The sequence below is a fragment of the uncultured Deefgea sp. genome, assembly GCF_947072475.1.
Taxonomy (GTDB): domain Bacteria; phylum Pseudomonadota; class Gammaproteobacteria; order Burkholderiales; family Chitinibacteraceae; genus Deefgea.
This window is the reverse complement of the sequence record NZ_CAMTIA010000005.1, coordinates 53,729-111,399: the sequence shown is the minus strand read 5'-3', so window position 1 is coordinate 111,399 and position 57,671 is coordinate 53,729. Positions and strand designations below refer to the sequence as shown.

Annotated in this window: 59 protein-coding genes (2 of these 59 running past the window's edge); 16 read left to right on the top strand and 43 right to left on the bottom strand. The window is 49.1% G+C overall.

Annotated elements, in window-relative coordinates:
- The 5 genes from Q0V82_RS03550 to Q0V82_RS03530 all read left to right on the top strand — a co-directional run.
- Window positions 1-1,061, top strand: partial view of a 5-(carboxyamino)imidazole ribonucleotide synthase gene (locus Q0V82_RS03550; protein ID WP_297572753.1) — the 3' portion only. Its footprint begins 79 nt before the window's first position; the window shows 1,061 of its 1,140 coding nt (coding positions 80-1,140); its start codon lies off the left edge, out of view; its stop codon occupies window positions 1,059-1,061.
- 116 nt (window positions 1,062-1,177) lie between these two features.
- Window positions 1,178-1,861 (top strand): DNA alkylation repair protein, encoded by a 684-nt coding sequence (locus tag Q0V82_RS03545; RefSeq protein WP_297572751.1) that lies wholly within the window; start codon window positions 1,178-1,180, stop codon window positions 1,859-1,861.
- 71 nt (window positions 1,862-1,932) lie between these two features.
- The gene (locus tag Q0V82_RS03540) at window positions 1,933-2,472 is read left to right on the top strand and encodes a GNAT family N-acetyltransferase (RefSeq protein WP_297572749.1); all 540 of its coding nucleotides are present in this window, start codon (window positions 1,933-1,935) and stop codon (window positions 2,470-2,472) included.
- A 78-nt stretch (window positions 2,473-2,550) separates the two neighbouring features.
- Window positions 2,551-3,429, top strand: coding sequence for a phosphoribosylaminoimidazolesuccinocarboxamide synthase (locus tag Q0V82_RS03535; protein WP_297572746.1), 879 nt, complete (start codon window positions 2,551-2,553; stop codon window positions 3,427-3,429).
- Window positions 3,430-3,554: 125 nt separating this feature from the next.
- Window positions 3,555-4,295 carry a dienelactone hydrolase family protein gene (locus Q0V82_RS03530; protein WP_297572744.1) on the top strand — a complete coding sequence of 247 codons (741 nt, stop codon included), beginning with the start codon at window positions 3,555-3,557 and terminating at the stop codon, window positions 4,293-4,295.
- Between the two features lie 37 nt (window positions 4,296-4,332).
- Here Q0V82_RS03530 and Q0V82_RS03525 read toward each other — a convergent pair whose 3' ends face one another.
- From Q0V82_RS03525 to Q0V82_RS03480, 10 genes are all read right to left on the bottom strand, one after another.
- Window positions 4,333-4,860 (bottom strand): hemerythrin domain-containing protein, encoded by a 528-nt coding sequence (locus Q0V82_RS03525; RefSeq protein ID WP_297572742.1) that lies wholly within the window; start codon window positions 4,858-4,860, stop codon window positions 4,333-4,335.
- 136 nt (window positions 4,861-4,996) lie between these two features.
- Window positions 4,997-5,167, bottom strand: a complete 171-nt coding sequence (locus tag Q0V82_RS03520) for a hypothetical protein (RefSeq protein ID WP_173533010.1) — start codon at window positions 5,165-5,167, stop codon at window positions 4,997-4,999.
- A 74-nt stretch (window positions 5,168-5,241) separates the two neighbouring features.
- The gene (locus Q0V82_RS03515; RefSeq protein ID WP_297572740.1) at window positions 5,242-5,589 is read right to left on the bottom strand and encodes a DUF1801 domain-containing protein; all 348 of its coding nucleotides are present in this window, start codon (window positions 5,587-5,589) and stop codon (window positions 5,242-5,244) included.
- Window positions 5,590-5,608: 19 nt separating this feature from the next.
- Complete coding sequence (locus Q0V82_RS03510; RefSeq protein WP_297572738.1) at window positions 5,609-6,742, bottom strand: M14-type cytosolic carboxypeptidase; 1,134 nt, start codon at window positions 6,740-6,742, stop codon at window positions 5,609-5,611.
- Window positions 6,743-6,871: 129 nt separating this feature from the next.
- Window positions 6,872-7,219, bottom strand: coding sequence for a DUF2185 domain-containing protein (locus Q0V82_RS03505; protein ID WP_297572736.1), 348 nt, complete (start codon window positions 7,217-7,219; stop codon window positions 6,872-6,874).
- 10 nt (window positions 7,220-7,229) lie between these two features.
- Window positions 7,230-8,201 carry a Gfo/Idh/MocA family protein gene (locus tag Q0V82_RS03500; RefSeq protein ID WP_297572735.1) on the bottom strand — a complete coding sequence of 324 codons (972 nt, stop codon included), beginning with the start codon at window positions 8,199-8,201 and terminating at the stop codon, window positions 7,230-7,232.
- 77 nt (window positions 8,202-8,278) lie between these two features.
- Complete coding sequence (gene metW / locus Q0V82_RS03495; RefSeq protein WP_297572733.1) at window positions 8,279-8,884, bottom strand: methionine biosynthesis protein MetW; 606 nt, start codon at window positions 8,882-8,884, stop codon at window positions 8,279-8,281.
- On the bottom strand, window positions 8,884-10,014 hold the full coding sequence (locus Q0V82_RS03490) for a homoserine O-acetyltransferase (RefSeq protein ID WP_297572731.1): 1,131 nt from the start codon (window positions 10,012-10,014) through the stop codon (window positions 8,884-8,886). Before Q0V82_RS03490 ends, metW begins: the two co-directional genes overlap by 1 nt.
- The gene (locus tag Q0V82_RS03485) at window positions 10,007-11,215 is read right to left on the bottom strand and encodes an O-antigen ligase family protein (protein ID WP_297572729.1); all 1,209 of its coding nucleotides are present in this window, start codon (window positions 11,213-11,215) and stop codon (window positions 10,007-10,009) included. The genes Q0V82_RS03490 and Q0V82_RS03485 overlap by 8 nt, the downstream gene beginning before the upstream one ends.
- Before the next feature lie 2 nt (window positions 11,216-11,217).
- Window positions 11,218-12,081 carry a glycosyltransferase gene (locus Q0V82_RS03480; protein ID WP_297572727.1) on the bottom strand — a complete coding sequence of 288 codons (864 nt, stop codon included), beginning with the start codon at window positions 12,079-12,081 and terminating at the stop codon, window positions 11,218-11,220.
- An 88-nt stretch (window positions 12,082-12,169) separates the two neighbouring features.
- Here Q0V82_RS03480 and Q0V82_RS03475 point away from each other — a divergent pair, with 88 nt between their 5' ends.
- Genes Q0V82_RS03475 through Q0V82_RS03465 form a run of 3 tightly spaced genes read left to right on the top strand, consistent with a single transcriptional unit; the run spans window position 12,170 to window position 14,495 of the window.
- Complete coding sequence (locus tag Q0V82_RS03475) at window positions 12,170-12,916, top strand: glycosyltransferase family 2 protein (protein WP_297572725.1); 747 nt, start codon at window positions 12,170-12,172, stop codon at window positions 12,914-12,916.
- Window positions 12,913-13,746 carry a glycosyltransferase family 2 protein gene (locus tag Q0V82_RS03470; protein ID WP_297572723.1) on the top strand — a complete coding sequence of 278 codons (834 nt, stop codon included), beginning with the start codon at window positions 12,913-12,915 and terminating at the stop codon, window positions 13,744-13,746. The genes Q0V82_RS03475 and Q0V82_RS03470 overlap by 4 nt, the downstream gene beginning before the upstream one ends.
- Entirely contained in the window at window positions 13,743-14,495 is a 753-nt protein-coding gene (locus tag Q0V82_RS03465) for a glycosyltransferase family 25 protein (protein ID WP_297572721.1), read from the top strand. Before Q0V82_RS03470 ends, Q0V82_RS03465 begins: the two co-directional genes overlap by 4 nt.
- Here Q0V82_RS03465 and msbA read toward each other — a convergent pair.
- The 22 genes from msbA to ftsY form a co-directional block, all read right to left on the bottom strand.
- Complete coding sequence (gene msbA, locus Q0V82_RS03460) at window positions 14,492-16,231, bottom strand: lipid A export permease/ATP-binding protein MsbA (protein ID WP_297572720.1); 1,740 nt, start codon at window positions 16,229-16,231, stop codon at window positions 14,492-14,494. The two genes, Q0V82_RS03465 and msbA, sit on opposite strands and share 4 nt — an antisense overlap.
- A 179-nt stretch (window positions 16,232-16,410) precedes the next feature.
- On the bottom strand, window positions 16,411-17,133 hold the full coding sequence (locus Q0V82_RS03455; RefSeq protein WP_297572719.1) for a 16S rRNA (uracil(1498)-N(3))-methyltransferase: 723 nt from the start codon (window positions 17,131-17,133) through the stop codon (window positions 16,411-16,413).
- 45 nt (window positions 17,134-17,178) lie between these two features.
- Window positions 17,179-18,093, bottom strand: a complete 915-nt coding sequence (gene lpxC / locus Q0V82_RS03450; protein ID WP_221021964.1) for a UDP-3-O-acyl-N-acetylglucosamine deacetylase — start codon at window positions 18,091-18,093, stop codon at window positions 17,179-17,181.
- A 116-nt stretch (window positions 18,094-18,209) separates the two neighbouring features.
- A complete protein-coding gene (gene ftsZ / locus Q0V82_RS03445) occupies window positions 18,210-19,388 on the bottom strand; it encodes a cell division protein FtsZ (protein WP_221021963.1) in 1,179 nt (392 codons plus the stop codon).
- Between the two features lie 43 nt (window positions 19,389-19,431).
- Window positions 19,432-20,664: a cell division protein FtsA gene (ftsA, locus tag Q0V82_RS03440; protein WP_217390289.1), complete on the bottom strand. Its 1,233-nt coding sequence runs from the start codon at window positions 20,662-20,664 to the stop codon at window positions 19,432-19,434.
- A gap of 91 nt (window positions 20,665-20,755) precedes the next feature.
- Entirely contained in the window at window positions 20,756-21,529 is a 774-nt protein-coding gene (locus Q0V82_RS03435) for a cell division protein FtsQ/DivIB (RefSeq protein ID WP_297572711.1), read from the bottom strand.
- A 152-nt stretch (window positions 21,530-21,681) separates the two neighbouring features.
- The gene (locus Q0V82_RS03430; protein ID WP_297572709.1) at window positions 21,682-22,599 is read right to left on the bottom strand and encodes a D-alanine--D-alanine ligase; all 918 of its coding nucleotides are present in this window, start codon (window positions 22,597-22,599) and stop codon (window positions 21,682-21,684) included.
- Window positions 22,596-23,990, bottom strand: coding sequence for a UDP-N-acetylmuramate--L-alanine ligase (gene murC / locus Q0V82_RS03425; protein WP_297572707.1), 1,395 nt, complete (start codon window positions 23,988-23,990; stop codon window positions 22,596-22,598). Before murC ends, Q0V82_RS03430 begins: the two co-directional genes overlap by 4 nt.
- Window positions 23,987-25,096, bottom strand: a complete 1,110-nt coding sequence (gene murG / locus Q0V82_RS03420) for an undecaprenyldiphospho-muramoylpentapeptide beta-N-acetylglucosaminyltransferase (protein WP_297572769.1) — start codon at window positions 25,094-25,096, stop codon at window positions 23,987-23,989. The genes murC and murG overlap by 4 nt, the downstream gene beginning before the upstream one ends.
- Window positions 25,097-25,158: 62 nt before the next feature.
- Complete coding sequence (ftsW, locus tag Q0V82_RS03415) at window positions 25,159-26,346, bottom strand: putative lipid II flippase FtsW (protein WP_297572705.1); 1,188 nt, start codon at window positions 26,344-26,346, stop codon at window positions 25,159-25,161.
- Window positions 26,346-27,740 (bottom strand): UDP-N-acetylmuramoyl-L-alanine--D-glutamate ligase, encoded by a 1,395-nt coding sequence (gene murD, locus Q0V82_RS03410; protein ID WP_297572703.1) that lies wholly within the window; start codon window positions 27,738-27,740, stop codon window positions 26,346-26,348. The genes ftsW and murD overlap by 1 nt, the downstream gene beginning before the upstream one ends.
- 6 nt (window positions 27,741-27,746) lie before the next feature.
- Window positions 27,747-28,832, bottom strand: coding sequence for a phospho-N-acetylmuramoyl-pentapeptide-transferase (mraY, locus tag Q0V82_RS03405; protein ID WP_297572701.1), 1,086 nt, complete (start codon window positions 28,830-28,832; stop codon window positions 27,747-27,749).
- Window positions 28,823-30,187: a UDP-N-acetylmuramoyl-tripeptide--D-alanyl-D-alanine ligase gene (gene murF / locus Q0V82_RS03400; protein WP_308445213.1), complete on the bottom strand. Its 1,365-nt coding sequence runs from the start codon at window positions 30,185-30,187 to the stop codon at window positions 28,823-28,825. Before murF ends, mraY begins: the two co-directional genes overlap by 10 nt.
- Window positions 30,184-31,674 carry a UDP-N-acetylmuramoyl-L-alanyl-D-glutamate--2,6-diaminopimelate ligase gene (locus Q0V82_RS03395; RefSeq protein WP_297572699.1) on the bottom strand — a complete coding sequence of 497 codons (1,491 nt, stop codon included), beginning with the start codon at window positions 31,672-31,674 and terminating at the stop codon, window positions 30,184-30,186. Before Q0V82_RS03395 ends, murF begins: the two co-directional genes overlap by 4 nt.
- On the bottom strand, window positions 31,671-33,521 hold the full coding sequence (locus Q0V82_RS03390; RefSeq protein WP_297572698.1) for a penicillin-binding protein 2: 1,851 nt from the start codon (window positions 33,519-33,521) through the stop codon (window positions 31,671-31,673). The genes Q0V82_RS03395 and Q0V82_RS03390 overlap by 4 nt, the downstream gene beginning before the upstream one ends.
- The gene (gene ftsL / locus Q0V82_RS03385; RefSeq protein WP_173532988.1) at window positions 33,521-33,820 is read right to left on the bottom strand and encodes a cell division protein FtsL; all 300 of its coding nucleotides are present in this window, start codon (window positions 33,818-33,820) and stop codon (window positions 33,521-33,523) included. Before ftsL ends, Q0V82_RS03390 begins: the two co-directional genes overlap by 1 nt.
- On the bottom strand, window positions 33,817-34,758 hold the full coding sequence (rsmH, locus tag Q0V82_RS03380; RefSeq protein ID WP_226764680.1) for a 16S rRNA (cytosine(1402)-N(4))-methyltransferase RsmH: 942 nt from the start codon (window positions 34,756-34,758) through the stop codon (window positions 33,817-33,819). The genes ftsL and rsmH overlap by 4 nt, the downstream gene beginning before the upstream one ends.
- Window positions 34,759-34,763: 5 nt before the next feature.
- The gene (mraZ, locus tag Q0V82_RS03375) at window positions 34,764-35,198 is read right to left on the bottom strand and encodes a division/cell wall cluster transcriptional repressor MraZ (RefSeq protein WP_297572695.1); all 435 of its coding nucleotides are present in this window, start codon (window positions 35,196-35,198) and stop codon (window positions 34,764-34,766) included.
- Window positions 35,199-35,893: 695 nt separating this feature from the next.
- A complete protein-coding gene (rpoH, locus tag Q0V82_RS03370) occupies window positions 35,894-36,739 on the bottom strand; it encodes an RNA polymerase sigma factor RpoH (RefSeq protein ID WP_297572693.1) in 846 nt (281 codons plus the stop codon).
- Window positions 36,740-36,927: 188 nt separating this feature from the next.
- Window positions 36,928-37,830 carry a permease-like cell division protein FtsX gene (gene ftsX, locus Q0V82_RS03365; protein WP_297572692.1) on the bottom strand — a complete coding sequence of 301 codons (903 nt, stop codon included), beginning with the start codon at window positions 37,828-37,830 and terminating at the stop codon, window positions 36,928-36,930.
- A 29-nt stretch (window positions 37,831-37,859) separates the two neighbouring features.
- Window positions 37,860-38,513 (bottom strand): cell division ATP-binding protein FtsE, encoded by a 654-nt coding sequence (gene ftsE, locus Q0V82_RS03360; protein WP_297572690.1) that lies wholly within the window; start codon window positions 38,511-38,513, stop codon window positions 37,860-37,862.
- Between the two features lie 205 nt (window positions 38,514-38,718).
- Window positions 38,719-39,951: a signal recognition particle-docking protein FtsY gene (gene ftsY, locus Q0V82_RS03355; protein ID WP_297572688.1), complete on the bottom strand. Its 1,233-nt coding sequence runs from the start codon at window positions 39,949-39,951 to the stop codon at window positions 38,719-38,721.
- Window positions 39,952-40,018: 67 nt separating this feature from the next.
- Between ftsY and rsmD the strand changes: the two genes are divergently transcribed.
- The 3 genes from rsmD (at window position 40,019) to Q0V82_RS03340 (ending at window position 42,189) form a co-directional block, all read left to right on the top strand.
- On the top strand, window positions 40,019-40,573 hold the full coding sequence (gene rsmD / locus Q0V82_RS03350; protein WP_297572686.1) for a 16S rRNA (guanine(966)-N(2))-methyltransferase RsmD: 555 nt from the start codon (window positions 40,019-40,021) through the stop codon (window positions 40,571-40,573).
- 106 nt (window positions 40,574-40,679) lie between these two features.
- Window positions 40,680-40,931, top strand: a complete 252-nt coding sequence (locus tag Q0V82_RS03345; RefSeq protein WP_173532981.1) for a YfhL family 4Fe-4S dicluster ferredoxin — start codon at window positions 40,680-40,682, stop codon at window positions 40,929-40,931.
- A 169-nt stretch (window positions 40,932-41,100) separates the two neighbouring features.
- Complete coding sequence (locus tag Q0V82_RS03340; protein ID WP_297572682.1) at window positions 41,101-42,189, top strand: hypothetical protein; 1,089 nt, start codon at window positions 41,101-41,103, stop codon at window positions 42,187-42,189.
- A 60-nt stretch (window positions 42,190-42,249) separates the two neighbouring features.
- Here Q0V82_RS03340 and ahcY read toward each other — a convergent pair whose 3' ends face one another.
- The 3 genes from ahcY to metK form a co-directional block, all read right to left on the bottom strand.
- A complete protein-coding gene (gene ahcY, locus Q0V82_RS03335) occupies window positions 42,250-43,665 on the bottom strand; it encodes an adenosylhomocysteinase (protein WP_297572681.1) in 1,416 nt (471 codons plus the stop codon).
- Between the two features lie 194 nt (window positions 43,666-43,859).
- Window positions 43,860-44,267, bottom strand: a complete 408-nt coding sequence (locus Q0V82_RS03330; protein ID WP_297572679.1) for a hypothetical protein — start codon at window positions 44,265-44,267, stop codon at window positions 43,860-43,862.
- A gap of 72 nt (window positions 44,268-44,339) precedes the next feature.
- Complete coding sequence (gene metK, locus Q0V82_RS03325) at window positions 44,340-45,512, bottom strand: methionine adenosyltransferase (RefSeq protein WP_226764555.1); 1,173 nt, start codon at window positions 45,510-45,512, stop codon at window positions 44,340-44,342.
- 83 nt (window positions 45,513-45,595) lie between these two features.
- On the opposite strand from metK, the gene Q0V82_RS03320 reads away from it, so the two are divergent.
- Together Q0V82_RS03320 and Q0V82_RS03315 are read left to right on the top strand one after the other, a co-directional pair.
- Window positions 45,596-46,471, top strand: a complete 876-nt coding sequence (locus Q0V82_RS03320; RefSeq protein WP_297572678.1) for a lysophospholipid acyltransferase family protein — start codon at window positions 45,596-45,598, stop codon at window positions 46,469-46,471.
- Window positions 46,472-46,600: 129 nt separating this feature from the next.
- On the top strand, window positions 46,601-47,461 hold the full coding sequence (locus Q0V82_RS03315; RefSeq protein WP_297572676.1) for a lipid A biosynthesis lauroyl acyltransferase: 861 nt from the start codon (window positions 46,601-46,603) through the stop codon (window positions 47,459-47,461).
- A gap of 30 nt (window positions 47,462-47,491) precedes the next feature.
- Here the strand turns inward: Q0V82_RS03315 and Q0V82_RS03310 are convergent, their stop codons facing one another.
- On the bottom strand, window positions 47,492-48,127 hold the full coding sequence (locus tag Q0V82_RS03310) for a LysE family translocator (protein WP_297572674.1): 636 nt from the start codon (window positions 48,125-48,127) through the stop codon (window positions 47,492-47,494).
- 24 nt (window positions 48,128-48,151) lie between these two features.
- On the opposite strand from Q0V82_RS03310, the gene Q0V82_RS03305 reads away from it, so the two are divergent.
- Window positions 48,152-48,319: a hypothetical protein gene (locus Q0V82_RS03305; RefSeq protein ID WP_297572673.1), complete on the top strand. Its 168-nt coding sequence runs from the start codon at window positions 48,152-48,154 to the stop codon at window positions 48,317-48,319.
- Between the two features lie 158 nt (window positions 48,320-48,477).
- Here the strand turns inward: Q0V82_RS03305 and Q0V82_RS03300 are convergent, their stop codons facing one another.
- From Q0V82_RS03300 to Q0V82_RS03290, 3 genes are all read right to left on the bottom strand, one after another.
- On the bottom strand, window positions 48,478-49,467 hold the full coding sequence (locus Q0V82_RS03300) for a hypothetical protein (RefSeq protein ID WP_297572672.1): 990 nt from the start codon (window positions 49,465-49,467) through the stop codon (window positions 48,478-48,480).
- Window positions 49,468-49,919: 452 nt separating this feature from the next.
- On the bottom strand, window positions 49,920-52,661 hold the full coding sequence (gene secA, locus Q0V82_RS03295) for a preprotein translocase subunit SecA (protein WP_297572670.1): 2,742 nt from the start codon (window positions 52,659-52,661) through the stop codon (window positions 49,920-49,922).
- Window positions 52,662-52,789: 128 nt separating this feature from the next.
- A complete protein-coding gene (locus Q0V82_RS03290; RefSeq protein ID WP_297572668.1) occupies window positions 52,790-53,668 on the bottom strand; it encodes a M23 family metallopeptidase in 879 nt (292 codons plus the stop codon).
- Window positions 53,669-53,682: 14 nt separating this feature from the next.
- On the opposite strand from Q0V82_RS03290, the gene Q0V82_RS03285 reads away from it, so the two are divergent.
- Complete coding sequence (locus Q0V82_RS03285; protein ID WP_226764549.1) at window positions 53,683-54,120, top strand: DciA family protein; 438 nt, start codon at window positions 53,683-53,685, stop codon at window positions 54,118-54,120.
- Window positions 54,121-54,660: 540 nt separating this feature from the next.
- On the top strand, window positions 54,661-55,485 hold the full coding sequence (locus tag Q0V82_RS03280) for an undecaprenyl-diphosphate phosphatase (protein ID WP_297572664.1): 825 nt from the start codon (window positions 54,661-54,663) through the stop codon (window positions 55,483-55,485).
- A gap of 163 nt (window positions 55,486-55,648) precedes the next feature.
- Here Q0V82_RS03280 and Q0V82_RS03275 read toward each other — a convergent pair whose 3' ends face one another.
- The 4 genes from Q0V82_RS03275 to Q0V82_RS03260 all read right to left on the bottom strand — a co-directional run.
- Window positions 55,649-56,371: a GNAT family N-acetyltransferase gene (locus Q0V82_RS03275; protein WP_297572663.1), complete on the bottom strand. Its 723-nt coding sequence runs from the start codon at window positions 56,369-56,371 to the stop codon at window positions 55,649-55,651.
- Between the two features lie 157 nt (window positions 56,372-56,528).
- The gene (locus Q0V82_RS03270; RefSeq protein ID WP_297572661.1) at window positions 56,529-57,122 is read right to left on the bottom strand and encodes an FMN-binding negative transcriptional regulator; all 594 of its coding nucleotides are present in this window, start codon (window positions 57,120-57,122) and stop codon (window positions 56,529-56,531) included.
- 1 nt (window position 57,123) lies between these two features.
- The gene (locus Q0V82_RS03265; RefSeq protein WP_297572659.1) at window positions 57,124-57,561 is read right to left on the bottom strand and encodes a rhodanese-like domain-containing protein; all 438 of its coding nucleotides are present in this window, start codon (window positions 57,559-57,561) and stop codon (window positions 57,124-57,126) included.
- A gap of 53 nt (window positions 57,562-57,614) precedes the next feature.
- A protein-coding gene (locus tag Q0V82_RS03260; RefSeq protein WP_297572657.1) for a hypothetical protein crosses the window boundary here: on the bottom strand, window positions 57,615-57,671 show its 3' portion. Its footprint extends 357 nt past the window's final position; only the last 57 of its 414 coding nucleotides appear in the window; its start codon lies off the right edge, out of view; it ends in the stop codon at window positions 57,615-57,617.

Below are 57,671 nucleotides of genomic sequence, written 5' to 3'. Positions count from 1 at the left end.
CGGCAAAAAACATGGGCTATGGCGTTACCGTGCTCGATCCCGATTCGCACGCACCTGCGGCCGACTTTGCCGATGTTCATTTGTGTAAATCCTTTACCGATCCGGCCGCTTTGCAGTATATGGCCAGCCATTGCGCCGCCATTACCACCGAATTTGAAAACGTCAACGCCGACTCAATGCGTTGGCTAGCGAGCCAAGGGATTCCGGTATCACCCAGCGGCGATTGCTTGGCAATCGCCCAAGATCGGATTGCCGAAAAAACCTTTATTCGTGATGCTGGCTTAGACGTTGCGCCCTTTTTAGCGGTAAAAAACGCCGGCTGTTTAGATACTGATTTAAGCCCTTACTTACCCGGGATTTTAAAAACCGCGCGCTTAGGCTACGACGGCAAGGGGCAAATCCGCGTCAAAACCTTGGATGACGTGCGTTTTGCGCATGCGGAAATGAAACACCAACCCTGCGTGCTAGAAAAAATGCTGTCGCTCCATAGCGAAATCTCTGCGATTGTGACCCGCACTCGGGCCGGTGAAATCGCCTGTTTTCCGGTGGCCGAAAACGAACACGTCAATGGCATTTTAGATGTCTCCATCGTTCCAGCTCGGGTGAGTCCCGCTTTGGCTGAGCGCGCCCGAAGCATGGCGATGCAATTGGCCGAAAAACTCAATTACATCGGCGTGATGGCAGTGGAATTTTTTGTACTCGACAATGAGCAATTGGTCATTAATGAAATGGCCCCGCGCCCACATAACTCAGGCCATTACACCCTTAACGCCACGCTGACCACGCAGTTTGAGCAGCAAGTTCGCGCCATGTGTGGTTTGTACCCCGGTAAAACCGATCTACTGAGCCCTGTTGTCATGGTCAATTTATTGGGTGATGCATGGCAAGACGATGGCAGCGAACCCAATTGGGAAATCCTGATGACGGCGCCCAATACCAAGCTGCATCTTTACGGTAAAAAACTCGCGCGACCGGGGCGTAAAATGGGTCACTTTAACGTACTGGCTGCCAGCGCGGATGCGGCACTTGAGCAAGCCAACGCGATTAAAGAAACTTTGTAATAGGGTCTGATGATGTTTGGTTTTCTGCCGCGAAAAACGCCCAGCCTGCCGGGTTTGGTGACGGATGATTTAGATAATGTCAGCCTAATGCTGCGTTACCAAGCGCAGGCGTAGAAATGACTACGCTGCGCGATTTGGCTAAATATCAGCACCAGCTCAATCGCGCAGCAAATCCAATTCGGGCAGCGGGTATGTCCGCCTATATGCGGCATCAATTTAGCTTCATCGGCATACCCACTCCGGTTCGCCGAAAACTCATTCAAGCCATCGAAATCTCTGCCGCACAGCAATATGGCGAAAGCGACTTACTCCAGCTCGCTCAAGCCCTGTGGCAGCAGCCTGAACGTGAATACCACTATTGCGCCATTGAGTTACTGATCCGCAGCCAAGCCAAACTCAGCCTTGCGGCATTGCCGATCATCGAGCAATTAATTTGCACCCAAAGCTGGTGGGATAGCGTGGATACGCTCGCCAGTAAAGTTGTTGGCCAACTCGCTCGCCGTGAGCCAGCGCTGCTAACCCAGCTCGATCAATGGCCAAGTTCGCCGAATTTATGGCTACGCCGCACCGCGATTATTTATCAGCTCAGCTGGAAAGCCAATACTGATACGGTTCGCTTATTTCACGCCTGCCGTGTGAATGCCGCTGACACTGATTTTTTTATTCGCAAAGCCATTGGTTGGGCACTGAGGCAATACGCCCGCACGGACCTGCTGGCAGTGCAGCAATTTGTTGCACAAACTGCACTTTCACCGCTATCGCGCCGCGAAGCACTCAAGCAACACCTTCAGAGTATCTAAGTAGAAAATTTCGTTACACTGACAAGCATCAGTTAACATCAATCTATTCTTTCGTTGCCATGGTGTAAATGATGCCTGAATCGACTCCATACACTTTTCGCCGTGCCGCACTGGACGACCTACTCTTAGTCGTGTCATGGGCTAGATCGGCCGAAGAATTACGCTATATTTTTCCACGCGCGGCGTGGCCTGCCGAAACGCTGCAGTTGGTCGAACACTTAGCGAGTCACGAAGAAAGCTTTGTCGTTTGCGATCAAAACCGCGTGGTTGGCTTTGCCAACCTCTATAATCCGCGCGCACAAAAAACGTGGATTGGGCATTTCATCGTTCATCCCGATCACCGCCGTAGTGGTGTGGCGCATTTTTTGATCAGCGCCTTACAAACCATTGCTAAAGAGCGCTATCAGTCGCACACCTTGGCCACGATTTGCTTTGAAAGCAACCCAATTGGATTGGCGTTTTATCAACGGCTAGGCTTTACCATCGCTGGCTGGGAAACACGCTTAGATCATCGCGCAGAAGGCGCGAAAGTTTTTCGCCTAGAAAAAAACCTCGGCGAAATCGAGCCTAGCCCAGAAAGAACACTGCGCAGTCATGCACAGCAGCACTAATTCAGGCAAAATAGCGGCCTCAATTTCTGAATCTTGGTCCGCCAACGACCAAGGTATCCGCTGCTTCTGGAGATCTGTATGTCCGGCCTTACTACGACCAACCTCACTAGCCTAAAAAAAATCTATTCTGGCAAAGTGCGTGACCTGTACGAAATCGACGACCAACGTATGTTAATGATCGCCACCGATCGCCTGTCGGCATTCGACGTTATTTTGGCCGAACCGATTCCAGAAAAAGGCAAAATTCTGACTGCGATTTCCAACTTTTGGTTTGAAAAACTCAAAGACGTGGTGCCTAGCCATTTCACTGGCGATCAACCCGAAGACGTGGTCTCGAAAGAAGATCTACCGCAAGTGATCGGCCGTGCCGTAGTGTGTAAACGCCTCAAGCCGGTCCCAGTTGAAGCCATTGTGCGTGGGTATATCGCTGGCAGCGGCTGGAAAGAATACCAACAGAGCAATACCATCTGTGGCATCCCTTTACCTGCCGGTTTACGTGAAGCCGATAAATTGCCAGAACCGATCTTCACCCCGTCGACTAAAGCTGAACTCGGTGATCACGACGAAAACATCAGCTATGCACGCTGCGAAGAAATCTTGGGCGCGGAACTTGCCGCAAAGGTGAGCGCAACGGCGATTTTGCTGTACAAAACCGCCAGCGAATACGCCGCCACCCGTGGCATTATCATTGGGGATACCAAATTTGAATTTGGCCTCGATGAAAACGGCACCTTATGCCTAATGGACGAGGCATTGACCCCTGACTCAAGCCGCTTCTGGCCTGCAGACCAATACCAACCGGGCAGCAACCCACCGAGCTACGACAAACAATTCGTTCGCGACTGGCTAGAAGCCACGGGCTGGGACAAAACGCCACCAGCACCGGCACTACCGCAAGAAGTAGCAGAAAAAACGGCGGCCAAATACCGCGAAGCGCTGGAAAAACTAACTAAATAAACTAACGCCCTTCGGGGCGTTTTTTGCACGCCAAAGTCAGCGCCTACTTACAGCCAGCATACTGTCACAGCCTGGGCTAAAGTAATGACGCACAACCACCGCATATCAATTTAAGGACCCGCACAATGATCATTCAAAGCACCAGCCACGACCTAGCAACGCCAACAGGGGTAATGCGCACCTACCTACACCAGCCAAGCGATGGGCGGCAATACCCTACGATTTTGTTTTATTCAGAGATTTTCCAGCAAACCGGCCCGATTGAGCGCGCTGCGCGTTTGATTGCCGGTTATGGCTACAACGTATTGGTGCCCGAAGTATTTCACGAGCTCAATCCGATTGGCACCGTATTGGCGTATGACGATGCTGGTCGCGATAAAGGCAATGCCGACAAAATGGCCAAATCAATCGAAGGCTACGATTCGGACAATGTCGCGCTGATTGCTTGGGCGAAAACACAAGCGTGGAATAACGGCTTATTTGGTGCGATGGGATTTTGTATTGGCGGCCATTTAGCGTTTCGCGCCGCGCTACAGCCGGAAATCAAAGCGACCGCGTGTTTTTACGCTACCGATTTGCATGCGCATGTGATTCCGAATCAAGCTGGCCAACACAGCATGGATAGATTGGCGGAAATCAGCGGTGAATTATTAATGATTTGGGGCAAGCAAGACCCGCATATTCCTGCCGCAGGTCGCGCCCGCGTTTACCAAGGTTTGGTCGCAGCAGATAAAACCTTTACTTGGCATGAATTTAACGGCCCACACGCCTTTATGCGCGACGAAGGCGAGCGTTATGACCCACAACTAGCCGGCTTAGGCAATCAACTGGCGCTCGACTTATTTAGCCGCCGCTTGCGCGCCTAAACTGCGGCGTGGCGAAGTGCACCTCGCCACGTGCCATTCACGCGGCCGCAACGGTTCGCCGTGCGGCCATATTTTGGCCCAATTGCGCCAAACAGTCGCCGTCGAGCAATTGGGCTGCTGCCGGATAAATGTCGATTTCTTCTTTGGCGGCATGCGCTGGATACAGCTTGGCAAATGACTGCGCCAGCGCCAAATTCAAGCGGCTGGCATCCCCAGCAATCACCGCCAATAAAGCTTGGCGAACTTGATGCCAAAGCTGAGCCAGCTCTGCGTGCTCCGCCATCACTTGCTCAATGTTTGCGCGCAATGTAGGGGATGCATGCAACAACAACGCCGGAAATAAATCCTCATCTTCATCTTGATGATGTAGCGGTGCGGCAATATCAAAATAGCGCAAAATCGACTGTGCACCCGCTACCGCGGCCGCATCGGCACCTTGCTGCTGCAGATGCAGCGCCAAGGTTTCAGTCAGCGCGGCATACTGGCGAACGCGATCATGGCAGGCAATCAACATGGCGATCGGGGTTTCAAAAGTCACTGTTTCAGTGGCAAACGGATTAAGCATGTTTAAATCCCAAGTGACGAAACGAGCTTTAACTTACGCTGCTTGTGAGCCTTTGCCAAGACAACAAATCCACATTCTCGCCGCATAAAAAAACCCCGCAGCCAGCTACGGGGTTGATTGGCGATTGCATATCGCTTTACGCAGATTTAAAAATCTCGTTGTAACGCGCTGAAACTGCCGCTTCAATTTGCACATTGCTGGGTGCTGTTGGGCTCATCAGCAGATTGCACAATACTTTTTCAGCTTCACGCAATAAATAGCGTTTTTGTTGGCGCTTAGTCAGACGTTTGATTTTTGCATTCATCATGCCTTCTCCTTGATTAAAGTGAGGCCAGTATAACGGCTTCGGGCAGGTCTTGCTTGTGCCATCCTGCCAATTCGTTACAGCGCATGCGCTTGCAAAATATATTGCGCTAGCGATTTGGCCTCTATATCAGCCACCTGCATCAATTTAATATGCCGACGAAATTTGCCACCGCCTTCGAGCACGCCAGCGACGTCATTTAGATCACAACCACGGCCAAACTCAAGCGAAACGTGATTTTTATACGCAAACACCCCGCAAAAATCGCTAGCGTCGCCGTACATCAAGCCGCCATACATCACGCGCTCGCTGGCCGTTGGCACGACTGAATAAATCAGCGCTCTGGTGGCCTCAACAATCGCCAGTATGTCGCCATCGGCCAAAGCCAGATCATGCAATAACTGCGTAACTCTAGGATCAACCATAATGAGCCTCACCAACTGATTATTTCAACTTTTGAGCCACCGCCAACAAGGCCGTCAATACACTCGCGCCGAACTGCTTGGATCGCTCACCATTCCAGCCGACTTCGGGCAGTGGATGGCTGGCGGTATCCTTAAACGGCATTTCCACCGTATACGCCAAGCAATCAAAGGTGTGCCCCACCCAATTGGTACCCAGCGTTAGAGTTTCGGGGCCAAAATGGCTGTCGGTATAGCCAAATTCAGTTTGAAAATCTGGACTCGCCGCCAACCATGCGGCTTTGAACGTGGCTTGCAAATCGCGTTGCTTGCTGGAGAACGATGGATTGTCTTCGCAACCGGCAACAAAATTATGTGGAATCGCTTCATCACCATGAATATCTAAAAACGCATCGATGCCGATTTCTTGCATTTTTTCACGCACCCAAAATACTTCTGGGCTGCGCGTTAAGCTTGGCGTACCCCATTCGCGATTTAGATTCGCGCCTTGCGCATTGGTGCGCAAATTGCCACGCACGCTGCCATCGGGATTCATATTGGGCACGATATAAAACACGCAGTGTTCGAGCAAGCGGCGAGCGACGGCATTTTCTGGATCGAGCAAGGTGTCTAGCAAGCCCTCAACAAACCATTCAGCCATCGATTCGCCCGGATGCTGACGCGCAGTAATCCAGATGTTTTTCTTATGCCCGAGGGGTATGCCAACGCGCAGCATGTCTAAATCATGGCCATCAGGCGTTACCCCAAGGGGTATTAGATCAACCCACGGCGCATAGCTTAAGGCACTACCGATCAAGGCTTGATGGCGCTCCCAAGAATACGGCTCAAAATAAGCAAACCACACCGCATCGGTCATCGGCGTATGTTGAATACTTAAGGTTTGCCCATCGTATTCGGTATCAACGCGAAACCAATTCTCGCGATCGTAACTGGCCACCGCCTGATAATCAGGCCAGCCATCGGGATAAGCGCTTTGCCCGGCGTTTTCAATGCGTAAAGTACAGTCCTGATCGCGCGCGCCGGTTAAGCGAAAGTGAAACCACTGAGCGAAATCAGAGGCATTATCGGGGCGCAATTTCAGGCGAATATTAGCGGCGTCGGTCGCGTCAATGACCTCAATTGAGCCGGAATCAAACTGGCTGGAGATACGAAGCATAGGGCCCTCTTATCCTCAAACGAGGAAAAAATTGAACCACCGAGGCACTAAGGCACAGAGCAATACCAAGCATAAAACGGCGTTTCCTCTGAGTCTCTGTGCCTCTGTGGTAAATGGTTTTTATCCAAATCAATCCAACGGCGACCAATCAGTCACTGCGACAAAAGCCTCGGCATCTGGGCCTTTTTCAAACACGCTACCCACTGGCGAATCGAGCAAAGCCACGACACTACTGTCGTAATTGGCGATAACGTTCACATCTAATTCGCTGTGATTTTTTGGGTTATTCAGAAACGCCTCTTCTTCACAGCCAGAAAAGAAACGCCAACCACTATCACCCGCTTTGCTGGGCTTTTCTCGATACATCAAGCCAACTGGATAACCTTCGATGGTCACTTCATCACTGACCACACACAGGCCATGGCCGGTGACGACTTTCTTCATCCGGCTTTCATCAAGTAAATACTCTTTGCTCATATATATCTCTCTATGCGTTTATTGGAATGACCAGCACCGCTTGACGTGACTGCAGCGTCATCTGTAAAGCTGCGCGGGTTTTTGCGTGCGGTAAAATGGGGCTCTCTTGCTGCCCAGTTCGCAGCAGCTCGCAAAAATGCGCGGTTTCGTAATTCAGGCCAGAGCCGATCGGCGCGTGGGCCAATTCTTCACGTTCGCCTGTCGCTGTGACTAAGGTCGCTCGGGCTGGATTCCACCATTTGTCGTGAAGCAACACATAGCCCTTCGTGCCAGAAATTAGCGCTTCGCCGCTACCTGCCACATCCAGCCCACAATAGAGCTGACTAATGCCATGTTGATGCTGGCTCTGCCAACTGGCAAAGGTGTCCACGCCAGTGGCGCCAATTCGGCCTAAGGTTTGCACTTCGTTCGCTGCACCGAGCCAATCGACCGCCAAAAACGCCGCATAGATCCCAATATCGAGCAAACCACCACCCGCTTGCGCTGGATCGAGCACCGCGTGGCCGGCTGGCACATTGGGGCTGGCAAAGCCTGCGCGAATGAACTTCACGTCGCCGATGGCGCCAGCAGCGATGCGTTCACGAACCTGTTGGTATAAAGGAAAAAACGCCGGTTTCATCGCCTCCATATAGAGACGCTGCGCTGCTTGCGCAGTGGCGATGACCTCATCCAACTCGGCCAAAGTGACCGCAGCGGGCTTTTCACACAACACCGCTTTGCCTGCTTTGAGCGCCGTGATGCTCAATGCGGCATGGCTAGGATGTGGCGTGGCGATATACACCGCGTCGATGTCGCTCGCGAGTAGTTCATCCAGCGTGGCATATACTTGGGGTATTTGATTGGCGGCAGCAAACTGCTTGGCTTTGCTGGTGGTACGGTTAAATACCGCCACCGCTTCAGCTTGCGGTACATGGGCTAAACCCGAGACAAAACGTTGCGCGATACTGCCGGTACCAATGATGCCAAAGCGTATCGTTTTCATGTTTTGCCTTTGAGGTATAGCCCTAAGAAGAAATAATTATCGATGACATGGGGCAATACACCTATCGAGTATTACCCCTAGACCACTTTCGTTTGGCTAAACTGCACCAGCGCCAAACTGCCTAATAAATTAGGCAGAAAATTAACCGGCTCACCTTGATGCAGCACCACTTGCCCATCGACTTGCATGCCCAACTTTGCGAGTAACTGGCTAAAATCTTTCACAGTACAAAAATGGATATTGGGCGTGTTATACCATTCATAAGGAATAGTTTCCGAGACTGGCATTTGCCCTTTGAGGATTTGCCAGCGATTTTCCCAATAGCCAAAATTCGGAAAAGTCACAATCCCGCAGCGGCCAACGCGCAGCATTTCTTGCAAGATCAGCTCGACGTTATGCATCGATTGAATTGTCAGCGATAACACCACAAAGTCAAAACTGCCGTCTTCAAAGTGCTGCAAACCGCTTTCCATATCGGCTTGAATCACGTTGAGATTTTTTTCAACGCAAGTGACAATCGAATTCACATCCACGTCGACACCGATACCACGCACTTGTTTGTTCGCTTGCAACCACGCGAGCAATTCCCCATCCGCGCAGCCAAGATCGAGTACGCGCGAGTTCGGTTTGATTTGTTCAGCGATGTGTTTTAAATCGGCACGCAGCGTAGTTTGATGAGCCATTACGCAATCTCCTTCGCCACATTATTTAAATAAGCGCGCATCACATTCATATACGGTGCATCTTGCATTAAAAAGGCATCGTGCCCGTGTTGCGATTCAATCTCGGCGTATGAGACGGTACGATCGGCGTCGAGCAAAGCTTTAACGATTTCACGCGAACGTGCTGGGGCAAAACGCCAATCGGTGGTGAAAGAAACCACCAAAAATTTAGCCTTCGCCTGCCGCATCGCTTCTGCCAAACTACCGCCGTAATGCCGTGCTGGGTCAAAATAGTCCAACGCTTTGGTCATCAATAAATAAGTATTGGCATCAAACACATTGGCAAATTTGTCGCCTTGATAACGTAAATACGATTCGATTTCGAATTCAACGTCAAAGCCATACTGGTATTCACCGGTACGCAATAAGCGGCCAAATTTTTCGCCCATGCCATCGTCAGACAAATAAGTAATATGCCCAAGCATCCGCGCTAAGCGCAGTCCACGCCGAGGCACGACGCCATGCTGGTAAAAGTCGCCGCCATGAAATTCAGGATCAGTAATTATCGCTTGGCGTGCCACATCATTAAACGCAATATTCTGCGTGGTTAACTTCGGCGCAGAAGCAATCACTAAAGCATGACGTATACGCTCAGGATACGTAATTGACCAACGTAGTGCCTGCATACCCCCCAAACTACCGCCAATAACCGCCGCAAATTGCTGGATGCCTAAACGATCAGCCAAGCGCGCTTGCGTCTCAACCCAATCGCGCACCAACACCACCGGAAAAGCCGAGCCATACGGCTCACCCGTAGCAGGATTGATACTCGAAGGCCCAGTTGAGCCGTGGCAACCACCGAGATTATTCACACCAATAACGAAAAAGCGATTGGTATCAATCGGCTTGCCCGGGCCAATCATACTGTCCCACCAACCCGGCGCTTTATCCTCCGCGGTGTGATAACCCGCTACATGATGGTGACCCGAGAGCGCATGACAAATCAAAATCGCATTCGATTTATCGGCATTGAGCTCACCATAGGTTTCCACCATCAACTCATAGCGCGGCAATACGGCACCGGATGACAGCGTGATCGGTGCCTCAAATACCCATTTTTGCGGGGTAACGATGCCCACTGAATCAGACACGATTCAACTCCTTTTTTGACTTGGCGATGCATGCTGACGCGGCCAGCAATAGCGCAAAAAACACCGAAAAAGTATTTCCTTCGGAAATATCCATCAGTAAAGAATTAAACAAGCTACACACTGCGTACGACAGCGTCACGCCAACCGCCACAGCGGCCCAAACGCGCGGCAAACCCAGCGCCATTTTGAGCGCACTCGCCAGTAAAGCCAGATACAAAGCGATGCCAAGCAATCCTAACTGCATGCCTTGCAACAAATATTCATTGTGCGGGTTGCTCATCACAATCGGACCAATCTGCGTTTTAATCGCCCCTGTCCCCTTGCCCAGCACAGGATATTCAGCAATTTGCTTGAGCGCCGTGAGATAAAAAATGCTTCGTATACCCATTGAAGTAAAACACGCCTGATCTTGCTGCGGCGTATTAAGCGCCGCTTGGCAAGCAATGACCTCAGTCACTCCCAATTGCGCACGGCGCTGCACCGGATTATTCGTTAATGCAATCGCGAGGATCGCCAAACCCATCGCAGCGACAAACCAATAACGACAGCGATGTTGCAAATACATCCAGCCCAAAGTCATCAGCAACACCAGACCAGCCAAATGCCCGGTGCGCTGTGGCGACATTAAATACACGCCAGCAAAACTAGCTGCGGCCAGCAAAAATACCGGCCATTGTCGATAGCGGATCCCGATGACGAACCACACAGCGCCAGCAAAAGCCATTAAAAACGTCTGCGCGATGGCATTTTTAGAAATCGCCGACGCGGCGACAAACGTAACCCCAAACCAAGTAAGCTGCCCCGTTGACCAGAGCAAGGTTGAGAGCAATAAAATGCCTAAGTTGCCCAATAAAAAACCAGCAATCGCATACTGCATCGTTTTCTCTGGCCCTTTTAAAAAAAACAGCGCCAGCAAGGGAATAAACAGCAGTTTTTTATATTTAGCAAAATAAGCCCACGCCTCAGGCGCAGGAGAAAACACAGCACCTAAGGCCAATGCCAGCCACAACAGCAAGGGCAAGAGCGCGAATGGATTCTTGCGAAAAAAATTGACAATTTGGCCTCGTGCCCAATACAAGCCCAACAAGCCACATAAGGGCACCATGATATTGGTCAGCGCAGTGCTGCTTGGCAGCGCAAACCCCAGCAAAGCCGAGAACAATAACACCACAAACACTGCTTTTTGATTCGTCCACAACATTGCTAAATGACCTTGATAAAATGTTTTTTCGTTAGCTCAACGCCCAATAAAGACTCGATTTTCGCCAAAATGCGATGGCGTCGCTCGCGCTTAGATAAACAATAATTCGGGTCAGCGACAAACTGCGTTTCGGCCATGGCCGCTAGCCAAGGCTGCACGACTTGAGGATGAGTACCTTGAAACGGTTGCAAAATTTTGGCATCCACTTGCGAATAATCATGCGGTAGCGGCGCGTGACTCCAATATTTAGCCACTTGCCGATGCTTTTCTTGCATTTTTTCACTAGAGCGAACGTGACCATAATGATAAATCGGACAATGCGCTAACGCCGCTTTGGGGTAACGACCTTTTTTATTTTTATCCATCACCACCCAAAACAAACCGTCAGGCGCAAAGGTACGTATCGTATTACGGATAACGCGTAATTCTTGTCGATACCAAGCGGGGCTTTTAGCAACTAAATTCGGAGCACCATAAAAATGGTGGTAATCAAAAGCAATCCCTTCTACCTCGGGATGATTTAAATACTGCTCTAAAACGGCACGAATTTTAGGCACATCATCTTCATGAATGACTTCGTCGCCTTCCAGATAAAACGCCCAATCACCAGTGCAATTAAACTGCGCAATCATTTTTTGCTGCGCATATACAAAGCCACGTTGCGCCATACCTTCGTTCCACTCTGTTTCAATAATCCGAATTCGCGGATCATTCAGTGAGCGAACTTGTTCCAAAGTATCATCTTCACTTTGCCCTATCGCGACCACGACTTCATCACAGACTTGTAGCAAACTACGTAAACTTTCTAAATATGGATAGCCAAGCATTGTGCCATTACGTAAGAAGGTGAATCCGCTGACTTTCATAAAAACTTATACTCCAAAACCTAGGCGACTTGCCTGACGCCGCGAGAAGAGCGATTATAGCAGTCTGACTCAAGTAAAAACGAAACCCATGCCGACTATTGGCGTTGCCATCATTACTAAAAATGCCCAAGTTCATCTTGCAGACTGTCTTAATGCTGTCACTTGGTGCGATAAAATCGTTGTTTTAGATTCGGGTAGCACTGATCAAACCTTAAGCATCGCACAAGCCTACGGTGCGCAGATCGAGCAAACCAGCGACTGGCCCGGCTTTGGTATCCAAAAGAATCGCGCGATCGCCTTACTCGATACCGATTGGATTTTAGCGCTGGATGCCGATGAAGTGCTCGATGCCGAGCTAATCCAAAGCATTCAAGCCACGATCAAAGCGCCGACGGCCAGCGTGTATCAAATCAGTCGCCTATCGAATTACTGCGGCCGCTGGATTTATCATTCCGGCTGGAATCCCGATCATTTGCCTCGATTATTTCAACGGGGACAAGCGGCTTATTCCGAATCTTTAGTACATGAAAAACTCAATTTTTCAGGCCCAGCACCGCTATTAGCTGGGCAGCTTTTACATTACTCATTTGATCGCTTAGATGACGTGCTCGATAAAGTGAATCGCTACTCCAGCGCTGGCGCTGAGCAACGTTTTCTGCGTGGCGAGCGATCCGGCCTAGGTAAAGCGATTTACAAGGGCTTATGGGCTTTCATCCGTACTTATGTTTTACAACGCGGCTTTTTAGATGGGCGAGAAGGCTTTATTTTGGCGGTATCCAATGCTGAAGGTACGTATTATCGCTATCTTAAATTGATGTATCTTGGATCCAAATGAAGCTATCAATTATAGTCTCAACTTACAATAGACCTGACGCACTCAATGCCGTGCTGCAAGGGCTCGCACAGCAAGTGGGAATAAATGCTAAAGAATGGGAAGTCATTATTGCTGATGACGGCTCAACCGTCACGACACAGCAACTGATTGCGCAGTGGCAAACTCATTTTCCCTGCGCACTACAGCATGTTTGGCATGAAGATACGGGATTTCGCTTAGCCGCAATTCGTAATTTATCAGCGATCAACGCGCAAGGCGAATATCTGGTTTTCCTTGATGGCGATTGCATCCCATTTCCCGATTTCGCCGTTCAAACATTGCGCTTGGCCGAACCAGGCTGGTTTGTCGCAGGCAATCGTGTACTGCTAAGCCAAAAATACACCGCGCAATTATGCCAAGCAGGGGGAAATCCTGCGCAGTGGTCCGCCATCGCGTGGCTATGGGCCAAGCTCAGTGGCAAAGCCAATCGTGCCCTGCCGTGGCTGCGCCTTGCGCTCACTCAAAGCCGAAAAAAACGCGCTCAACGCTGGGCAGTATTAAAGGGCTGCAATATTGGGGTTTGGAAGCAAGACTTTATCCGCATTAACGGCTTTGATGAGTCATTTTCTGGCTGGGGACACGAAGACTCAGACTTCGCAGTGCGCTTAATTCGAGCTGGAGTTTTACTCAAAGACGGCCGTTTTGCGGTGCCGGTGCTGCATCTTTGGCACCGTGAGAACGATAGATCCAAACAGGCGGAAAACTGGAAAAAACTCGAAGAAACACTCAAAAGCACGCATATTCATGCCGTCCGCGGATACCTACAGTACGTTACGGAACCCAAAAAATGATTTATTACTGTATTTCACTCCCAGATCAAATAGATCGACGAGCTAGAATGACGCAGCAATTTACTCAACTATCTCTCAAAGTAAATTGGTTTGATGCCATCCGTCCGGATGATGATATGCCAGTTATTTATCAAAGAACAAAACGCCTAAATCAATATGGCTATGATTTAACCACCGGAGAAATGGGATGCTTTCTAAGTCATCGGGCAGTTTGGCTCGATTTTATTAATCGGACAAATGAGAATAAGAGTAATGATCTATGTAGTATTTTCGAAGATGACATTATTCTAAATACTGACTTCTGTAATATTATTACCGAACTAGAAACAATAAAAGATCAATGGGATTATGTTCGTTTTTTTGCGATGTTCTCACGAAAAAAAACGAATATTCAAAGCACACTACCTTCTGGACACCAACTCATTGAATTTTTAAAACCACCACGAGGTACCCAAGGTTATATTCTAAATCGCCATGCGGCACTGACTTTATTAAATTTAACTGAACAGATGATTCATCCAATAGATGATACGATTGATCAAGTTTGGCGACACAATCTAAAAATGTTTTGTATTACCCCAGCGCTAGTCATTGAAGACGCCAATTTAGTTTCATCCATTGGCTCACGAAAACGTAGCAAATTAAAACTCTCTACTAAAATAAAACGAGAGCTTTATCGAGCACCTGAAGCGGTTCGACGTACATTTTGGCAATACAAAACGCGCTTACGCTGGCTATTCCAACGTTAACTTTCAGTTAATGAAAACTGCACCGCATGCATCTGTGTATACACGCCTTCTCGCTGAATCAGCTCTTGATGCGTACCACTTTCAATAATTTTGCCTTGCTGCATCACAATAATGCGGTCGGCTTTTTCGATGGTGGATAAGCGATGTGCAATCACCAAGGTAGTGCGGCCCACCATCAGGTTTTCTAGTGCTTCTTGCACTTTACGCTCGGACTCGGTATCGAGCGCACTGGTTGCCTCATCCAAAATCAAGATCGGTGCGTCTTTATAAATCGCCCTCGCAATCGCTAAACGTTGACGCTGCCCACCCGATAAACGCACGCCATTTTCGCCGAGCATTTCCGCAAAGCCTTGTGGCATTTGCTCAATAAATTCAGTCGCAAATGCCGCATCCGCCGCCGCGCGCACCCGCGCCATATCGATTTCATCCACGCCATAAGCAATATTAGCGGCGACGCTGTCATTAAATAACACCATGTCTTGCGACACCAGGGCGATTTGCGAACGTAAATTGGCCAAACGATAATCCGCCAGCAACTCACCATCCAGACGAATCTCACCCGCACTCGGCTCATAAAATCGCGGAATTAAATTCGCCAAGGTGGTTTTACCACTGCCCGACTGGCCGACCAAAGCCACGCTTTCACCGGGTTTAATGTCTAAATCAATCCCAGCCAACGCTTTAACGCCATCGACTTGATACGCAAACTCAAGCTGGCTAATCGTGATGTGTCCTTTCACGCGCGGCGGCGCCAACGTGCCGTGATCTGGCTCTAATGGCTGATCCAAAATACCAAACACCGAGTCAGCAGCCGCCAAACCGCGATGCAATGAATCGCTGAGCTTAGATAGATTTTTAATTGGCTGCTGCAACAGCATCATTGAACTCATAAACGTCACAAATGAGCCTGCGGTCATCGCGCCATCGGCGGCGCGTAAACCGGCAAAATAAATAATCGCCGCAATCGTGACCGCAATTAAAAACACCGTAAAGCCAGAGTTCAAACTCGCGGTGGCTGCGCGCTTTACGGTTAAACGCCGCACATTTTGATTGGCGGCACCAAAACGTTTCGCCTCATATTGTGCACCGCCAAAAATCTTAATAATCCGCTGTCCACCCAAGCTTTCATCTAAGATCTGGCTCATTTCGCCCATGGTGTCTTGCGTTTGTTGCGACAATCTACGCTGGCGTTTGCTCACAATCCGAATCGATACCGCCGCACCGGGCAGCATAATCAAGCAAAACAAGGTCAGCTGCCAATCAGTCCACAGCATAATGCCAAGCAAAGCGATGGCCATCACCGAATCTTTGATCAACACGGTGAGCACATTCAGGCCCGCATCCATGATCTGGTTAATATCAAACGTCACCCGCGACAATAAAACCCCGACTGACGATTGATCAAAAAATCGAATTGGCATGGCCATCATCCGCTCAAACACTTGCTGGCGTAAATCATGCATCACGCGTGACGACAGCCAAGCGCTGCCATATTCGTAGCCAAAGCTAGAAATCAAACGCACCAAGCCCAAACCAAACAAAGCCAGCGGCATCAACCAAGCGGCCTGTGCTGCAGCTTGGCTTTGCTTAAAGCTATCAATAATCACCCCGAGCATTTTGACCATTGCGGCATCAACGCCGCCGGCCACCACCATGGCCAAAATCGACATCACGGCGATGCCTCGATACGGGCCAAAGTAGGCAAGAATTCGGAAATACAGCTGTTTGCTATTCATGAGCTCAGTAAAGAAAAGGCGTAAAGTCAGATTATAACGGAGTCACGTCGCGCTCAGGACAGCAGCGCAACATTCACACTATTTAGCGCCAATAAAAAGCCTACGCTGGCGTAGGCTTTGTTGACGTATAGGCGAAGCATCTGGTCTGGATCGCACTGGATCACAAACCGCGAAGCGCTTTAAAAATCCCCGTAGCGTGATTGCAATAAACCGGCGATCACCGGCGCAACGCTTTCGGTGCGTAAAATTCTTGGCCCCAACAATACAGAGGTATAGCCCGCTGCAATAGCTTGATTGTACTCTTCAGATGAATACCCACCTTCAGGGCCAATCAAAACGCAAACGCTAGCCACTTTTTCTGGCAAGCTACCCCATGCCACTGCACCTGTTGGGCAAAGCAATAATTTTAATTCGGCAGAACTTGGCTGGGCTAAAAATTGCGCCAGCGTGAGGATAGGCCGGATTTCTAATAAGCGCGTTCGGCCACATTGCTCGGCGGCACTAGCGGCAATTGCTTGCCAATGCGCGAGCCGTTTTTCGGCGCGTTCGCCCGAATAGCGCTGTTGGCAATATTGCGAAATCACCGGCTGCAACACTGCAACCCCGAGCTCAGCTGCTTTTTGCACCGTGTAATCCATCCGATCGGCCGCCGAAATCGCTTGCACCAAGGTAATTCTCAACGGCGATTCACGATCCACATCGGCAAACGACAGCACAGCAACACTAACGGTTTTTTTACCCATTGCCGCAATTTGCGCAGTAAATTCACCGCCTTGGCCATTAAATAAAATAATTTCTTCGCTAGGCTGCAAACGCAATACTTGCACATGCCGCGCCACAGCCTCGGGTAAGTCAAAACATTGCCCAATTGAAAGTGGCAAATCAATATAAAAGCGCGGCATACACCATCATGTCCTTGCAATAAAACACGCGTCAATCAAAGGGCATTAAATGCCAAGCGGAGGGAGGTCATGAAACGACGAAGGCACGTCTTTAAGCCGATCAAAACTCACCATTTCATAATTACTCGGGTCTGAAAGTAGCTCACGCAGTAATTTATTATTCATGGCGTGCCCCGACTTATAGCCAGAAAATGCGGCAATCAAAGGGTGACCTAAAATATACAAGTCGCCGATCGCATCGAGCACTTTATGCCGAACGAATTCATCTTCAAACCGCAAACCGCCTTCATTCAGCACCCGAAACTCATCGATCACGACGGCGTTATCCATATTGCCACCGCGGGCCAAGCCGTTCATGCGTAAGTATTCAACTTCATGAATAAAACCAAAGGTGCGGGCACGGGCAATTTCGCTGATGTAATTGGAATCAGCAAAATCAAGGCTAATGGTTTGAGCAGATTTTTTAAAGGCGGGATGTTTAAAATCGATCGTGAGGGTGACTTTGTAGCCGTTATGCGGCTCAAACTTAACCCATTTATCACCATCATGCACTTCGATGGGTTTTAAGACTTTAACAAACTGCTTGGGGGCGTCGAGCTCACGCACCCCAGCCGTTTGCAGCAAATATATAAACGGCGCAGCAGAACCATCCATAATCGGCATTTCTGGCGCATCGACTTCAACAATCACATTGTCGATACCGAGCCCAGCAAAGGCTGACATTAAATGCTCAATCGTGCCGACACGCACGCCGTCTTGCACCAGCGTTGAGGAGAGTCGCGTGTCGTTCACTAAATCGGGGCCGACTTTGAAAGGCGCTGACTCGGGTAAATCAGAGCGCTTAAAAACGATGCCAGTATCCGCAGCAGCCGGTCGCAAAGTGAGTTTTACTTTCTCACCCGAATGCAAACCAACCCCTGTCGCATGGATCGTTGAATCCAAAGTTCTTTGTAAAAACATGGCCATTCTGCCTAAACAATCAATTGCTTGATTTTACCAGTCCTAGGCAAAAGACTGGTTAAATCATTCCAATCATACTGATTGATTTAATGTATTACGCCGATCCAGCGCAGGGTTTAATCCGCTTGGCGACGCAAAAATGCTGGAATATCCATATCGATATTGCTCATTGCGGCTGGGCGAGCTGGCGTTTCTGCCGCACGGCTACCGCGATTGTTACGCCAAATTGCTGGCGTATCATAGGCCTCATCGTAAGCAGCATTGTCGGTGCCAGTTTTTTGCATTGGGTTATTCACCACCGTTAGTGATGGCGTGCTAATCGCTTTGCCGCCCAAACCGGTGGCCACTAAGGTCACGCGGATTTCGTCTTCGCCCAATGCTTCATCGTAAACCACACCGTGTTTCACCAATGCACCTTCGGCAACGTGTGATTCAATAATTTCTAGCGCTTGGCGAGTTTCTGATTTTTTCAATTTGCCCGGTGCAGTCGAGAAATTCACCAACACGCCACGTGCGCCTTTAAAGCTAATATTGTCGAGCAATGGGCAGCGAATGGCTTCTTCGGTAGCGCGAATGGCACGATCAGGACCTGTGGCATGCGCCGAGCCCATCATCGCCATACCCATTTCACGCATCACGGTTTTAACGTCAGCAAAGTCAACGTTGATTAAACCTGGGTATTGAATGATTTCAACAATCGAACCAACGGCATTACGCAATACATCATCAGCAGCACGGAATGCTTCATCAACCGTGACATCATCGCCTAAAACTTCTTCAAGTTTTTGGTTAGAAACCACAATCAATGAATCCACATAGCGCGACAATTCATCAATACCGACTTGTGCCACTTTTTGGCGACGGCCTTCGTCTTGTCCGGGTGAAGTCACCACGCCGACAGTCAAAATGCCTTTTTCACGCGCCACTTGCGCGATCACAGGCGCGGCGCCAGTGCCGGTACCGCCGCCCATACCAGCGGTGATAAATAATAAATCTGCGCCAGAAATCAATTCGGCAATGCGCTCGCGATCTTCTTCAGCCGCTTGACGGCCAATATCAGGATCACACCCAGCGCCAAAGCCTTTGGTGAGTTCAGCGCCCAACTGAACTACATTATCCGCCCGCGATTGCTTCAAAACCTGAGCATCGGTATTGGCCGAAATAAAATCAACGCCGTGCGATTGCATCGCATGCTCGATCATATTATTGATTGCATTGCAGCCTGCGCCACCAACGCCAATCACTTTGATATTCACGTGATGTGAAACCTCTGGTACTTCAATTAATAATGCCATTTTCACTCTCCTCTTGCCCGATTTTACTGCTTACCCGAATATTTCAGAAGTTATTTTGAAACCATGCCTTCATTCTGCTAAAAACATCACCCATGCCGCCTTCCTTACCTCGAGCACCGGGTGCTTTTTGCATTTGTTGGCGCGCCAATAACAACAAGCCAACCGCAGTGGAATAGCGTGGATTTTTAACCACTTCTGCCAATCCACCCACATAACGCGGCAAACCTAAGCGCACCGGCATATGGAAAATCTCTTCAGCCAAATCCGTCATCCCCGGCATCAATGAAGCACCGCCGGTAATCACAATCCCGCTCGACAATCGATCTTCCAAGCCGACACGGCGCAATTCGGCTTGCACAAAGCTATACAATTCTTCCACACGCGGCTCGATCACTTCAGCCAGCGTATGACGGCTCATTTGCCGCGCACCGCGCTCACCCACGCCAGGCACTTCGATCATCGTTTGCGGATCGGTCATATGGCGTAATGCCACGCCGTGTTGGATTTTGATGTTTTCGGCTTCACCGGTTGGCGTACGCAATGCCATTGCGACGTCATTGGTAATTTGGTCACCGGCGATTGGAATCACGGCGGTATGACGAATCGATCCGCCAATAAACACCGCGATATCGGTGGTACCACCGCCGATGTCAACCAAACACACGCCAAGATCTTTTTCATCTTCAGTCAAAACGGCGTAGCTGGAGGCCAATGGCTGCAATACCACTTCAGCAATCTCTAGCCCACAACGGCGCACGCACTTGGTGATGTTTTGAACTGCCGACACTGCGCCAGACACAATATGCACCCGAACTTCTAAGCGCACACCCGACATACCGAGCGGCTCTTTCACGTCTTCTTGACCATCAATCACATACTCTTGCGACAAGATGTGCAGCACTTGATGATCGGTTGGAATATTGACCGCGCTCGCCGTTTCAATCACCCGTTCAATATCGGCTGGGGTGACTTCTTTATCTTTAATCGCCACCATGCCGTGCGAATTAAGACTCTTGATGTGGCTACCGGCAATGCCGGTATACACTTCGCTGATTTTGCAATCGGCCATTAATTCGGCTTCGCCTAATGCCGACTGGATCGCCGCAACGGTTTTTTCAATATCAACGACAACACCACGCTTCAAGCCTTTGGATGCTGCGGAGCCTAAGCCCACCACATTCAACGAGCCATCTTCCTTCACATCAGCCACTACCGCGACCACTTTAGAAGTCCCGATATCTAGCCCAACGATGAGGTTTTTTGCATCCCTAGTCACTGACAGCCTCTTTTACAATTCTTAATGTTTAACTTTAAATAGCTTGGCCAAGTCATTGCTTTTTAAGTATTTGAAATACCAAAAGCATAAATCATGCCGAAGCTTTATTTGCCTTAGGTTTTACGACCGGCGGTGGCTTAACGCCCTGTTTGCCGGCCTCTAAGGGCGTATACGACGGTAAATGCACCGCAAAACCATTGGGATAACGCAAATCAACGTATTCAAATGGTTGCTGCAATAAAGCCAATGAATTGGGGTAAGCATTCACAAACCGCTTTACTCTATCCACCGCTTGATCACGTCCTACTTCTACAATCAATTGTTTATCTAATTCAAAACGCCATGCCCGACGATCCGATAGCCACAAGCGCGTTGGCGTGCGCTGCAAAGGCAATAACGCCGCCTGCAAAGCCTTAAACTCACTCACCATCAGCTTTTCAGCGCCTTCAGGGCCTTCCAAAATCGGCAAAGGATCACTGGTTGCAGCATCAAACTTTTCGCCATACGAATTGAGTAAACCGGTCGTTCCCCAACGCGCCACTGCTTTGTGCTCTTCAATATTCACTTCTAATCGATCAGGCCAGCGACGACGCACTTCAACCTGACGTACCCACGGTAATTTTTCAAAATTCTGCCGCGTTTTATCCAAATCCAGGGTAAAAAACGTCCCTTTTAATTCGTTTTTAATCACATAGCGTAATTGCTCGCGTGTTACGTGCGCTAAATCCCCGTCGACCTTAATCATGCGAACCGGAAACAAGGGCGAATGCACCGCCAAAAACAAGACAGAATAAAACAATAACATTAATGCTAAAGCGGTCAGCAAGTTAGCAAGCCACATCAATAGCTGTGGCTTATCCCACATAACAGCTCACTTTTAAGTGTCGATTTAAAGCCCACTCAGGCATATGGATTGATTCCTAATTGGGTGCTTCAAACACCCACCCAGCATGGGTATACAAACGTAGCCGAATTATAACAATAGTTGCAAGGATATACCCTTACAAAGCGCAAAACCTACGAGATTGTTCCTAAAATTGTCAATACCAAAGCGTCGTAACTGAGCCCCGCCTCTCTAGCGCACATCGGAAACAGGCTGTGCGTCGTCATTCCGGGTGCCGTATTAGGCTCAAGCAAAAACATTTCGCCCTGCTCATTCATTAAAAAGTCAATGCGCGCCCAACCCGAAGCGCCGAGCACCCGATACGCTTGTTCACATAAATCACGCGCTTTTTGCTCTTGCTCACCCAATAAACCGGGGCAATGATAGACCGTGTCATCACGGATATATTTAGCTTCAAAGTCATAAAACTCAGTCGCCGGCTCAATCTTGACGGTGGCCAAAGCCTTACCATCAAGCACCGCGCACGAGTACTCACCCGCGTTAATCGAGCGTTCAGCCAACACCAAAGCATCGTACTGTGCTGCTACAGCGTAAGCCTGAGCAATTTGCGCCACGCTAGTACAACGCGAAACACCCACGCTTGAGCCACCATTGGCGGGCTTAACATACAGCGGTAAATCCAACTGCTTGGCCACGGCCGCCAAATCACTGCTGGCATCGAGCAACACATAATCCGGAATCGGCAAACCGGCCGCTTGCCACATCAGCTTGGTACGCCATTTATCCATACCAATCGCCGAAGCCATCACGCCACAGCCAGTGTAAGGAATCGACATAAATTCCAAAGCACCTTGGATCGTGCCATCCTCGCCATAGCCGCCGTGTAAGATCAAAAAGGCGCGGTTAAATCCTTCATCATGCAAGGCCGATAATGGTTTTTCAGCAGGATCAAAGCGATGCGCATCCACACCTTGGCGAACTAAAGCTTCCAATACACCTGCGCCGCTGAGCAAAGAAATTTCTCGCTCGCTCGAAGCACCACCCATTAATACTGCAACTTTACCCATTGCTTTCACATCAATACCGCTCATTTCACCATCTCACATAATAATTTCGGTGTATTGCCAATCGTGCCAGCGCCCATCGTCACTACTACGTCACCGGCTTGCACTGCGGCAAAAATTGCCGTTGGCATATCGGTAATTTCCGCCACAAACACCGGTTCAATTTTGCCGGCCACTCGAACAGCACGGGCTAAAGATCGGCCATCGGCAGCAACAATCGGCGTTTCACCGGCGGCATACACCTCGGCCAATAACAAACCATCCACCGTGTTAAGCACTTTGACAAAATCTTCAAAACAATCACGGGTTCGCGTATAGCGATGCGGTTGAAACGCCAATAACAAGCGACGCCCCGGAAACGCGCCCCGCGCAGCGGCCAAAGTAGCCGCCATTTCAACCGGATGATGGCCATAATCATCGACCAAGGTAAACGAGCCACCCGCTGGCAAAGCCACTTCGCCATAACGCTGGAAACGACGACCCACACCTTGAAAACGCGCCAGTGCCGATACAATCGACGCCTCATCGGCCCCGACTTCAATCCCGATGGCAATCGCCGCCAAGGCATTGAGCACATTGTGCATGCCCGGCATATTGAGCGTGACCGCCAAACGCCGTGATTCGCCGTTCTGCCACACCGCATCAAAACGCATCATGCCGTTATCGGCCACAATGTTTTCTGCATGCAGCATCGCGTCGTCTGACACCCCATACGTCGTTACTGGGCTAGTGACTTTCGGCAAGATTGAGCGCACATGCGGATCATCAATACATAAAATCGCCCGACCATAAAACGGCAAATGATGCAGAAAATCGATAAAAGCTTGCTTTAGTTTTTCAAAATCATGGCCATACGTGTCCATATGATCGGCATCGATATTAGTCACCACCGAAATTACCGGCGTGAGTAGCAAGAACGACGCATCGCTTTCATCAGCTTCGGCAACCAAAAAGTCGCCCTGTCCTAAGCGGGCATTCGAGCCTGCGGCGTGTAATTTGCCGCCAATCACAAAGGTTGGATCCAAACCAGCCGCCTCGAGCACACTGGCACTCAAGCTGGTGGTGGTGGTTTTGCCGTGCGTACCAGCAATGGCAATACCTTGCTTTAAGCGCATTAATTCAGCCAACATCATCGCGCGGGGCACAACAGGAATCTTGCGCTGGCGCGCGGCAATCACTTCGGGATTGTCGTCTTTCACCGCACTCGAAATCACCACCACGTCGGCATCGGCAACAAACTCAGCAGCATGCCCTTGATAAACTTGCGCGCCGGCATTCACCAAGCGCTGTGTTGTGGCGCTCACGCCTAAATCCGAACCACTAATTTCAAAACCTAAATTGAGCAATACTTCGGCAATCCCACTCATGCCGACCCCACCAATCCCAACAAAATGGATGCGTTTTACTTTATGTTTCATTGCGCTAATTCTTTAATCACTGCAACGACGGCGGCCGTTGCATTAGGTTGAGCTAAAGCACGCGCGGCCGTTGCCATCGTTAGGCAGCGTTCACGCGTCATTTCTTGAATCGATTGCGCCAGTATTTCTGGGCTGCTGTGTGATTGAGCTAATAAAATCCCGGCACCCGCTTCACTTAAAAACTGTGCATTACCCGTTTGGTGATCATCCACCGCATGCGGAAATGGCACCAAAATACTTGCCGCACCCACGCATGCGAGCTCGGCCACCGTCAACGCGCCGGAACGGCACAAAATCAAATCGGCATCGGCATACGCTTGCGCCATATCGGCAATAAACGCCACGCAATCGGCAGTCACATTCGCTGCGGCGTAATTGGCGCGCAATGTCTCTAAATGCTTTTCACCCGATTGGTGCGTCACCATCGGGCGATCGGCAGGTGCAATCAGCGCCAAGGCTTTCGGTAATTGTTCATTAAATACTTGCGCGCCTAAGCTGCCGCCCACCACCAAAATCTTTAAAGGCCCAGTTCGGCCAGCAAAGCGCACCGCAGGTTCAGCCACTTGGGTGATTTCACTGCGGACTGGATTGCCAACACAATCGGCTTGATTGGGAAATGCCGACGGAAACGCAAACAACACTCGATTGGCAATTTTCGACAACAGGCGATTGGTTAAACCTGCCACTGAGTTTTGCTCATGAATCACTAAAGGCAGCCAGCACAAACGCATCGCCAAGCCACCGGGAAAACCGGTAAAGCCACCAAAACCAATCGCCACATCAGGGCGACGGCGGAAAATCAAATTCAACGCCACCAACAACGCTTTAGTTTGCACCCAAGGCTGGCTGAGTTTTTTTAACCAACCTTTACCACGGACACCGGTAATTTTGAGCGTCACTAAATCGATACCTTGTTGCGGCACCACGCGGGTTTCCATTGCGCCGCTTGCGCCCAACCACACCACATCCCAGCCCTCAAGACGTAATGCATTGGCCACCGCTAACGCGGGGAATATATGTCCACCCGTGCCACCGGCCATCACCAATAGCGTACGTTGTCCGCCGGTGGCGGCGGGTTCAATCCATTCGGCATCTTCTTTTCCCATTCGCCATCCGCTGACAATCAAAGCCAGCATGGCAACAATAAAAAGTACCGAGAAAATAATCGTCATACCTTATAGCCTCGAATCATTTGACGATTTTCAAAATCAATCCGTAATAAAAAACCTAGTGCTAATAAATTGGCCACAATCCCTGAGCCACCAAACGACAATAAAGGCAGCGTCAAACCTTTAGTCGGCATCACGCCCATATTGACGCCGATATTAATCACGGTTTGCACGCCAATCCAAATCCCAACGCCTTGCGCTGCTAATGATTGCCAATGCCGCTCTAATTTATTGGCCTGTACACCAATCGAAAAAGCGCGAAAAACTAAAAATGCAAATAAGCTAATCACCACGGCAACGCCAATAAAGCCAAATTCTTCCGCAATAATCGCCATTAAAAAATCGGTATGCGCTTCGGGTAAATACGAGAGTTTTTCGACACTCAAGCCCAGACCAACGCCAGTAAATTCACCACGACCAAAAGCAATTAAGGAATGACTTAATTGGTAACCTTTGCCATACGGATCTTGCCAAGGATCTAAAAAGCCTAAAACCCGCGCCCGGCGATAGGGACTAGAAATAATTAAGGTAAAAAAAGCGCCGCCTAAAAACATAATCAGGCCAGCAAAGATTCGCCAACTAAATCCAGCCAAAAATAATATGCCCATCGCAATCGCCGTTACGACAATCAACGCGCCCATATCGGGTTCGGCCAATAATAAGCCACCCACAATGACCATTACAACGCCTAGCGGTAATAAAACCTTAGTTAAGCTTTCCACAAAAGAAGACGTCATACTGCTGTTTTTACGCACGCTATAATCGGCGGCATATAGCACAGCAAAATATTTTACTAATTCGGAAGGCTGTAAATTAATCACAAATAAACTTAACCAGCGCCGACTGCCATTCACCTCACGACCAATACCCGGAATCAACACCAAAATCAATAACACAATACCCAAAATAAATAAAGCCGGCGCATAGCGATGCCATATTTCAGTGGGAATATTAAAAGCCAAAAACCCAGCAAATACGCCAACACCTAAAAAAATCGTATGCCGAATCAAAAAATAACTGGAATTAAATCCGGTATCTCTATCCACCTCAGCCATCGCAATCGATGAGGAATACACCATTACCAAGCCGATGGTCAGCAATAAAGTAACGCACCAAAATAAGCCCCGATCATAAGCGCTCATTTTGGGTTTCATTCGCTGCATCGCTTGATAAAGAATTTGCCGCATTACTGCTCCAACTCTTTTACTGCAGCAATAAATACTTCGGCACGATGCTGGTAATTGCGAAACATATCTAAACTAGCGCAAGCGGGTGACAATAAGACCACATCACCAGGTTCGGCAAAATTACTCGCCACCGAAACGGCCATTTCTAGCGTCGGTAACATCATCACTGGCAAATAATTATCATCGTCATCGGGCAAATAAGCCGATTGCGCTTCGTTTAATACCTCAGCCAAGGCAGGAGCGTCTTTACCAATGAGTAACACCGCACGGCAAATTCGCTCGCAAGCGGCAAATAATGGTGAAAAATCCTGGCCCTTGCCCTCGCCTCCCGCAATCAACACCACCGGCCGCGTCATGCCTTTTAAAGCCGCTTCAGTCGCGCCGACATTGGTGCCTTTCGAATCGTCGTAATACGCCACACCATGAATATCGGCGACAAACTCAACCCGATGCGGCAAGCCTTTGAAGTTTTTCAAGGCATCAAGCAATGGCGCTAACGGCAAACCAGCGGCGCGGCATAAGGCAATCGAAGCCAGTGCATTTACGGCATTATGCAAACCCGCTACCGGTAATTCGGACGCTTTAAGTAATTCAGTTGCGCCATAGCGAAGACTAAAATCACCATCGATTTCAAGCAAGCCATACTCGCCATCAGCAGGGGTATCGGCGCCAAACCAAATTACATCTTGGTCTGAATCAGCCATACCCTTACACCAACCATCTTCACGATTGAGAATTTGCACGCCTTGGCCGTTAAAAATACGCGCTTTGGTCGCAGCGTATTCTTTCATTCCGGCGTAGCGATCCAAATGATCTTCCGACACATTGAGCACCGTCGCCGCCGTCGGCATTAAGGAATACGTGGTTTCCAATTGGAAACTGGATAACTCCAACACCCAAAAATCGGGCCACTCACCACGCGCCTGCCATTGTGCTAATGCCGCCAACACCGGAACGCCAATATTGCCGGCCATCACCGTGGTTTTTCCGGCGGTTTCACACATTTGCGCCACCATTGTGGTCACGGTGGATTTGCCATTCGATCCGGTAATCGCAATCACTTTGCCGGGCTGACCTTGCAGCGCCAAAGCCAATAATTCAATATCCCCAATCACTGGGATGCCGCGCGCAATCGCCGCCACCACTTCTGGCGTAGCCAATGGCACACCAGGGCTGGTAATTAAGACCTCGGCATCGGCAAAGGTATCGACGTTAAATGAGCCCAAACGCAACGCGACCTGTGGCAGTTCAGCTTGAACTTGCGCTAAATTCGGCGGCTTTGGGCGGCTATCGGCCACGGTCACCTGCGCGCCTTGCCCGACCAACCAGCGAGCGGTCGCCAAGCCGGTTTCACCTAAACCGACCACGATACAATGCTTTGCTTTGAGTTCCATTTTTGCTTACCGTAATTTCAAGGTGGCCAAGCCAACCAAGACCAAGAGCATGGTAATAATCCAAAAACGGACCACTACTTGAGTTTCTTTCCAGCCTTTTAATTCGTAATGATGATGCAATGGCGCCATCCGAAACACCCGTTTTCCACGCGTTTTAAAGCTAGCAACTTGAATCATCACCGACAGCGCCTCAACCACAAATACGCCGCCCATAATCAACAACACAATTTCTTGCCGCACAATGACCGCGACCATGCCAAGGCCTGCGCCAAGCGCCAAAGCGCCAACGTCGCCCATAAAAACTTCTGCGGGATAAGCGTTAAACCACAAAAAGCCGAGGCCTGCACCGGCCATTGCCGCACAGAACACCACTAATTCACCCGCACCGGGAACGTGCGGTACCCCCAAATAAATCGCAAATTTTGCATTGCCTGCCACGTAGGCAAAAATACAAAACGCCCCCGCAATCAACACCGTCGGCATAATCGCTAAGCCATCTAAACCATCGGTGAGATTGACGGCATTACTGGTGCCGACAATGACAAAATAAGTCAGAATACAAAAGCCAATCGCCCCAAAGGGATACAAAATTTCTTTATAAAATGGCACGACAAATCCAGTCGTGGCTGCGTCATTGCCAAAGTTCACCAAAAATAAACCGGCACCAATCGCAATCGCCGATTGCCAAAACATCTTGGCTTTGGCGGATAAACCTTTCGGGTTTTTCAGCGCGACTTTTTTATAATCATCCACAAAACCAATAACGCCGGTCGCCAAAGTCACCACCAGTACCAGCCAAATGTATTTATTGCCCAAGTCGCCCCACAACAGCGTCGTCAAACCAATCGACAGCAAAATCAAGGTGCCGCCCATCGTTGGCGTGCCGGCTTTGATTAAATGCGTTTGCGGGCCATCATCACGAACGGCTTGGCCGACTTTCATCTCGGTCAATTTACGAATCACCCACGGACCTAAAGTCCATGAAATCGTTAGCGCAGTAATCGTCGCCAATACGGCGCGTAAAGTGAGGTAATTAAAGACATTAAAGGCACGAACTGATTCGCCGAGCCATTGCATCAACATCAGCAACATGGCTGTGCTCCTTCTAGTTCGTTAACAACATCTTCCATGCGCATAAAGCGCGATCCTTTCACCAACACCATCGATTCGGGCGTCAATGCGGCACGCAAACTCGCGAGCAATTGTGCTTTGCTGGCAAAATGCTGGCCGTGTTCACCAAAAGCGCCCACGGCATGCGCCATGTTTTCGCCGACTGCAAGCAAAGTTGCAATGCCTTGTTGCTGAGCATAAGCACCAATCAAAGCATGTTGCTCTGCGGCATCCGCCCCCACTTCGCCCATATCCCCCAAGACCAAAACACTATGCTCTGCCCCCATCGCCGCCAAAACATCAATCGCCGCGCGCATTGAATCGGGGTTAGCGTTATAGCTATCGTCCAAAATTTGCGCGCCATTGGCGGCTTTTTTGGCTTGTAAACGCCCTTTTACCCCTTGCCATGCCGATAGACCGGCAGCAATATCGGCCAAAGGCACTTGCATTGCTAGCGCCGTGGCCGCAGCAGCCAACGCATTACGCACATTGTGTAAACCCGGCACCGCCAGCTGCACTGATGCCGAACCTAAGGGGGTGAGCAATTGAAACTGACTGCCCAGTGCGCCCAATTCAATCTGCTCGGCAGTGATTTCTGCGTCTTGCAAGCCAAATGACACACATTGATGCTCGCCCGCTAATTGCCGCCACAAGCCAGCAAACTCATCGTCGTGATTAATAATGGCCACGCCATCGGCGACTAAACCGGCAAAAATTTCGCCTTTGGCTTTAGCCACACCGGCCACCGAGCCCAAGGCTTCTAAATGGGCGGCGCCGGCGTTATTGACGACCGCAACGTTTGGGCAAGCAATGCGCGTTAGGTAATCAATCTCACCAAAATGATTCATTCCCATTTCAGCAACGACAAAACGATGCTGGGCATTGAGCCCTAGCACCGTCAGTGGCAAGCCAATATGGTTATTAAAATTGCCTTGGGTTGCGTGCACTTTGCTGGCGTCACCAACGTGCACTGCCAAAATACTGGCCAGCATTTCTTTCAGGCTAGTTTTGCCATTACTGCCAGTAATGGCCGCTAGCTGAATATCGGCGTGCTTTGCACGCCAATACCTTGCCAATTGTCCCAGCGCTTGTAAAGTGTCCGCCACCACAATCCGGTTGCCACTACCGTCCGTTTCAACCAGGGCGGCAACGGCGCCTTGCGCCAAAGCTTGCTCAACAAAATCGTGAGCATCAAAGTGCTCGCCTTTTAAAGCGACAAATAAATCACCGGCGCGAATGTCACGACTATCGGTCGTGACCCGGCTAAAGACCACTTCGGGCGCGCCCGCAAGACGGCCATTGAGCGCTTGCGCGGTTTCCTGCAAATTCAACATCATGACTTCCTTATTACTTTTTTGGCGAGCGCTTCGCTGGCCACTTCAACATCATCAAAATGATGACGCACACCTTCGATTTCCTGATAGGTTTCATGCCCTTTGCCAGCGATTAAAATCACATCATGGGCACTGGCCATTTCAATGGTGTCGCTAATCGCATAACGACGATCCGATTCAATCGCATAGTTGGCTTCACCATTGCCGGGCACCCCTGCTACGCCAGCAATAATTTGCTGAATAATCGCCTGCGGTTTTTCACTGCGCGGATTATCACTGGTAATCACCACCGAGTCGGCCAAACGACAAGCAATCTCCCCCATCAAAGGGCGCTTGCCATTGTCTCTGTCGCCACCGCAACCAAACACGCAATATAAGCGCGCGCCTTGCGGCATCACTTCACGCAAGGTGAGTAAGGCTTTTTCTAAAGCATCTGGCGTATGCGCGTAATCGACCACCACCAAAGGCTTGCCCGAACCACCCAAGCACTGCATCCGGCCTGGCGCCGAACGAATTTGGCCCAGCACTCGGCAAGCGTCATCCAGTGCCACGCCATCGGCGAGCAAGACCCCTAAGCAGGCGAGTAAATTACTGACATTAAAACGGCCTAATAAGGGCGAATTAATCGCGCCCGATCCCAGCGGGGTATCCACCACCAAAGAGAGGCCATCGAGCGAAGATTCAAAATGCTTAACGCGTAAATTGCCATGCTCAAAACCATAGCCATACACTTTGGGGGCGCTGGTAAATTCCAGGAGTTCGCGGCCAAAAGCATCGTCGGCATTAATTACCGCGTTTTGTAATCCATCCCACTGAAACAACTTGGCCTTCGCTGCGGCATACGCGGCCATGGTGCCGTGATAATCCAAATGGTCGCGAGTCAGATTGGTAAAAACGGCCGTTTTGAACGGTACGCCATGCGCACGACCTTGCTCTAAACCATGCGAGGAAACTTCCATCGCCACATGCGTTGCACCACTGGCTTTGAACTTGGCTAACCAGCCTTGCAAGGCCAAAGGATCCAAAGTGGTATGGGTTGACTCGACTAATTCCCCAACAAAACCATTGCCTAATGTGCCTAGAACGCCGGCTTTATTCCCCAATAAATCAAACGCTTGCGCCAACCAATTGGCGATCGAAGTTTTGCCATTGGTTCCAGTAATACCCACTACAGGCATTAGCCCAGAGTCATTACCCATTAAGGCGCAGGCAACAATACCCGCCTGATCACGAAGTGCTGGCACCGCCAAATTGGGGACATGCCACGCGGAATTCCACGTAAAATCGTCCGCCTCCCAAATCACCGCAGCGGCCCCATTGGCCAATGCATCGGCAATAAATTGCCGACCATCGACATATTCGCCACGAAAAGCCATAAACACATCACCGGCTTGCACTTGGCGGCTATCGGCCACCAAAGGACGACCCGATTGCAGCTCAATCAGCGCCGTTAAATCAAAAGCAGGCAATTCCCAACTCGCAGGCTTCATGTTTCTTCCTTTACTTCGGCTTCGGTATTGGGCAAGAAAATATTGCTCGTTGGCGCATCCGGTGGCACACCTAACATCCGCAAACTTCCAGCCACCACATTACTAAAAATCGGTGCTGCAACTAAACCGCCATAACGCATCGCAAAAGAAGGCTCATCGATCATGACGGCAACAATCAAGCGTGGATTTGAAATCGGCGCTAAGCCGACAAAAGAACCCACACGCGCCGTATCCGAGTACTTCCCATCGACTAATTTTTTCGCCGTACCCGTTTTACCGCCGACTCGGTAGCCCACCACTTGCGCCCGAGTGGCCGTTCCGCCAGGCAAGGTCACCATCTCCAGCATCTTGCGTACTTGCTCTGCCGTTTTTGCTGAAATCACTTGCTTACCCGGCGCGGGTGCAACCAATTTGGTAAAGGTCACCGGGTGAATTTCACCATTACCTGCAAAGAGCTGATACGAGCGCGCCATTTGCATTAAGCTCACTGACATCCCGTAGCCAAAAGACATCGTGGCCTCTTCAATCGGCCGCCAATTTTTCCAAGGCCGGATCCGGCCAGCCGCTTCACCGGGAAATCCGGTATGCGGCGCTTCGCCAAAACCAACGTCTTTATAAAAATTCCATTTTGACTCACGGTCCATCATCAAAGCCATCTTCGCCACGCCGACGTTAGATGACTTTTGCATAATGGTTTCCACTGTTGCCGCCCCCACCGCATGATCATCTTTCACTCGATTTGGACCGATGGCCATCGTGCCATTGCCAGTTTGAATCACCGTCTGCGGTGTGACTTTGCCCGCATCGAGTGCCATCGCCACCGTCACCGCTTTCATCGTCGAACCGGGCTCATACAAATCGGTTAGCGCGCGATTGCGTTTATGCGCTGGGTCAATTCGAGCACGGCTATTGGGGTTGTAAGACGGCGCATTGGCTAAGGCCAAAACTTCTCCGGTTTGCGCGTCCAGCACCACAATCGCCCCACCGATGGCGCCCGAGCTATCCACCATGTTTTTCAGCTCGCGATACGCTAGATATTGAATCCGGCGATCAATCGACAGCTGCAATGTTTGTCCTTCTTGCGGCGGCACAATCGTTGAAACGTCTTCAACAATATATCCACGTCGATCTCGAATTACGGTGCGAGAACCGGGCTTACCGGCCAGCATTTTTTCCCGCGTTAATTCAAAACCTTCCTGCCCTTTGCCGTCAATATCGGTAAAACCGACAATATGGGCCATCACTTCACCGGCCGGGTAATAGCGCCGATATTCAGTTTGCGAATACACTCCGGGGATTTTCATCGCCATCAGTTTTTTTGCATCCGTCGGTGAGATATGTCGTTTCACCCACAGAAAATCAGACTTGATTGCTTTGCCTTGCGCGTTTTTTCGTGAGGCGGACAATTTTGTTAACAGCTCTCCCGACTTTAATTGCAAATGCGTTTCTAATTTTTTAACTTCATCCAGCGACAACGGCATCAGCTCATCATCGTTCGCGGGCTTCCAATCCTCGGCACGCTGCTGTCCTGCGGGTAAAATCAGCATGCTGCGTGGGCTCATCCAAATCGACTGAACCGGCGTTGAAATCGCCAACGGTTCACCGTTTCGATCGGTAATCATGCCGCGATTGGCTTCCAGCTTTAAAACTCGGCGATAACGTGCGTCGCCCTGATCTTGTAAAAAACCTTCATTCCACACCTGCAAATACAGGCCGCGACCCAATAAGCCGGCAAACAACAGCATCAAACCACCTAATACTGTCCAGACTCGCCAACGTTCTAACTTAGGGACTACGGCATACTTAGGTCGACGACGGCTTGCCGCCGTTTTTCCAGCTGTCATCATTACAGATCTTTAACCTCAGGTTGCTTCACGAGTTCACCGTGCTCCAAAATAACCTGAGTGCGATTCGAGGGTGCCACTTGCATTTCCAAATTGTGTCCAGCTTCTTGCTCGATCCGCGAATGCATCGCCCAAGTGCTTTGCTCGAGTTGCAACTGCCCCCACTCAACGTCAAGCTTACGAGTGAGTACATCTTCTTTTTGCAACTCAATAAATAGTTTTCGCGACTTATGTCGGCTGGTGATGACCGCCAAGGCGCAAATCACCAAAACCGCCAACAAAAACATATTCAAACGCGTCACAAAGGCCCCGCTGTGCGTGCTGCCACTCGCAAAATCGCACTGCGTGCACGCGGATTGGCTTTAATTTCGATCTCTGAGGCGCGAATCGGCTTACCGATAACCTGCAATGGTGCAGCGGCAATTTCGCTGGCACGAATCGGTAAACGCGAAGGCAAATGATCGCCCTTGGCAGCGTCTTGAATAAACCGTTTGACGATGCGATCTTCCAGAGAATGAAAGGCAATCACCGATAAGCGCCCACCCGTTTTCAGCAAGCGCAAAGCTTGAGGCAGTGCTAGCGACAGCTCCTCAAGCTCACGATTGATATAAATCCGTATAGCTTGGAAGGTGCGCGTCGCCGGGTTCTGGCCCGGCTCACGGGTGCGGACAGCCGTTGCCACGACCTCGGAAAGTTCTCCTGTTGTAGCAAAAGGTTTGCTTGCCCTACGCGTAACAATCGCTGCTGCAACCTGCCGAGCAAACCGTTCTTCGCCATAATCTTTTACCACCTCTGCAATGTCTTTTTCTTCGGCTAAATTGAGCCATTCAGCCGCCGTTTGCCCTCGAGTCGTATCCATACGCATATCCAAGGGCGCATCAAATCTAAAGCTAAATCCACGCGCGCCATCATCCAATTGCGGTGAGGACACGCCCAAATCCATCAATAAACCATCAATTTTCTCGATCCCAAGTTGCCCAAGTGATTCAGCCAACGTGACAAAGCCCTCGTGCACAATCGTGAAACGAGGGTCTGTAATCGTTGCGGCTTCGGCAATCGCATATAAATCTTTATCAAATGCGATTAAACGACCATTGGGTCCTAATTTGGACAAGATCAATCGAGAATGGCCACCACGGCCAAACGTGCAATCCACATAAATGCCATCGGGCTGGATCGCTAGCGCATCCACTGCCTCGTTGAGCAATACCGTGCAATGCACGAAGTTTGTTCCAACCACTTCACTCAAAGCACGATTCCTTCCATATTGTTTTCTAATTCATGTGGATCCATCGCCATCACAGAATCCGTTACCGCATTCCACTTGGCTTCATCCCACAATTCGAATTTATTGCCCATGCCAACCAAAGCAACCGCCTTATTCAGTTGCGCGCGCTGCCTTAAAGTCGCCGGGATTAAAATACGGCCCGCTGTATCCATTTCGATGTCTTCAGCGTGACCCACGATTAAACGGCGTACCGACATTTTTGAGCCAGACAAGGTATTGAGCTGATCTCGAACAGGAATCCATTGCGCTTCAGGGTAAATCAGCAAACATCCCGCCGGATCAATCGTGATGACCAACTGTCCTTCAGTGTTTAGCAGCAAAGCACGATACTTAGCCGGCATCGCTAAGCGCCCTTTACTGTCCAATGAAAGAGATGACACACCACCCAACATGTATGCAGACGCCCCTATTTAGTTCGCTAATGCGATTAAAAAGCCTGTCAATCTACCTGCGGTGCAATTTTAGCGAAAAAGTGACTACAAAAATACACTTTTACCCACTTTACCCCACCGAAACCCACTATAGAGCAAAAAAAAAACTGGCACAAGTTGCGCCAGTTTTTTTATCTTTTGATACAATGACTTAGTTAAAAATATTTTTTATTCATAAAAGTCTTAAAAATAAACACGAAAGAGTCGAAATCTAAGGTGATACATTAAGTCTTGTAAGAAAAAAGACAATACTCAACCGCAACATCCCGACCACCGGACACCCCGTGCACTTTCATTCATGAGCAGCAAGCTACTTTATCTGTGTATATTTTTGCTCACCGCCCATTTTGCTTGGCGTCACCTTCATCCGGCACACCGCAAAGAATTACACCGAATCAGTAAAATTAGCGCCGCGACACTCATCGTCGCCAGTATGATTGCCATCACTTGGCATTTTTTTCGCGCATAAATACGGTTGCCTCACAGCGCTTGAATGCTGGATACGCAGGCCATTGATTTAAATAGACGGGTTGTTTTTACATTCAAACCCTCTGGATCCGTCTCACTTAACAAGCAAAAACAGTGCAGTTAATGCAAAAAAAAAGGCAAAAAAAAAGAGCGCCGATTATGGCGCTCATTTTTGATTTTTTCTTCACTTAAACTGTAGCTGGCAGCAAAGTTTGCTTCATTTTTTGCAATGCTTTAGCCTCGATTTGCCGAATACGCTCGGCCGAAACTTTAAATTCTGCCGCCAAATCATGCAAAGTCAAAGACTGCCCCTCATCGGTCAGCCAACGCGCCTCAATAATACGGCGACTACGCTCATCAAGACCATCCAAGGCCTCTGAAATACCGCTTGACTGTAAACGATCGATCGCAACCCTTGCCATCGCCGCAGTCGGCTCATTATGGCTATCGGCCAGCCAATCAATCGGCGCATAACCATCGTCATCACTATCATCTGCAATCAGCGCAATGTCTTGGCCGGTCATGCGCGTTTCCATCTCAAGGACTTCTTCGGGCTTAACGCCTAAGTCATCGGCGATTTCTTGCGCTTGCTTATGCGTTAATGCCGCAAAGCTGGTTTTCATCGAGCGCAGATTAAAAAACAATTTACGCTGTGCTTTAGTCGTCGCAATCCGCACTAAGCGCCAATTGCGTAAAATATACTCATGAATCTCAGCTTTAATCCAATGCACTGCAAATGAATACAAGCGCACACCGCGTGTGGCTTCAAAGCGTTTAACCGCTTTCATTAAACCAATATTACCTTCTTGAATCAAATCAGCCTGTGGTAAACCATAGCCACTATAACCACGCGCGATCGAGACGACGACGCGCAAGTGGGACATCACAAGCTGACGCGCGGCCTCAACGTCACCGCTTTCTTGGTGTCGTGTCGCCAAATCGTGCTCTTCTTGAGGTGACAGCATAGGTACCGCATTAACGCGCTGAATATAACGTTCAATACTATCGCCAATCGATAATGTTGAAAGTGTCATCGCATTGCCCATCGCTTGAATCTCCTGTCGCAAAACTAAGTTGACTGTAGCATAAAAGATTAGCACTCAAATACTCAGAGTGCTAAATCGCCTCAAATCAGATTTCTATTCAATCACATGCAGATCGCATTGTGCACGGTAATTATTACTATTCAAGTCATAGTCTTAAGCAATCTGCTTAGCGGCATTTAGCGAAATTGATATAAATATCTAGATACTGCCAAGCTCGCGCCAATAAGGCACAACACGGCACTCGCCAAACAGACCACCACAATCGTTAAGGCATCTGGCGCTAATAAACTCACCGATTGCCCATAAGCACTCGCCAGCTCGATGACGGTTGGATTTACATACGCCACCAAGCCCCACACAATCAATACGGCAACCCCACCACCGAGCAGCCCTTGTACCAAAGCTGCATGCATAAAGGGACGGCGAATAAATGAATCGGTCGCACCAATCAGTTTGGCGACTTCAATTTCATCACGGCGCGTTAAGATTTGCATCCGAATGGCATTGCCCGTAATCAGCACCAAGGCCAGCGCTAATAAGCTCGCCAAAACTTCAAAAATGGCGCGGCCTAAGTCGGTAATCCGCGCCAAACGCTCAGCCCAATCGGAATCTAACTGCACTTCTTCGATAATCACGATCGAAGAGAGTTCTTTTTTTAGCGCCTCAAGTCCTGCTGGATCGTTCTCTTTTGCCTGCAAAACAAATGCATCCGGCAGTGGATTTTCTGCCAAGCCAGCGGTTAAATCAGAGGCTCCTAAATTCGCCTGCAAAGCAGCCAATGCATTGGCTTTGGGGATAAATTCAACTTTAAGCCAGCGTGCATCGGCTTTTAATGTCGCCTGCAAACCTTTCACGTCTTCAGCTGTCGCGCTATGCCGCAAAAAAACGGAAAGCTCAGGCTCAACTGAAACTTGATCGCTAATTTGCGAAACACTCATAATCAAAGTCCACAGCGCCAGCGGCAGTGCCGTCGTAATCCCGATCACCAATAGATTCAATAGGCTACCTAAGGGGTGGCGAAACAAGCTACCAATCGTGCGTGTTAGTGCCAACAAATGCAGGCGAAACCAATTTTTCATTATTTTTCCTTGGCTCAACTTTGCCGAATTTAAGCGCAAAACTGCCCATGTTTGAGTCGCAAAATGCGTCGACCATAATCCATCATCAACGATTCATCATGCGCCGAAATCAAAATCGTGACCCCGACTTGATGAAACGATTTAAATAATTCCAAAATATCATGCGCATAATCACTATCTAGATTCGCCGTTGGCTCATCGGCCAGCAAAATCGACGGCCGATGCACCACCGCGCGCGCAATACATAAACGCTGCTGTTCACCCCCTGATAGCGACACGGGATTGAGCTTTTCTTTACCCGCCAAACCCACTTTATCCAGCGCTGCCAAGACGCGGCGGCGACCCTCCATATGATCGAACCCAATAATATCTAGCGGTAAGCGCACGTTATCAAACACATTGCGATCATACAAAATCTTATGATCTTGAAAAATCAGCCCAATATGCCGGCGCACAAACGGCAAAGAAGCACGACTCATCCGCGCTAAATTTTGCCCATTAAGCAGTACCGCGCCGCTACTGGGTTTTTCGATCCCGGCCATTAATTTGAGTAAAGTCGATTTACCCGCCCCCGAATGCCCCGCCAAAAATACCAGCTCGCCATCGGGAACTTCAAAACTTAGATTTTTAATGGCATCAAAACCACCGGGGTAGCTTTTACTGACCTGCTGAAATTGAATCATTTGCATCCTTCATTCTCAAAACGAGCCACCCAAGGGACTTGTGGCCACTGACTCATACCCCAGCAATTGCTCGTTCTGCAACGAGCCACTGTCTGAATGCATTCAGGGATGAAATCAAAGCGAGCGCCTCTGCATCAAAAAATACAGAGAACATGGGTATATGCACATAAGGCTTATTCAAAAAAGTCTCTACGCAAATACCCACTTATTCAAACAAGGCATCGATATAATCTTTTGCCACAAATGGGCGCAAATCATCAATCGACTCACCAATTCCGATAAAGCGCAGCGGTACTGGGCGATTTTTGGCAATCGCCGCAATCACGCCACCTTTGGCAGTACCGTCGAGCTTAGTCAGCACTAAACCGGTCAAACCCAAAGCGTCGTCAAACGATTTGACTTGTGCCAAAGCGTTTTGCCCCGTATTGGCGTCCAGCACCAGCAAAATTTCATGCGGGCCGCTCGGATCAGCTTTTTGCACCACGCGTTTTACTTTTTTGATTTCTTCCATCAAATGCAATTGCGTCGGCAAACGTCCAGCGGTATCAACAATCACCACGTCGATGCCACGCGCTTTAGCCGCGTTCACCGCATCAAACGCCACTGCGGCGGCATCGCCCGATGCTTGCGCAATCACTTGCACTCCGTTGCGCTCGCCCCAAACCACCAATTGCTCACGCGCCGCAGCGCGGAATGTATCCCCGGCCGCCAACAAAACCGATAAATTTTGCGATTGGAAATACTTGGCTAACTTACCGATGCTGGTGGTTTTACCTGCACCGTTAACGCCAGCCACCATCAGAATAAATGGCTTGTGACCCGATACATCCAGCGGGACTTCTAGCGGTTGGATCAAATCAGTCAGACTGAGTTTAAGTGCCTCTTTAAGCTCGCCCGAATCTTTTAAACCACGCAGCGACACCCGCTCTCGAACGTCTTTTAATAAATGTTGAGTCGCATCGACGCCCATATCGGCGGTCAACAACACGGTTTCGAGCTCTTCATAAAGCTCTTCATCAATTTGGCCACCACCAAAAATACTGGCTAAACTTTTTCCTAATTTATCGCGAGTTTTTGCCAAACCCATTTTTAGGCGTTCAGTCCAAGATAATTTAGGCCGTTCTTGCGGCTGAGCTAAACCGATTGGCGGCACAAATGCATCAGCATGCGGTACAGGCTCCGCTTCTTGGGTAATCAAGGGTTCAATCGCCGACTCAACTGGCGCAGGCTGGATCTCAATTGCAGCAGCAACTGGCTCAATTGGTTCAATTGGTTCAATCGGTTCAATTTCTGCGATCGGTTCAACGATGACGGGGGTTTCAGGTAGAGAGGCTGGAGCGAGCGGCTCGGTTTCAATCACCGTAATTGGGGTTGCTGGCGCAATTTCTGCGACAATTTGCGCCTCTGGCGGCTTCTTTTTTTTAAAAAAACTAAACATGACGTTGGCGGCGATCCTACAAATCGAGGAAAATGGTTGATTATTTAGATTTTAACGCGGAGCGGCAATGTCAGCACAGCATAAAAATCAGGTTCGGGTGATTGGTGGGCAATATAAAAGCCGAATTTTAAAATTTCCGGACTCATTGGCGCTGCGTCCGACACCTGATCGAGTTCGTGAAACGCTCTTTAACTGGTTAGGGCAAGATTGCACCGGCATGATTTGTTTGGATCTTTTTTCCGGCAGTGGCGCGCTCGGTTTTGAAGCGGCTTCACGCTGGGCCAAAAAAGTCGTGATGATCGAAGCCGCAAAACCGGTGGTTGCTGCGCTCAAAAGCAATCAAGCTTTACTCGCAGCCGATCAAATTGAGATTATTTGCAGTACTGCCGAGCACTACCTCAGCCGATGCCAAGAACAGTTTGATCTGGTCTTACTGGATCCTCCGTTTGCCAGCACTTTGCTCGATGAAATTTTGCCGCAAATTGCCCAGCATCTTAGCCCTACAGCGCGGGTGTATATCGAATGCGCCCAATGGCCAGAGCTCAGCGATTGGGAGATTTTGCGCGAAGGCAAAGCCGGTACGGTCAAATATGCATTATTGTGCCGTGCATCAGGCCAATAAGATACTTTTTCCCACACAAAACACTTAGGGTTGTGGCTTAGGCCCGAAAGTGGGAAAATCCCCCACATATCGAATACTTGACTATTTTACTAAGGAATTGTCAATCATGGCACTTATTATTACCGACGAATGCATTAACTGTGATGTTTGTGAACCGGAATGCCCAAATAGCGCCATTTCACAAGGTGAAGAGATTTATGTCATCGACCCTAATCTATGTACTGAGTGCGTTGGCCATTACGATGAGCCACAATGCCAACAAGTTTGCCCAGTTGACTGTATTCCACTCGACCCAGAACATAAAGAAAGCAAAGAAGAACTTCAAGCCAAATATTTGATTATTTCAGGTCAAGCTTAAATAGTAATAATTTCAGATCAGCGGGCTTAGGCCCGCTTTTTATTTGCGATATGATGCGCAAAATTTCAGCGGCTTCCCCCGCAGCAAATCATCACACCAGACAATTTTTGCTTAACAACGCACAACCCTGTACTCAGGCCGCAGTGGTTTTAGGCCGCAGGAGAACAGAATGGGTTTTTATGATTTACGTGCCGAAATCGAGCAAATGCTCCTCATTGCACGTGCCTTGGTCTATACCGATCCTGCCGAAACCCTTCGATTAGCTCAATTAATTACCTTTCGCGCCCAAAGCATTAACGACGCTCGCGCCGAAACACAGGCCGCCTTACTGATTGCCTTGGCTTTTCGCGCAACACCCAGCGTCGCTGAAGGCGTGCGAGAACACATGGCCGAAGTGGCCAGTCAATTGGCTCAATATCATGCCGATGATGAAAGCTGGCTTGCCGCCATCGATTGCCACGCTGATGTCGCCTATGACATCGCCAACTACGCCAAGGCCATGGATTTATGGCTGCAACTTTTAAAGCGCTCAATCGCCAAACAATGGCCAGAAGGCGTGGCTCGTGCCTATATTGGGCTTGGCAAACTATTTTCTATTAGTGAAGACCCAGAGAGTAGCCTCGCCACCCACTTGAAAGTAGCACCACTACTGATGCAAATTAGCGACAAAAACCTGCATATTTGCCATCACATCAATGTTGCCGCAGCACAATTACATTTAAACCACGATACGGCAGCCCAATTGGCACTAGATCGTGCCGAAGCGCTGTTATTTGAACTGCCATTTTGTGAATTTGAACCCGAACTGCATTACTATCGCGCCCATTTATTACGCAAAGCCGGTCAGCAAGACTTGGCGAAACAACAATTAGAACGGGCGCTCGCTCTCAGTGCACGCAGTTGTAATCACTGGGGAAAAGTCGTCAATATGATTGCGCTCGGTGAGCTACATTTAGAACAACAGCAAACGCATGCCAGCCAATATTTTATGCAGCAAGCACTCGATACCGCGACCGAAATCCCAGCAAAATATCTAGTCCAATTAGCGCATGCCGGATTAGCCAAAAGCTACGCCGCCAGTGGCCAAACCGATTTAGAATTTACGCATTGGCAACAACACTTTGCCATTTACGAAGAAATAAAAAGTAACAACCAACGCCAGCAACTCAGTAGCAGCAAGTTAAGCGATTTACTGCGACACGTAGAGCAAGAAATCATCCCCAATTCATGCGATAACCAAGCGCATCATCAGCAATAACGGCGCTCAAAGCAGGCAAGACATGGCTGAGCACCGCGTCGCCCGCTCAATAAGCGCGTTTTAATAGCGATAATGCGCGGATTTATAAGGCCCTTCTTTCGGCACATTGATGTACGCCGCCTGCTCATCGGTTAAAACAGTCAGTTTGGCGCCAATTTTCTTAAGATGTAAACGCGCAACCATTTCATCCAAATGCTTGGGCAATACATACACCCCAACTGGATATTGCGCCAATTTGGTGAATAGCTCGATTTGCGCCAAGACTTGATTGGCAAAAGAATTACTCATCACAAATGAAGGGTGACCAGTACCACAGCCCAAATTCACCAAGCGGCCTTCCGCCAATAAGATGATGCGCTTCCCATCCGGAAACACCACATGATCCACTTGTGGCTTGATATTGTCCCATTCGTATTGACGCAAACTGGCCACTTCAATTTCAGAATCAAAATGACCGATATTGCAAACAATGGCGTTGTGCCGCATGCGCAGTAAATCGGCATGGGCAATCACGCTGACATTGCCCGTCGTCGTGACAAAAATATCCACTTGATCAGCCACATCCGCCAAAGTCACCACGCGATACCCTTCCATCGCCGCTTGTAATGCACAAATTGGGTCAATCTCGGTAATCATCACCGTTGCCCCGAGGCCGCGTAACGACTGCGCGCAACCTTTGCCGACATCGCCATAGCCCAGCACCAAGGCCACTTTACCGGCCACCATCACATCGGTCGCGCGCTTGATCGAGTCGACTAAGGACTCTCGGCAGCCATATAGATTATCAAATTTGGATTTAGTTACTGAGTCGTTGACATTGATCGCAGGAAAAGCCAATTTGCCTTGCTCATGCATTTGATACAAGCGATGCACGCCGGTGGTGGTTTCTTCAGTAACACCGCGAATTGCCGCCAAACGCGTTGAATACCATTTTGGATCTCGCTTAATTTTTTCTTTAATTGCGGTGTAGAGGACAGTTTCTTCTGCATTACTCGGCTGGCTGACAACACTCAGATCACTTTCGGCACGTGCGCCCAAATGCAATAACAAAGTGGCGTCGCCACCATCATCCAAAATCATATTGGCGTATTGTGGCTGGCCATTGGCGTCGTTAGGCCAATCAAAAATTTCATGAGTAAATTGCCAATACTCACTGAGCGATTCACCTTTAAAAGCAAATACCGGCGTATCGGTCGCCGCAATTGCGGCCGCAGCATGATCTTGGGTGGAGAAAATATTACAAGACGCCCAGCGTACCTTCGCCCCCAATGCTTGCAAGGCTTCAATCAATACGCCAGTTTGAATCGTCATATGTAAAGAGCCCGCAATGCGCGCCCCTTTGAGCGGTTGCTGGGCCTGATACTCATCTCGCACCGCCATTAAACCCGGCATTTCGGTTTCGGCAATGGTGAGCTCTTTACGGCCCCATGCTGCTAGCGATAAATCGGCCACTTTAAAATCGGTAAACTGAGTCATTGGTTTTCCTTTTAGAAATAAAAGCAAATCCAAGGTATAGCTATGCAGCCTTTATGAATAAAGACCTACATGGCTATACCATTACAGTACGTCAAGCTGCAGCCGCCGAAAAACCGACAACCGACCTGCTTAGGTGAATGGGTACACCCAAATAACAGCAGGTATGAAGGCGAGATGGCAGTAGAAACACCAGACTATTTTGCAGCTCTATGTAAGATTTGCAATGCACAATCGCCAGTTTCGCGACTTGCTTTTAGTTCTAGCAGAAATTCAGGGCAGGTGATGCTGGGCTCGATAAAACCATGCTCAGCCAAGAGGGCGGTATCCACCGCTTGCGCCAGTGCCCAGCAAGCTTGATGGGCAATCCAGCGAGAAGCATCTTGCATTAATAATGCAGGGGCTTCGGGATGATCGGCTTGTAAGCCATGTAATATTAACTCGCCACGCTCGTGGCTTAAGCGAACTAATCCGACATAACAACCGTCGTTTTCAGCCACAACTAATAAATCAGCCAAGCTTGGCTCACCCAGTCGGGCGGTATCGACATACGCTTTAACAGCAGCTAACTCAGCAGGACGAACTAAACGCGCAATAACGGTCATCGCTAAACTCCAAGCAAAAAAAAGAGGACGCCGCACTCGCCCCAATGGGCAGAGTGCGAATTCCTCTTTGTATCACTTTAAGCCAGCTGCCGCTTTGAGCTGTTCGACCTTATCAGTACGTTCCCAAGAAAAATCAGGTTCGTCACGACCAAAATGGCCATATGCCGCAGTGCGACTATAGATTGGGCGCAGCAAATCGAGCATTTTGATAATGCCTTTCGGACGCAAATCAAAGTTTTCTTTGATAATGTCGACGATTTGATCGTTTGGAATCACACCGGTATCCCAAGTATCAACCATGATCGACACTGGTTGCGCCACGCCGATGGCGTATGACACTTGCACCAAGCATTGCTTGGCAATGCCAGCAGCTACGATGTTTTTTGCCACATAGCGCATGGCATAAGCGGCCGAACGATCCACTTTACTTGGGTCTTTACCCGAGAAAGCACCACCACCGTGCGGCGCAGCGCCACCGTAGGTGTCGACAATAATCTTACGACCGGTCAAACCACAATCGCCCATTGGGCCGCCAATCACAAAACGACCTGTAGGGTTCACCAAAAATTTGGTATTGGCCGTTAGCCATTCTTTTGGCATCACTGGTTTGATGATTTCTTCAATCACCGCTTCGCTCAATTGCGCGTGCGATACATCTGGATGATGTTGCGTCGACAATACGATAGTATCGACTTCTTTCACTTTGCCGGTTTCGCCATCGTAACGCAGCGTCACTTGCGATTTCGCATCCGGGCGCAACCATGGCAAACGGCCATCTTTACGCAATTCAGCTTGGCGCTGCATCAAACGATGCGCGTAATAAATTGGCGCTGGCATCAATTGTGCCGTTTCATCGCACGCATAACCAAACATCAAGCCTTGGTCACCAGCGCCCATGTCTAAATCAAGGCCTTCGCCTTCATTCACACCTTGGGCAATGTCTGGAGATTGCTTATCGTAGGCCACCAAAACAGCACATGTTTTGTAGTCAAAACCGATGTCCGAATGATCATAACCAATACGCTTAATGGTATCGCGCGCGATTTGGATGTAATCGACATTGGCATGCGTGGTGATTTCACCCGCCAAAACCACTAAACCGGTATTGACTAAAGTCTCTGCCGCAACGCGGGCATATTTGTCTTGGGTGAAAATGGCATCCAAGATTGCATCCGAAATTTGATCGGCAACTTTATCAGGATGGCCTTCTGAAACAGATTCAGAAGTAAATAAAAAGTCTTTCATTCGTGTATTACCCTCGGTTACATGACCCCAAATGAGCCAATCGCAGCTACAATCAGGCCTTAAATCACAGTTTTCATCGAATTATGCTGCTTACGTTCTGCAAATTATTGGCTAAATTGCCGCTGCCCTTACTACAAGCGCTGGGTTGGTTGCTCGGCTGGCTTGTCTGGTGGGGCAGTGCCCATCATCGCAAAGTCCTGCGTAGCAACCTCACTCAAAGTGCGATTGCGAAAAATAGTATGGATTATACCCGATTACTTCGCTCAAGTATTCCTGAGCACGGCATCGCCGCCACCGAGCTGTTGGCGCACTGGATGCGGCCGATCCCTGAACTTTTGGCGCTGGTGCACGAAAAAACCGGTTGGGAACATGTCGAAGCGGCACTCAAAACCGAGCGACCGATTATTTTTGTTTCTCCGCATTTAGGTGCCCTAGAAATGGTTGGGGTATGTGTCGCTGGCTTAATTCCTAAAAAGCTTGCGCCGCTATACCGTCCACCTAAACAAGCTTATCTTGAACCATTGATGATTTACTCGCGCTCGCGCAGTGGTGCCGAACCTGCACCGGCCAATGCCTCTGGGGTGCGCGTGTTGCTTAAAACCCTCAAGCAAGGGGGTGTGGCTTATTTACTGCCCGATCAAGCCCCCGGCGGTGGTGAAGGCGTTTGGGCACCTTTTTTTGGTCGCCCTGCTTACACCATGACCTTATTGTCTAAATTAGTAAAATCGAGCAACGCCATTATTTTGCCGTGTTATGTCGAGCGACTAGGGATTGGCAAAGGCTATCGTTTTCATGTGCAACCGTTTGTTGGCGAGCTCAATGGTGACACTGAACATGACGCCACCGTCCTCAACCAAAATCTGGAAGACTTGATCCGCCAAGTGCCAGCGCAATATTTCTGGAGTTACAGTCGCTACAAACACCCAGCGGGCGCTCCTTTGCCGCCCGATGCCGCGTAACTTGCACTTATCTAAATCCATCCCAAATAACGCATCAGCACCGCCGCGATCGCCGCTCACAGGTAATAACGGCTTGGGATGGAGCGTATTTTTCAGCGCGACTTTGTCTACGCGCTGCTCGGAGTCAGTATGAAACTTAAACTCACCATCGCACTGCTTTGGCTACTGCATTTACTGCCATTTCGTGTAATGCAATGGATTGCGATTCCATTGGGATCGCTACTCTTTTTCGTCGTTAGTGGTCGGCGCAAAGTGGGCCTCATCAATTTGCGGCTATGTTTTCCGGAATGGACAGAAAACCAACGCCGCGCCGTGCTGCGCCAACATTTTATTCAAATGACCAGCACATTACTGGGCTACAGTATCTTGCTACACGGCAGTAAAAACAGGCTACGCAGACTGATACATATCGAAGGCTTTGAAAACTTCACTGCAGTTCAAGATCGGCCGATCATTATGTTGGTCCCGCATTTTTTAGGGCTCGATTTTGGCGGTATGGGTTTTATCATGGATCATCAAGGCAGTAGCATGTACGCCGAGCAGCGCGGTGTGTTTCATGAAATCAGTCTTAAAATCCGTTCACGCTACAATAATCCGCAACTGATTAAACGTAGCGCCGGCATCCGTTCGATTGTTCGCACTTTAAAATCAAAACTGCCGTTTTATTATCTGCCCGACCAAGATATGGGGCCGCAGCAATCGATTTTTGCACCGTTCTTTGGCATCCCCACCGCCACCTTGCCAATGCTAGGTAAACTCGCCGAAATGACCGATGCCGCTGTCGTACCGGTCATCACCACCATCGCCAAAGGCCATATGGTCTCACGCTACTACCCAGCTTGGGAGAACTTCCCGAGCGGCGATATGCTCGCCGACACCACGCGAATGAATCAATTTATCGAAGACATCGCCCGCGAACACCCTAGCCAATATTATTGGTTACATCGGCGCTTTAAAACCCGGCCTGAGGGCGAGGCGAGTTTTTATTAGGTCTGCCGCGATACACCCAACAAAAACGCATCAACGGTCAACCAAGGCCAATTTAATCCCAAATGAAATAAATAGCGCACCGATGAGTCGATTTAACCATTGACTCACTGCGCGGCTCGCTTGCAAACGCTGACTGGCCATGGCCGAGGTTACGGCAAGCAAATGGCACCACAGCATGCCATTTAAATTAAAAATACAACCCAAAATAATAAAGGCGAGGGCTTTATTTTCCGCTTGCGGGCTAATAAATTGCGGAACAAAAGCCAAAAAGAAAATCGCGACTTTAGGGTTAAATAAATTCGTCAACAAGCCCTGCACATAAATCCGCCGTAATGATAACGGCGCTAAAGTTTCATCAACAACAGCTGTCACTGCCGCAGTTTTACTCAGCAATAAACCAACGCCGATATACAACAAATAAATCGCACCGATATATTTCACAATTGAAAATGCAGTGGCCGAAGTCGCTAAAATTGCAGATAAACCTAAAGCCGCCGCAATAATATGCATCAGCGTACCGCTACCAATTCCCAATGCTGCAGCTGAGCCTGCGCGCCAGCCTTGCGCCGCACTACGCGTGACGATTAATAATGAATCAGGGCCCGGTGCCATATTGAGCAATAAACCCGAAATCATAAACAAGCCTAAATCATGAATACCAAACATTCATTTACCTTTGTCGATTTCTAAATGCAGATTCTTATCAATTTATCCACCCGTTCTTATTGGATACCGCCACCCACGCTCACGAATTTATCCAGTGAGTTGAGCGGCAGCACCCGACCCGTTGCAGACGCTCAGCCGGATTCGTCACGAGTGGCAGGAACGAAAGTGGGCTGCCGTTCAGTGGCCGGTTAATAATGGGGATGCATTATTAATGCCCTCATATAATATATAACGCTAAGCTCAGTGCTCTATTTTAGATAATAATTTTATTGAAAAATTTTCTCATAAAAACTATCTGATATTAAGCTAGAAGTAACATAATTATGTTGGAAGGACGTTTTTAAGATGGTTTAAATCAATCCCTCTAATTTTGTCAAAATATTCGTTGAATAGAGTCCTGCTAAAGCTCCTATTATGAGGCCGCCAGTGAAGTCTTCAACTGTTATTGCTTGAGATGAATCTGGCTTTCGAGCCGCAATTAGACTAATAACCAAACCTAAAATTATACTACCTGAAAAAATCTTCCAATCCATTGATAATACTTTTTCTGAAATCAATGTGTTTTTAATTGCATAGCCTAGTACTGCTCCTAGCATTCCCCCTGTTGGGACAGCAAAACCTGAAGGATAAAATGAAGTTCTTGTTGTTTTTGAACGAACATGAATTGCATCATCATCAACCTTATATGAAATCTTGAATGACAAATCCATACTTTTCTGACGAAGAAGATGAGGCGCTCGGAAGGAAAAAGGAAATGTAATTGTACTTCCAACAGGAAGTGAAGTGCCTCTAGAGAATGCTTTGACCTGTTCTTCTTCTAGCTTTGCCAATACTCTTCTTAATTTTCCTTTATTAATTGCGTATGCTTTTACTAAAAATGAATCATCTGTTACTAAACTAATTACCTCTTCCTCAAGCCTCTCAACATCCTCCCACTCATCAATTTTAAAAGCTTCCTCAGCCCAATATGGAGTTGTTGCTTGAAACCGTCGCTTTGAAAAAATTGAGGCATAAAAGTCGACAGCTTCAACTATAGACAGAGCTATTACTTCAGAAATTTTTTGGTTTTTTCTTCGATGTCGGCCATAAGCGCTTTCCACTGCGCTTTCAAGCTCTTTTATAAGTGTTCTTTTTTTGTCTTCTAACTCATTCAAATTAGAGGCGTTAAGAATGTCACTTAAAACAAGCTCTCTACCAGCCGAAAGGGTGTTTGCTACTTGTAGGTTAGAAATTGGTTTTCCTGATATGTTTGTAACACTCAACTCTACAGAGTACTCTTGGCTTCCATATAAATTTTCTAGTGCTGTAAGATTAATTGAAACACTTTCTGAGTCACTCATTTTCCATCTCTATAGCTGTAAATAATTATTGGTTATTTTTTATTAGTGCGTAGGTTGGGCTAAATGAAATGCAGCCCAACGTTTACCGCGATTGTTGGGCTTCGCAAGCTCAGCGCCAACCTACAATTCAATTTCCGCTTATGGCAGACTGCTGCCTGTCGTAGAGTTTAAACCCGTAAATCAAAGTGGGCTGCAATCCAAGTTTGGCTGTGGCTAAATTGGTAAGCTCGGTGGCGACGTTCGATGAGTTTGGGTGGATAAATTGAACAAGATTCCGCACTAAATCCAGACCCATACTAAAACATGCAATATAAATACCACGGCGATTAAAAACGACCACTTTCGCAAGGTCAATTTTTATTTTTAATCCCGAATATTTAATCCAATTTAAATACAGATTTTTAGCGCAAAAAAAATCCCGCGATAAACGCGGGATTTTTTACATCAATGGCTTAAGCTAATTGGCCATGACAATGTTTGTATTTTTTGCCTGAACCACACGGGCAAGCATCATTACGGCCAACGCCTGAGAATTGGATTTTTACCCCACTCTCTTCTTGCATCGCCGCCATTAAAGCTTCGCGAATTTGTTCTTCGTCGCCGCTGGCTAGAATTTCTTCTAATGCTTCGTGCGAAAATTGCATCGCTGATTCTGGCACTTCATGCTGCTGCACTTCAGGCACATCTTCTGGGCCACGAATTTGCACCGTCATAATCACTTTCAACACATTGCGCTTAATTGAATCGAGCAAGCTAGAGAACAATTCAAACGCTTCACGTTTGTATTCTTGCTTCGGATTTTTTTGTGCGTAACCGCGCAAATGAATCCCTTGACGCAAATGATCCAGCGCGGACAAATGATCGCGCCATTGCTGATCAACGTGCTGCAACAACACCGAGCGTTCAAAATGACGGAAGTTGGTTTCACCGGCTTGTTCAACTTTACTATCGTAAGCGGTTTTTGCTGCGGCCAAGACGCGCGTTTTCATCTCATCAATGGTCAAGGTGGTTTCATTGGCCACCCAGCCGGCGATATCCGCTTCGATTTGCATTTCAGCCAAGGCCGCTTGCAAACCAGCCGCATCCCACAACTCATCCATCGAGTTCGGTGGAATATATTGATCAAACATATCGGCAATCGCGCTATCGCGCATCGCGTTAATCGTTGCGGATACTTCTTCGCTTTCTAGAATTTCATTACGTTGGCCATAAATGGCTTTACGTTGCTCATTGGATACATCATCGTATTCCAGCAATTGTTTACGCATATCGAAGTTACGGCCTTCGACTTTACGTTGCGCTGACTCAATGGCGCGCGACACCATCCCCGCTTCAATGGGCTCGCCTTCTGGCATTTTGAGCTTGTCCATCACGTAGGCCACGCGATCACCAGCAAAAATACGCAATAGCGTGTCTTCGAGCGACAAGTAGAAACGGCTTGAGCCTGGATCACCCTGACGACCTGAACGACCGCGCAATTGATTATCGATACGGCGTGAATCATGGCGCTCGGTACCGATGATGTGCAAACCACCTGCGGCTAGCACGGCGTCGTGTTTAATTTGCCATTCGGCTTTCAAAGCAGCAATTTGCGCAACTTTGGCTGCGGCATCGAGTGATTCATCGTGCTCGATTTCTTTGATTTCACGCTCAATACTACCGCCGAGCACAATATCAGTACCACGACCGGCCATATTGGTGGCAATCGTTACTTGGCCTGAGCTACCGGCTTGCGCGACAATTTGCGCTTCTTTGGCATGGTGTTTGGCATTCAACACATTATGGGCAATGCCATCGGCAGTTAAAATACCCGAGAGTAATTCCGATTGCTCAATCGATGTGGTACCCACCAACGTTGGCTGACCGCGCTCGGCGCAGCCTTTAATATCAGTGATAATGGCTTTGTATTTTTCATTCGCGGTTTTAAATACTTGATCTTGTCGATCATCGCGCAACATATCCCGATTGGTTGGAATAATCACGGTTTCCAAACCATAAATTTGCTGGAATTCATACGCTTCAGTATCAGCGGTCCCGGTCATACCCGATAACTTGGCGTACATACGGAAGTAATTTTGTAAGGTAATGGTGGCCAGCGTTTGGTTTTCTTGCTGGATTTCAACGCCTTCTTTAGCTTCAACGGCTTGATGCAAGCCTTCAGACCAACGACGACCCGACATCAAACGGCCAGTATGTTCGTCAACGATAATTACATCGCCATCCATCACCACATAGTGCTGGTCTTTGACAAACAAGGTGTGAGCGCGCAATGCCGCATTCAAATGATGAATTAAATTAATATTGGCGGCGCCATACAAGCTTTCGCCAACCGGCAATAAATCCATTTCGCCCAAAATCGCTTCGACTTTCTCATGGCCAGATTCAGACATCATCACTGAATGGGCTTTTTCATCAACCCAATAATCGCCTTCGCCGTCTTCAGCCGTTTGCGCGATCAATTGTGCTGGAATGCCATTCATTGCCAAATACAAATCGGTATTGTCGTCAGCTGGGCCCGAGATAATCAACGGCGTACGCGCTTCGTCGATCAAAATCGAATCCACTTCATCGACAATGGCAAAGTTCAAACCACGTTGCACCCGCTCCGCCGGTGTAAACACCATATTGTCGCGCAGATAATCAAAACCAAATTCGTTATTCGTGCCGTAAGTGATATCAGATTCGTAAGCGGCTTTTTTGTCTTCATGCGCCATTTGGCCCAAATTAACACCACACGACATGCCTAAAAATTCAAATAGCTTCGCCATCGTATCGCGGTCACGCTTGGCCAAATAATCATTCACGGTAATCACGTGAACGCCTTTGCCCGACAATGCATTTAAATACGCGGCCAACGTGGCGACCAGCGTTTTACCTTCACCGGTACGCATTTCGGAAATCTTGCCTTGATGCTGAACCAAGCCACCAATGAGCTGAACATCAAAATGACGTAAACCTAAACTGCGCTTCGCACCTTCTCGGCACACCGCAAAAGCTTCGGGCAGAATTTGATCTAAGGTTTCGCCTTTTGCCAAACGCGCCTTAAATTCATCCGTTTTTGCGCGCAGCGCCTCATCCGACAAAGCCACCATCTGCGGCTCAAGCGCATTAATCTGCTTTACGATGACACCGTATTGTTTGAGCAAACGGTCGTTACGGCTTCCGAAAACTTTTTTAAGCAGAGTTGAAATCATCTTGTGCTACCAGCGTTTGGTCTTTTGCAGACTTTAGTTATAAATAAATACATCGGCGTTTTATCCAGCTATTAGGGCTATATGGTTGCAGGCTTACAAAATTTCAAGCTAGACTTTGATGTCTGGCCTTATTTTTGCGCCAATGCAGATGACTTAGGGTCGATAAAACGCAGCGGATTTTGTGCAACGCCACGATAGCGGATTTCAAAATGCAAATGTGGCCCTGTTGATCGACCCGTGCTACCCAATAAAATCACTGGCTCGCCCACCTTTACCGTATCCCCAGCCTTCACCATCAAGCGACTGCCATGCGCGTAACGACTGGTTAAGTCATTGCCATGATCGAGCTCGACCATATTACCATACTGAGGGTGGTAAGCCGCATACACCACCTTGCCTGTCGCGGCGGCACTCACTGACGAGCCGGTTTCACCCTGAAAATCCACCCCTTCATGAAACACTTGCGAGCCATTAAATGGATCCACTCGCCAACCAAAGCTCGATGATTGCGGTGGCGCCAGCATCGGGGAATGCCGGGGTAAGTGCGCTGAATTTGGCGTTAACAACACCGCCTCAGCCAAAGTCAGCTGATCAATCAGCGCCGACATTTTGCCCGCAGTTTGTTCTAAAACTTGCGCCAAACCCGGCACAGAAAACGATGGGCCGCGCGCGGCCAAGCCGCCTTGCGGCACAGCATTGCGACTTAAAAACGGTTGCACATCAATACCGGTTTTGTCTCCCACTCGCGCCGCCAAACCATCCAAACGCGTTAACTTGGCTTGTAACTCACCCACTTGCACCGCCAAAGCGTCGATTTCACCCTGCCTAGCGTGCTGGCCCGGCATTAAGCGCAATAAGGGCTCGACGCGATTAGGCGCAAACAGCATGCCTAAACCAAATGCCGCAGCACCGACTAATAGCGTTAAAATTAAACCTAGAGCCAACAGCTCTCGCTGCCCCAGTGAAATCGCTTTATCAAGACGACTGGAAACCACAATGATATTCATACGATGTGCTGCTTATGTATCATAAAAACCCCTCATTTGACCGCTTGCTCCATCGTGATTTTCAACTCAAACGCTTGGTGCAACAGGTCGATACACTCAATCAAATTTTGGACATTGTTCGCGGCGCGCTGCCGCCGGAGGTGGCCAATGTTTGCCAAGGCGTGGCTTGGGCGGGCACTGAGCTGATGATTGCCGTACCCTTTAGCGCCGCCGGAACTCGGCTACGGCAAGCTGCGCCGGATATTTTGCGCGCACTCGAGATGGCCGGTTGGCACGCTACCGCAATTAAGCCCAAGGTGCAAGTTGCATTACAACATGGAAACCCGATTCAAACCAAGAACTTACAAATACCTGAGGCAGCGCAAACAGCGATTGATGAGCTCAGTCAAAAAGTCGATGATCCCGCACTCAAAGCCGCACTGGCGAGCCTGCTCAAACATCATCGCCGCTAACATCTGCGGGTCTGATTTTTAAGTGTCTGCGGCAACATCCATTTACAGCCGCAGTACGCGAGCGCGACCCTTTTTTTTGTGTCACCAAAGAAAAGAGGAAAGAACGGCGATTTGATCGCCTCCAGCTTCGCTGAGCTAAGTCAAACGAAATGCGTGTCTACCGCCGTTTTCTGCCGTACCGGATGATGTCCTGAATGGTGATCGATCAGGCAAAAAAAACGGGCACCCAAGGTGCCCGGTAAAATCAGGGAGGAGGTGAACAAAATGCATTTACACATTGCACACTCCCCATCAAAACTGGGGGCGAAGGCAGACTTTCACAAGTCTGGTGTAAATATTAACAAAGACTATTGAAACCTTTAGCCGCAAATCTCAAGTCCGCTTCGCCCAGTTAAAACCGGCAGTCCGCCCAAATCACCCAGCACAATCAAAGCGAACAAAAAACGCTGGCTGCGATATTTTTACCAGAAAATCACAATATCCACCCCGCAGCCGCTTATAATCCCACCCCATCTATCAACCCACCGAGCGCCAGCCAGCATGGATCCGATTTTATTATTTCATTCCCTCATTATGGGTTTGGTTGAAGGGATTACCGAATTCCTCCCAATCTCATCGACCGGTCATTTGATTTTAACTGGCGATATGCTCAATTTTTTGAGCAAAGAAAAACGCGACGTTTATGGCATCTTCATCCAACTTGGCGCGATGATGGCCGTCATATGGGAATACCGCGCCAAACTCTGCACCACGCTATCGGGCATTCAGCGCCCGGGCAATGAGCGTAATTTATTCTTAGGCGTCATCATTGCCTTTATTCCTGCCGCCATCTTGGGTTTGTTATTTAGCAAAACGATTAAAGCCTATTTATTTCAACCGATTCCCGTTGCCAGCATGTTTATCATTGGCGGTTTGATTATTTTATGGGCCGAAAAACGCCAACATAACATCAGCGTTGCCACGGTGGACGACATCAGCCTCAAAGACGCCATCAAAGTCGGTCTTTGCCAATGCTTGGCCTTGATTCCCGGCACCAGCCGTTCGGGCGCAACGATTATTGGCGGCATGTTTTTAGGCCTATCGCGCAAAGCGGCGACTGAATTCTCGTTCTTTTTGGGGATACCTACGCTCGGTGCGGCGTCGATTTATAGCCTGCTCAAACACCGCAACGCGCTGAGCATGGACGACTTTGGTGTGTTTGCCGTGGGCTTTTTGGCGTCCTTTGTCTTCGCCTTTATCGCGATTCGCGCCTTAATCAAATTCATCTCTACGCATACCTTTATCATCTTCGCCTGGTATCGCATCGCCTTTGGCTTAGTCGTACTGGGCACGTGGTATTTTGGCTTGGTGAACTGGACGGCTTAATGGATAGGTATTGATTTACAGGCAATATAAATATTGATCTGTAACGCAATACCCTAGATAGATTTCAAAATCATCCCGCCGATCTTGGCGGGATTTTTTATGCATGACGGAACAAACCCAAGCTGATCTATTCCCCGGCAAAGGTCTTCAAGACAAACAACAATCAGCCCGGATCTCGCTGAGCAACGAAGGGCAAAGTCAGCGTGGATAAAGACTGTTTTTGCTGGCCATTGGCTGCAAAATTGTCGTCATTTAACCAAGCCGTGAACACCGCCGATAAAGCCGGCCATTCGGCGTCGATCACTGAAAACCACGCCGTATCTCGATTGCGGCCTTTATTCACGGTGGCTTGCCGAAAAACCCCTTCAAAGCTAAAGCCTAAACGCTGCGCGGCTCGCCGTGATGGCGCATTGAGCGCATTGCACTTCCATTCATAGCGCCGATAGCCCAGAGCAAAAGCGTTTTGCATCAATAGCGCCATCGCCGCAGTGGCCAAACGTGTGCCTTGTAACGCTGGTGAAAAATGCAGCCAGCCGACTTCAATCGAGCCTGCGGCTGGCGCAATCCGCAAATACGCCGCCAAACCCAAGGCCGCGCCCGATTGCGCATCAACAATCGCGTAATACTGCGGGTCTGACTGCTGTGCACGCTGGCTTAATTCATGCTGAAACGCCGCCAAATCGGCATACGGCCCGGCACTAAAATACGTCCATAATGCGCCACTATCAGCGCTAAATGCCTGCCATAAACTGGCGGCATGTTGCGCCGCGTCAAGTGGCTCAACGCGGCAACCCCAACCTTGCAACACCCGCCACGGCGGAAAAGGCGCGCCCTGCCAATTGGCAACGATGTCACCCACCGGCTGATTAAATTCATTGATTGGCATCGATGACTCCTAGGGTCTGTTGATGTTTGGTTTTCCGCCGCTGCTTACGTGCTTTTCGCGGCGAATCAAGGCGTAGTAAGCGATGCATAGTCATTCTATGTGAGCTTGCTACAACACGGAGTCGCAGCGAAAATCGATCCCGCGTGGAGAGCCAACGTCAGCGAGCCACGGCCCAAGGTGCCGCCAATTGCGCGGCAATCCCGGCTTGATTTTCTGCGCTTTGATTTTGGCTGAGCTTAAATTTACCGCTAATTTGTTCAATTTTGATTTCGATGCCCACAATCGCCGCCAACATTTTTTGGATAAAGTCAGCCGGGGCTTCGTCGATATGCCAAGGCCGATCGCGCCCCGCTTCATGCTGCGCCGTCATCTGCGACACAATGGCGCGAACTTCAGCCGCATCGTCCATCGCGCGTAAAGTGCCTTTAATCTGCACCAGCGCGTAATTCCACGTTGGCACCACGCGTGGATCACTGGCTTTGCTTGGATAAAATGACGGCGACACATAGCCGTCCCCCGCTTGAAACAACGCCAAAATGGCCGAATCGGTCTCTTGCCATAGCGGATTTTTTCGCGCCACATGGCCACGCAATACGCCCAATTCGGAGCCATCATCGACCCAATACAGCGGAATCACATTGGCGCTCAAGCCGTCCTTGGTCGATTGCACCAAGCTCGCCAGCGGATGCGCTGCAATTAAATGCAATAACCGCGCGCGATCTGTTACTGCAAAATGTGGTGGGGTATACATATCAACACTCGCAATCAATTGTGTTAGCTATCAATACCCCGACAGCATCACCTGTCGCCACGGCATAACCATCTTGCTGCCAATAACGCAAACCGCCGATGAGCTCCTTGACCTGAAACCCCAGCTTGGCCAATTTATACGCCCCCCATGTCGAGCCATTGCAACCTATCCCGTCGCAATAACACACATACACCTGCTGACGATCCCAGTTGGCGGTCGATTCTGCAGTCATCGTGCGATGGGGCACACTCAAAGCGCCGGGAATATGCCCCGCCTGATAAGCCGCCGTGGAGCGCGTATCAATCACCACAATCCGCGCTTCTGCCGCGATTAAATCCGCCGCCAAATCCGCAGCATCAGTACGAAACTGCAATTGCGCGGCAAAAAACTGCGCCGACTCACTCGCCGTTGCTAAACCACTGGCTAACACTGCACTCATTTTTTTCTCCCCGTTGATCGTTTACGACTCAATCACTCAGCAAACCGCAGCCCTTAAGAAAACGCCATCACCGCAGCCAAAATCGCCAACACACTGGCGGCCAAACTCAC

Coding starts and splice junctions, on each gene's coding strand:
- Q0V82_RS03545 (WP_297572751.1), top strand. CDS start 1,178: ATGACTACGCTGCGCGATTTGGCTAAATATCAGCACCAGCTCAATCGC.
- Q0V82_RS03540 (WP_297572749.1), top strand. CDS start 1,933: ATGCCTGAATCGACTCCATACACTTTTCGCCGTGCCGCACTGGACGAC.
- Q0V82_RS03535 (WP_297572746.1), top strand. CDS start 2,551: ATGTCCGGCCTTACTACGACCAACCTCACTAGCCTAAAAAAAATCTAT.
- Q0V82_RS03530 (WP_297572744.1), top strand. CDS start 3,555: ATGATCATTCAAAGCACCAGCCACGACCTAGCAACGCCAACAGGGGTA.
- Q0V82_RS03525 (WP_297572742.1), bottom strand. CDS start 4,860: ATGCTTAATCCGTTTGCCACTGAAACAGTGACTTTTGAAACCCCGATC.
- Q0V82_RS03520 (WP_173533010.1), bottom strand. CDS start 5,167: ATGATGAATGCAAAAATCAAACGTCTGACTAAGCGCCAACAAAAACGC.
- Q0V82_RS03515 (WP_297572740.1), bottom strand. CDS start 5,589: ATGGTTGATCCTAGAGTTACGCAGTTATTGCATGATCTGGCTTTGGCC.
- Q0V82_RS03510 (WP_297572738.1), bottom strand. CDS start 6,742: ATGCTTCGTATCTCCAGCCAGTTTGATTCCGGCTCAATTGAGGTCATT.
- Q0V82_RS03505 (WP_297572736.1), bottom strand. CDS start 7,219: ATGAGCAAAGAGTATTTACTTGATGAAAGCCGGATGAAGAAAGTCGTC.
- Q0V82_RS03500 (WP_297572735.1), bottom strand. CDS start 8,201: ATGAAAACGATACGCTTTGGCATCATTGGTACCGGCAGTATCGCGCAA.
- metW (WP_297572733.1), bottom strand. CDS start 8,884: ATGGCTCATCAAACTACGCTGCGTGCCGATTTAAAACACATCGCTGAA.
- Q0V82_RS03485 (WP_297572729.1), bottom strand. CDS start 11,215: ATGTTGTGGACGAATCAAAAAGCAGTGTTTGTGGTGTTATTGTTCTCG.
- Q0V82_RS03480 (WP_297572727.1), bottom strand. CDS start 12,081: ATGAAAGTCAGCGGATTCACCTTCTTACGTAATGGCACAATGCTTGGC.
- Q0V82_RS03475 (WP_297572725.1), top strand. CDS start 12,170: ATGCCGACTATTGGCGTTGCCATCATTACTAAAAATGCCCAAGTTCAT.
- Q0V82_RS03470 (WP_297572723.1), top strand. CDS start 12,913: ATGAAGCTATCAATTATAGTCTCAACTTACAATAGACCTGACGCACTC.
- Q0V82_RS03465 (WP_297572721.1), top strand. CDS start 13,743: ATGATTTATTACTGTATTTCACTCCCAGATCAAATAGATCGACGAGCT.
- msbA (WP_297572720.1), bottom strand. CDS start 16,231: ATGAATAGCAAACAGCTGTATTTCCGAATTCTTGCCTACTTTGGCCCG.
- Q0V82_RS03455 (WP_297572719.1), bottom strand. CDS start 17,133: ATGCCGCGCTTTTATATTGATTTGCCACTTTCAATTGGGCAATGTTTT.
- lpxC (WP_221021964.1), bottom strand. CDS start 18,093: ATGTTTTTACAAAGAACTTTGGATTCAACGATCCATGCGACAGGGGTT.
- ftsZ (WP_221021963.1), bottom strand. CDS start 19,388: ATGGCATTATTAATTGAAGTACCAGAGGTTTCACATCACGTGAATATC.
- Q0V82_RS03435 (WP_297572711.1), bottom strand. CDS start 21,529: ATGTGGGATAAGCCACAGCTATTGATGTGGCTTGCTAACTTGCTGACC.
- Q0V82_RS03430 (WP_297572709.1), bottom strand. CDS start 22,599: ATGAGCGGTATTGATGTGAAAGCAATGGGTAAAGTTGCAGTATTAATG.
- murC (WP_297572707.1), bottom strand. CDS start 23,990: ATGAAACATAAAGTAAAACGCATCCATTTTGTTGGGATTGGTGGGGTC.
- murG (WP_297572769.1), bottom strand. CDS start 25,096: ATGGGAAAAGAAGATGCCGAATGGATTGAACCCGCCGCCACCGGCGGA.
- ftsW (WP_297572705.1), bottom strand. CDS start 26,346: ATGCGGCAAATTCTTTATCAAGCGATGCAGCGAATGAAACCCAAAATG.
- murD (WP_297572703.1), bottom strand. CDS start 27,740: ATGGAACTCAAAGCAAAGCATTGTATCGTGGTCGGTTTAGGTGAAACC.
- mraY (WP_297572701.1), bottom strand. CDS start 28,832: ATGTTGCTGATGTTGATGCAATGGCTCGGCGAATCAGTTCGTGCCTTT.
- murF (WP_308445213.1), bottom strand. CDS start 30,187: ATGATGTTGAATTTGCAGGAAACCGCGCAAGCGCTCAATGGCCGTCTT.
- Q0V82_RS03395 (WP_297572699.1), bottom strand. CDS start 31,674: ATGAAGCCTGCGAGTTGGGAATTGCCTGCTTTTGATTTAACGGCGCTG.
- Q0V82_RS03390 (WP_297572698.1), bottom strand. CDS start 33,521: ATGATGACAGCTGGAAAAACGGCGGCAAGCCGTCGTCGACCTAAGTAT.
- mraZ (WP_297572695.1), bottom strand. CDS start 35,198: ATGTTGGGTGGTGTGTCATCTCTTTCATTGGACAGTAAAGGGCGCTTA.
- rpoH (WP_297572693.1), bottom strand. CDS start 36,739: ATGACACTTTCAACATTATCGATTGGCGATAGTATTGAACGTTATATT.
- ftsX (WP_297572692.1), bottom strand. CDS start 37,830: ATGAAAAATTGGTTTCGCCTGCATTTGTTGGCACTAACACGCACGATT.
- ftsE (WP_297572690.1), bottom strand. CDS start 38,513: ATGATTCAATTTCAGCAGGTCAGTAAAAGCTACCCCGGTGGTTTTGAT.
- ftsY (WP_297572688.1), bottom strand. CDS start 39,951: ATGTTTAGTTTTTTTAAAAAAAAGAAGCCGCCAGAGGCGCAAATTGTC.
- rsmD (WP_297572686.1), top strand. CDS start 40,019: ATGTCAGCACAGCATAAAAATCAGGTTCGGGTGATTGGTGGGCAATAT.
- Q0V82_RS03345 (WP_173532981.1), top strand. CDS start 40,680: ATGGCACTTATTATTACCGACGAATGCATTAACTGTGATGTTTGTGAA.
- Q0V82_RS03340 (WP_297572682.1), top strand. CDS start 41,101: ATGGGTTTTTATGATTTACGTGCCGAAATCGAGCAAATGCTCCTCATT.
- ahcY (WP_297572681.1), bottom strand. CDS start 43,665: ATGACTCAGTTTACCGATTTTAAAGTGGCCGATTTATCGCTAGCAGCA.
- Q0V82_RS03330 (WP_297572679.1), bottom strand. CDS start 44,267: ATGACCGTTATTGCGCGTTTAGTTCGTCCTGCTGAGTTAGCTGCTGTT.
- metK (WP_226764555.1), bottom strand. CDS start 45,512: ATGAAAGACTTTTTATTTACTTCTGAATCTGTTTCAGAAGGCCATCCT.
- Q0V82_RS03320 (WP_297572678.1), top strand. CDS start 45,596: ATGCTGCTTACGTTCTGCAAATTATTGGCTAAATTGCCGCTGCCCTTA.
- Q0V82_RS03315 (WP_297572676.1), top strand. CDS start 46,601: ATGAAACTTAAACTCACCATCGCACTGCTTTGGCTACTGCATTTACTG.
- Q0V82_RS03310 (WP_297572674.1), bottom strand. CDS start 48,127: ATGTTTGGTATTCATGATTTAGGCTTGTTTATGATTTCGGGTTTATTG.
- Q0V82_RS03305 (WP_297572673.1), top strand. CDS start 48,152: ATGCAGATTCTTATCAATTTATCCACCCGTTCTTATTGGATACCGCCA.
- Q0V82_RS03300 (WP_297572672.1), bottom strand. CDS start 49,467: ATGAGTGACTCAGAAAGTGTTTCAATTAATCTTACAGCACTAGAAAAT.
- secA (WP_297572670.1), bottom strand. CDS start 52,661: ATGATTTCAACTCTGCTTAAAAAAGTTTTCGGAAGCCGTAACGACCGT.
- Q0V82_RS03290 (WP_297572668.1), bottom strand. CDS start 53,668: ATGAATATCATTGTGGTTTCCAGTCGTCTTGATAAAGCGATTTCACTG.
- Q0V82_RS03285 (WP_226764549.1), top strand. CDS start 53,683: ATGTATCATAAAAACCCCTCATTTGACCGCTTGCTCCATCGTGATTTT.
- Q0V82_RS03280 (WP_297572664.1), top strand. CDS start 54,661: ATGGATCCGATTTTATTATTTCATTCCCTCATTATGGGTTTGGTTGAA.
- Q0V82_RS03275 (WP_297572663.1), bottom strand. CDS start 56,371: ATGCCAATCAATGAATTTAATCAGCCGGTGGGTGACATCGTTGCCAAT.
- Q0V82_RS03270 (WP_297572661.1), bottom strand. CDS start 57,122: ATGTATACCCCACCACATTTTGCAGTAACAGATCGCGCGCGGTTATTG.
- Q0V82_RS03265 (WP_297572659.1), bottom strand. CDS start 57,561: ATGAGTGCAGTGTTAGCCAGTGGTTTAGCAACGGCGAGTGAGTCGGCG.